We start from the raw sequence: 57,671 nt of genomic DNA, 5'->3' as shown, positions 1-57,671 counted from the left end.
TAGTTCAAATTGAAGGTCCAAACGGCGCCGGTAAGACAACCTTATTAAGGATTATTGCGGGCTTAGGGCAATCAGATAGCGGTGAAGTGCAGTGGTGCAATGAAAGTATTACCACCGCACGTGAAGATTATCACCAATCATTATTATTTTTAGGTCATCAAACTGGCGTAAAGCGTGAGCTTACGGCCTTTGAGAACTTGGCTTTTTTTCAGGCAATGCATACCTGTCAACAAGGCTCCGATCTCAAAGGAACACCAAAAGTAAGTGGTGATGATGCGCTGTGGCAAGCATTAGCACATGTAGGCTTAGCTGGGCGTGAAGATATTAGCGCTGGGCAATTATCGGCAGGCCAACAACGTCGAGTTGCCTTGGCGCGTTTATGGCTAAGCAATCACAAGTTGTGGGTGCTTGATGAACCATTAACGGCGATAGATAAGCAAGGTGTAAAGGTGCTTGAAGCATTATTTTTATCACATGCTGAACGGGGAGGGATGGTGTTATTGACCACTCACCAAGATATGTTTGTTGATAGTGATCGGTTACGAAAAATTAAGTTAGGGCAATAATAACCATGCTTACCACCCTTATTCAAATTATTCGCCGTGAGTTATTGATAGCTTATCGTCGACAAGCGGACATTTTTAATCCGTTATGGTTTTTTATTATTGTTATTACATTGTTTCCATTAGGCGTTGGCCCTGAGCCTAATCTATTGGCACGTATTGCACCTGGTATTATTTGGGTTGCAGCGTTATTAGCTGCGTTGTTATCGATGGAGCGTTTGTTCCGTGATGATTATCTTGACGGCTCGTTAGAACAAATGTTGTTAATGCCAACGCCGTTATCGGTTGCAGCATTTGCCAAAATGATCGCGCATTGGCTACTCACTGGATTACCGTTGATTTTAATTAGTCCGTTACTGGCAATTTTACTGTCACTAAATTGGCATACTTGGATTGCGGTATTATTAACGTTGTTGATTGGTACGCCGACATTAAGCTTTTTAGGCGCCATTGGGATGGCATTAACGGTTGGATTACGAAAAGGTGGCGTTTTATTGAGCTTGCTCATACTCCCTTTATACATTCCTGTGCTTATATTCGCGACCTCAGCCATTGAGGCGGCAAGTTTAGGCATGGCCTATGATGGTCAATTAGCAATTATGGGAGCGATGTTAGTGGGGTCGTTGACCTTAGCGCCATTTGCTGTTGCGGCATCACTAAGGATCAGTGTCAATTAACCAATAAATTTTTCTTTAACGCCTGTACTAAGTAAAACGGTGGCGTGAGTAAGAAAGCGAGAGTGATGATTTACTCTCAGTGACGTATTTACTATCTATTATAAGTTGAGAGCATTATGTGGAAGTGGTTACATCCCTACGCTAAAGCAGAAAACACCTACCGATTATGCGGTAAGTTGTTGCCTTGGTTTTCTATTATCGCTTTGATTTCCATTTTAGTGGGATCTGTATGGGGGCTATTATTTGTGCCTGCAGATTACCAACAAGGCGATAGCTTTAGAATCATCTATATTCACGTACCATCTGCAATTTGGTCGATGAGTATTTATGTGACTATGGCTATTTCTTCTTTCATTGGCCTTGTGTGGCAGATTCGTATGTCAGATATGGCTGCGGCTGCGATGGCACCTATCGGCGCAGTGTTTACCTTTATTGCCTTAATTACAGGGGCTATTTGGGGTAAACCTATGTGGGGTGCTTGGTGGGTTTGGGATGCTCGTTTAACCTCTGAATTGATTCTATTGTTCTTATACCTTGGTGTTATTGCATTGTATAACGCGTTTGATGATCATAAAACAGCAGCAAAAGCCGCTGGTATTTTGTCGATTGTCGGCGTGATTAATATTCCTATTATTCACTACTCAGTTGAATGGTGGAATACTCTCCACCAAGGTGCAACGATTTCTAAATTTGGCAAGCCATCGATGTCTAACGATATGTTATGGCCATTGCTAGTGATGCTACTGGGTTTTGGGTGTTTCTTTGCTGCTGTTACCTTGGTGCGGTTACGCAATGAAATTCTATTACGTGAGAGCCATCGCCCTTGGGTGCAGAAGTTGGTGAAGTGAGATCGCTATGTATTTTGATTCTATAAATGATTTTTTTGCGATGGGTGGTTATGCGGGTTACGTTTGGAGTGCCTACGCTATTTCTTTTCTATCGATGTTATGGGTTTTATTTTCAAGCTTAACAACGAAACGTCGTTTGTTACGCGAAATAAAAAATAAAATGGCGCGTGAAAAACGCATTAAAGAAGCGAAGACATTGGAGAACACACTATGACCCCAAGACGTCAAAAACGTTTAGTGATTGTGCTGGCGTTAGTGCTTGGACTAGGTGCAACGGTTGGCTTGGTGTTATATGCATTAAACCAAAATATGAATCTGTTCTATACGCCATCAGAATTAATTAATGGTAAGCCCGATGGCACTAAACCAGAAGTTGGTCAACGGTTGCGTATTGGCGGTATGGTGGTGAAAGGTTCTGTTGAGCGTGACCCTAAATCATTACGTATTAGTTTCAAAGTAGCAGACATTGGTCCTTCAGTTACCGTAATTTATGATGGTATCCTGCCGGATTTATTCCGTGAAGGGCAAGGTATTGTGGCACAGGGTGTATTAATTAATCCAACCACAGTAAAAGCAAGTGAAGTACTTGCAAAGCATGATGAAAAATACATGCCACCAGAAGTGGCAGATGCAATGAAGATAAACCATAAACGACTTCAGTACACTGAAGAACAACTACAAGGTAAGTGATCAATGATCCCTGAATTAGGCCAATTCGCACTAATAGCCGCACTTGCGCTATCGGTGCTGGCCAGCATTTACCCATTGTATGGTGCCACGGTTGGTAACCAAGCAATGATGCGTATGGCACGTCCACTGTCCTACGGAATATTCGGCATGCTTGCATTGTCGTTTGGTATTTTAAGCTGGTCGTTCTATAGCAATGATTTTACGGTAGCGTATGTTGCCAGTAACTCTACCAGTTTACTGCCATGGTATTACCGTTTAACCGCAGTGTGGGGCGGGCACGAAGGTTCATTGATGCTATGGGTACTTATCCAAGCAGGTTGGGCTGCAGCCGTTTCACGATTTAGCCGTGGTATGCCTCTAGAAGCGGTGGCGCGTGTACTTTCCGTTATGGGTATGATAGCAGTGGGTTTCTTGCTGTTTATTATCGTAACATCCAATCCATTTTTGCGCACATTGCCAGATTTTCCTGTACAAGGTCGTGACTTAAACCCATTGCTACAAGATCCAGGTTTGATTGTTCACCCGCCGATGCTATACATGGGTTATGTTGGTTTCTCGGTTGCATTCTCATTTGCTATCGCGTCATTGATGACAGGTCGTTTAGATACAGCTTGGGCACGTTGGTCGCGTCCTTGGACAATTGCAGCATGGTCATTCCTAACTTTAGGCATCGCACTAGGCTCATGGTGGGCTTACTATGAACTTGGCTGGGGTGGCTGGTGGTTCTGGGATCCAGTTGAAAACGCATCATTAATGCCGTGGCTTGCGGGTACTGCGTTAATGCACTCATTATCAGTGACTGAAAAACGCGGTACATTCAAAGCGTGGACTGTATTACTGGCAATTTCTGCATTCTCATTAAGCTTATTAGGTACATTCTTAGTCCGTTCTGGCGTATTGGTTTCTGTGCACGCGTTTGCATCTGATCCATCGCGCGGTATGTTTATACTTGGCTTCTTAGTGGTCGTTATTGGTGGTTCATTACTACTGTACGCACTACGTGGTGGTCAAATTCGTTCTCGTGGTAACTATGCATTGTTCTCACGTGAAAACTTCTTGCTAGCTAACAACTTATTATTAGTTGCAGCACTTTTAGTGGTGTTAATTGGTACGCTATTACCATTAGTCCATAAGCAATTAGGTTTAGGTTCTGTTTCCATCGGGGAACCGTTCTTTAATACCTTGTTTACATGGTTAATGGTGCCGTTCTCATTCTTAATGGGTATTGGTCCTCTAGTGCGTTGGAAGCGTGATAACTTTGCTTCGATTGCTAAACCAATGTTGTGGTGTGGATTATTTACGGTTCCATTCTCATTCTTGGTTATTTACCTAACAGCAAGCGTTGTTGAGCCGTTAGCTGTTGTTGGTGTAATGATGGCGGTGTGGATTATTGTTCTTCACTTAGTTGAAATTTACCGTCGTGCTACTCACCGTCACTCTTTCCTTGATGGATTGGGTAAACTAGGGCGTAGTCACTGGGCAATGATGTTGGGTCACCTTGGTCTAGCAATCGCTATTATCGGTATGACATTAGTGTCGAACTACGGTATTGAGCGTGATTTACGTTTATCACCTGGACAATCCGTTAACGTTAAAGGTTATGACTTCCATTTTGCAGGTTTACGCGATGCCGATGGTCCTAACTATGATGGCTACGTGGCTGATTTTGAAATTAGTCGTCGTGGTATTGATATCACAACGCTGCATGCTGAGAAGCGTTTCTATACGGTTGCTGGCTCGATGATGACTGAAGCAGCAATTGATAGTGGCTTTACACGTGATCTATATGTTGCGATGGGTGAGCGTTTAGGTACTGATGGTGCTTGGGCTGTACGTATTTACTACAAGCCATTTGTTAATTGGATGTGGATGGGTGCGTTCTTAATGGCGCTTGGTGGTGCTTTTGCTATTAGCGATAAGCGTTACCGATTCCGTAAGCCAGCTAATATTGCCGCGAATGACAAAAAATCGGAGGCTAAGCTAAATAATGAATAAGAAGCTATTATTTATTCCTTTAGTGCTGTTTTTAGGGTTAGTTGTGATGTTTATGGTCCAACTAACTCGTAACGCAGCGGGTGACGATCCGACCAAACTTGAATCAGTGCTGGTGGGTAAACCAGTACCAGCATTTAAGTTAGAAGATTTGTTTGAGCCTGGCAAAGAATATCAGCAAACGATTTTTAAAGGCCAACCACTACTCTTAAACGTGTGGGCTACTTGGTGCCCAACGTGTCAAGCAGAACACCAATACCTCAACACTCTTGCAAACCAAGGGGTGAAGATTATTGGTTTAAACTACAAAGATCAGCGGCCTAAAGCGATTAGATGGCTTAAAGAGCTAGGTAATCCTTATATGATTTCTTTGTTTGATGGCAATGGCATGTTAGGGATGGATCTTGGTGTCTATGGTGCTCCTGAAACTTTCTTAATCGATGCTAATGGTATTATTCGTTACCGCCATGTCGGTGATGTTAATCCAGAAAACTGGAATAAGACCCTTAAGCCTTTGTATGAAAAAATGCTAGCGGAAGCGAAAGCAAACAATACCAAAGCGGAGGTTAAAGCATAATGAAACGTTTTTTTGCTTTAATATTTGCACTTGGACTGACCTTTTCGATGGTGGCACCTGCATTAGCGGCCATTGATGTGTATGATTTTAAAAATCCAGCACAAGAGAAGCAATTTCAAGAGTTAACTGAGACTTTACGTTGCCCTAAATGTCAAAATAACAGCATCGCCGATTCTAATGCGACTTTAGCAGAAGATATGCGCATGAAAACCTTCGAGCTGTTAAAAGAAGGCAAAACCAATCAGCAAGTCATTGATTATATGATTGCACGTTATGGTAATTTCGTAACGTATGATCCAGCAGTGACAGCATCAACAATGATCTTATGGGCAGGTCCCATTGGTTTTATTGTTATCGGTTTTACTATTTTGGTTTATCGCTCACGTAAAAAAAGCGAGTTAACCAAAGATGAGCCACTTGATGATGTTGAGTCGGAACGTTTACAGGGGTTGTTGGCTGAAATGGCGCAGCAAGATACTGAAGCTACCAATAATCAGACAAAGGTAAATAAATGACGCTGTTTTGGATTTTAACCGCTGTCTTGGTTTTAATTTCTATCGCAATCTTTGTGATCCCGATGTATGTCGGTAAAGAGTATGACGATGAAGCAAGCCGAGATGAGCTGAATAAAGCTTTCTTTAAAGATCGTATTCATGAACTTGAAGAAGAATCGCAAGAAGGTTTGGTCGCAAGTCAGAAAGATATGGTGGCTGACTTACAACAAACATTACTGGATGACTTGCCTGTTACTGAAAAGAAACAAGCGACACATGTTAGCCCTGCGATGGTTGTTCCTGGTCTGATCCTTATTGTAGGTATTTGTTACGGTGTTTATGGCGCAGTAGGTAGCAGTGCTAAAGTTGAAGCATGGCATCAAGCTGTCAATCGCTTACCTGAACTGACCCAACGTTTAATGGGTGATAATGCTGCTAATGAACCACTGTCTGATCAAGATATGTCGGATCTAACACTGGCATTACGTACTAAGTTGCATAAAGACGGTGATGACCCAATGGGATGGTTGCTGTTAGGTCGAATTGCTATTGCTAATCGCGATGGTGCTACGGCTGAAATGGCAATGAAGCGTGCTTATGATCTTAACCCTGTTGATACTGCTATTCGTTTAGGCTATGCACAAACGTTAATGTTAAGTGGTAAGCCTGGTCAAAGTGATTTAGCACGTCAGCTTTTACGTCAAGTGATTAAAAGTGATCACACTAACGTTCAAGCATTGTCTTTATTAGCATTTGACGCATTTGAGCAAAAAAATTACCAGCAAGCGGTTGATTATTGGACAATGATGAAAACCCTTATTGGTCCTGATGATTCACGTACGCCAATGCTAACGCGTAGTATCGAACGTGCAAAAATGCGTATCGCAGATGGGGATGGTTCAACAGTTGCACCTGATCCAACCGCAATTGATGAAACTACGCCACAATCTGAAACACAAAATGCCGATACAGCTAAGCAAGTTACTGCTACTATAGCGTTAGGTAAAAACGTTGTATTGCCAAAACAAGGTAATATTATCATCTCTGTTCACGATGCTGATGGTTCACCAATGCCAATAGCAGCGGTAAAATTACCATTGTCGACTAAATTTCCATTAACAATTACGTTAACGGATAAAGACAGCATGATTCCACAACGTCAGCTATCATCATTATCAGAGATGATTATTAAAGCGCGTGTGGATAGTGATGGTAACGTGATGACCAAAAAAGGTGATTGGTATGGTCAAAGCAGCCAAACCCCTTTGGGCGGAGAAACAGCGTTTGTCATTAATAAGCAATATTAATTAATTGCTAAAATGAATAAAGCAGGCTGAATATTGATGTTCAGCCTGTTTTTTATTAGGTGTATGTTTTGAATAAAAAGCTCTTACTGATAATTTTTTTAAGTCTCGGTATTGTTGGTTGTGCACAATCTCCCGATAAAGCCAGTGAGCAAACAGTATCAACCAATGTTACTGATCATATTGATGGTGATAATGCGACTGCAAACACTGTTTATGATCCGTTTGAAGGCTTTAACCGCGCAATGTGGGATTTAAACTTTAATTATTTAGATCCGTACGTTGCTCGCCCTGTATCACTTGCATATGTAAACTATACGCCTTCATTTGCACGTACAGGTATTGCCAATTTCTTATCCAATCTAGATGAGCCTGCGGGAATGGTAAATAGCCTCCTGACACTGCATGGCAAAGATGCGCTAACCCATTTTAACCGCTTTTGGATTAATACTGTTTTTGGTTTAGCGGGTCTGATTGATATTGCATCAGCGGCAGATATTACTAAAGTTCAAGATCGTGATTTTGGCGATACACTTGGTTATTATGGTGTTGGTAATGGTCCTTATCTGATGTTGCCGGTTTATGGACCGATAACTTTCCGTGGTTTTACCGATTCTGTTGATGATTTATATTTACCGCTGAGTTTATTAAATTTCTGGGAAGGACTAGGAAAGTGGATCTTTGAAGGTATGGAAGATCGCGCTGCATTAGTCAATCAAGAAAGCATGTTAAATAACTCACCTGATCCATATTTGTTTACGCGTGATGCTTATATTCAATATAAGAATTTTACTGCGAGTGATGGCAAAGTCAGCGATCAGCCTCAAGCTGAGACATTTGATAATAGTTATCTTGACGAAATCGATAATGATTAATAATAAAGCCCCCTAAAAAGTAGGGGGCTTTATTTTAACGGCGTTTAAAAGCGACCATTGTAAGCAGTGTTAATATAAACATTCCTACATCACCGCCACCCTCTTTATCTTTGGTTATTACCGGCTTATTCTTATCATTATTATCTGGTTTAGTTGTTTCTTCAGTATCAGGCTGATTAATAATAATACTTTCAGTTGGTGATAAATTTAATGTTCCACTATGCCCATTACTGGTTATAACGTAAGTACAAATATCATAAGGTGATATTAAGTTGTTACTACAAGTTGACTGGTTAAAATCAATATTAACATCTCCGGTAGTCGTCGCTTGATCTTGAATTACATCATTATGTAAACTTTGTACGGTAATTATTTGACTACCATTAATATTATTAAGAGAGGTGGGATAATTCCAACCATTAATTGTATCAAGGATAAAGTCTTTAAATGCTGACACTTTAGTGCCTATGGATAAGTCAGATTGATGACCTTTGTGAATGGCAATTAAGTGGTTATTGTTATTTAGATAAGGTGCGCCAGAATCACCACCGACAGTATTGCCTTGATTATAGCGATCTAGAGAAACAGTTTCAGTAGATGGAAAATCTGCTCTAGCAATGATGTGATGTGTCGCTTTATTTAATTGATTGCCTGTTCCACCATAACCAAAAATAGTAACGTTCTGTCCTGGTTCAGCGGGACTTGGGGTGATAATTGTAATTTTATTTATAGCTATATTATGAGGCAGTAACCATAATGCAGCATCAATAGCTGTGCCATTATTGTTCCAATCATTATAGTTAATTTGTTGGCTAACGATTGTTCTTTGATTATTTGAACTGGATATTACAGGTTTTTCTGCATTCGTTTCTGTACTGCAATGTGCCGCAGTTAAAACCCATTTACCGCCAATAATTGTGCCTGAACAATATTGAGAATGTATAAATGATTGATAACTACTGTTTGCAACAGGTTGTCCATTAGTTATTGAAAAGGCATTGGTTGAAAATAATAAAGCAATACTTAATAAGTACTTTTTTTTAGGCATAAAATTTATTCACTGACAGAGAAAGTCCACTTTAAAAAAGAAAAAACTTTAATAAATTAATTAGTTATGGTGTTTTTTTAATTAATGACAGTGAGCGAAGTACATTATATTAGGCATGTTAACAATGCGATTGGATATAATATTTATATTTAACATGCGTTGTATTAATTATTAGTTGTTAAAGTATGATTTTTAATGCAAATAATTGATAATAACAAAAAAGATATTAAATAAGCTGTATGATTAATTAGGTTGGCATAATAATTGATATGTTATAAGTTTTCCAGTGTCTTATTTGTGTGTTATTGCTTTGTGTTGGTAAATAATACTATTTGTTTTTATTTTTATAGAATAAACAAAGGCCTCTATAATGAGGCCTTATAAAAATAAAGTAATTATTAATGACTACTTAGAAACGGTAACTAGCTTGAACACCCGCTAACCAAATATGACCAGATGTTTGGCCTTGGAATTTACCTAAAAATGGGCTGTCTTTTTCTTGCTCAAGCATATTGGCTTTCTTTGCAAAAATATAAGTAAAGCCAGCATCTAGAGTTAGGTTATCTGACCAAGCATAACCAGCACCAACACTTAACCATGTACGGTCAGTTTCAGGAATAGTTTGGGTACGATTGACTTCATCAACCGCAGAGGTGTCATAAGCAATACCTGAGCGAAGTACTAACTTATTGGTTGCTTGGTAAGTGGTACCAATAGCAAAGCGGTAGTTATCTTTCCAGTTTTCATCTTTGATTTTTTTATTGCCGCCAAGCTGTGGAATATTAGCCTCTAGCTTTTCAAAAGCACTCCAATCAGTCCAGTTAACACTCGCATGTACTGCCCATTGATCATTTAATTGGTGGAAGCTTGCAATCTCAGCGGATGCGGGTAATTCCAACGGTAATGTACCTGCGTATACACCATTACCTTTACCATCGAAACCAAGACCAGAAGCATGACCTTCAAGGTTTAATTTAACGGCGGATTGATAACTGATACCAATACGATTACTTGCGTTAATTTGCCATGCTGTACCTGCTTGCCAACCCCAAGCATTATCTTCACCTTCCATGTATTTTAGTTTTGTTTTACCTAATACTGTTGGTAGTGCAGCACCAAAATGACCACTAGCCATCACATAGCGTACACCAGCACCTACGCTTAATTGATCGTTAATTTTGTAGCCAAGGTTAGGATTAATTTCAACGGTATGTACCTCAGCTTGATTACCAAACATAGATGCCTTGAAATCAGTGCCAAGATCAGTGCGCATACCAAAGTGAGTACCAAAAGCGATACCAATTGTGGCTTTATCCGTTAACGGGCGAGAAAAATAAAAATTTGGGATAACAGCACTGTTAGCAAAATCTGAGGTACTAGCTTTACCGAAGATTGAATGTGTACCTTCAATATCAATATTAGGATCAACATAAATAGCACCAGCAGAAACTTGAATGCCTTTTAAATACGTTAGCATCGCAGGGTTACGGAATTGGGCGCTGGCATTATCGGCCATGGCGGCTTCACCAGCAAAAGCGCGTCCTAAACCTGTAGCCGAATATTCTGCTAATTGAAATCCTGCGGCAGACGCTTGGCTGCTGATGCCTACGGTTGCGGTAATGGCTAAGGCTAGAGTGATTTTATTTTTAGTCATGTTAGAAAAACTTATTGTTCATCGAAATAATGGTGTAAATCATACCCGTAGCAATAAAGTGCGTTAAAAGCTATCTTATAAAATAGTGTTATAAGATTTTTTATCCTTTGTTTGTGGTTGTTTGTGGTTTTTTATCGGGTAGTATTTATTCGGTTAGAAGCCGTTATAAATATTTGAGCGTACACTTGTACGAAATATGAGATTAGGATTACGTTTATATTTATGGGTAATTGCTATTTATTGTTCATTTTTAGGCTGTTAGTTTATTGATAATAATGCTTTAGTATTATTGTACTCATAAAAAAAGAAGCCATGATGGCTTCTTTTTTATAATCAGTTATTACTGTACGCTCAAATTAGAATGAACGACTGTATTGAAGACCGTATAGCCATGCATTAGCGCGAGTAGTCGCAGTAACTGAAGGGCTGATGCCAGGAGCTAATTGTTGTTTCTCACTAACATTAACATCTTTACCAATCAGGTAAGTTAAACCAAAGTCGATAGTTGATTTACTATCAAGGTGGTAGGTAAAGCCGCCAGATAACCAATTACGATCTGAATCTGGTACTGAAATTGATGTTAAGTTACCTTGAGCGCTGGTGTCGTGCATGTAACCTGCACGTAATGTCCAATCGTTGTTGAGGTAGTAAGTACCACCTAACGAATAGTGCCAGCTATTTTGCCATTGATAATCTTTAGAGAAGCTACCACCAGTGGTACTTAATTGATCAAATGCGCTCCATTCAATCCATTGGATGCTGTAATGAACGGCAAATTTATCGTTAAGCTTGTTAAAGCCAGAAAATTCAAGCATTGATGGTAGTGGTATTTTTAGCTTTTGATTGCTGAAATCAAGCGGTGCATGAATATCACCTTTAGCTTCTATCGTTGGGCTATAACGGTATGATAAGCCAAAACGGTTATTTTGATTGTATTCATAAATGGTACCAAGGTTGTAGCCTAATGCTACGCCATCAGCATCAATATCAATGAGGTTTTTACCATTAGGTAATGCTCCTCGTTGTAGTTTACCACTGCCATAAATTACATCTAAACCACCACCAACACTAAAATGTTGATTGATGCGGTAAGCAGCACTTAAACCTAAGTTAACACTTTTAACGTCAGTTAATCCGCCAAAAAGATCCGCTTTATAGCCATCTTTAAATTCTGTTTTAGTACCAAAGTTTGAATATAGTGAAGCACCTACAGAAAATTTATCGTTAATAGGTTGAATGTAGTAGATGTTTGGCGCGTAACTAGTACCACCAATTGAAGTGTCATTTATTGGGCGATTATTATATTGGGTATTTTTAACATGCACATCAGTGTTGATGGCAATCATGCCTAATGATAATGCTGGTGCATCAAACAGCGTCATTGAAGCGGCGTTCTTAGCCATAGTTGATGCGTTATCAGCAATAACCCCATCGCCTGAGAATGCGCGACCAAGTCCGGTAGCTGATTGGGCATTAAGCTGGAAACCTGCCGCCATTGTTTGTGATGATGCAACAGCGATAGCGACAGTAATAACTGAACGCGTGAATATCTGCTTCTTATTCATTTATGATTCCTGATCATGTATTTATATTTATTATTCCAGTCTATGTATGACTGATTGGCGATGATTGTAGGGGGGGAGAGAGCAGTATCAAAGCTGACCAGTACTTTAGACAGTTAAAAGTACTAACAAACGAATATTTGAGTTCATTTGGGCTCATTTTACGCTGGTTTCTTGTCGTTTTCGTCACAATTAGCACTATAAGCCACAGCCAAAACTCAATACTTAATTATCAATATCGAGTTTTAGCTGTGTTATAGAAAGGATTTTATGCGGTTAGATTTGCCAATAGAACTCAGATTTAAGTTTTTCTGCGATTGGCATCAGTTTTTCATCTTTATCGCCAACAATAATTAAGCTGGCATCTTGCAGCGGTAATAATAAACTTTTATTAATATTGTCACTATCTGTAGCCATTTTTGAGCTTGTTTGCGGCACAATAAATACCGTCATCTTGCCACTATCTGTACCTACAACCATATGCAACGCACGATCACCATCAAAGCCGCAATAATTGAGGTAATAAATATGACCGGGTAATTGATTCATACTTGTACCAAAAGGCTTCAGTTTGGCATTTACCTGCTGTAGTGTGACGGCTTCATCGGTATGCTCAACAAACTGTGCTTCAGCATTAACGTGTTGTAAAGCAATCGCAGGCATCGACATGGGTGTAAAGACTTGCTGCTGTGGTTGCTGAGGGTAAATGTCTTGTTGCCCGACCAAAAAACCCATAAAAAACATCACTGAAGCGGCCAATCCGTAAGAAAAATAACGTTTATAATGATGGTTAGTTTTTGGTTGTGCCTGGCTTGATTGATGAAACAGAATTCGATCTGCTAGGTTATCGGGAATATCCACATTAAGCGTTTGTTTTAATTGTTGATCTAATTGCTGTAATTCATTAGAAAAATGGCGATTAGAGCTAGACTGATTTTTAGCTTTAATTATCTCAGGGTCATTATCATTCGGATCAGCCAGTAGGCGGCGACGAAATTCTAGATCATCCATTATGATTCCCCCGTTGAGTTGGTTTCTTTTCAAGTTGTTCTTTTAATTGGTTACGCGCACGAAATAGTCGTGTCATTACCGTGTTACGGTTAAGGTTCAAAATCCCTGCTATTTCATCGCCATTAAAACCAGCCATAACTTGTAGAATTAATGGTTCGCGATATTCAGGTGTTAGTTTCATGATTAACCGATGCAGTAAATATTGCTCGGTATCCATTTCAACACTAGGTTTAGTATCCGCGATATGATGATCATCAATATCCACTAAATCAAATTGTTTGCGTTCAAAGCGACGGGCATTTTCGCGGCGTAGAATGGTTATCAGCCATGCTTTAGCAGCGTTATCATCTTGTAAGCTATCGAGTGATTTCCATGCGCGCAAGCAAGTTTCTTGCACTAAGTCTTCGGCAATATGAGGATCATGGCATAGCCAATAAGCGTAGCGATATAAATCTTGATGCCAAGCTCGAACAAGTGCTTCATAACGTTTTTGTTTATTCATATTTAAACAGACCGTGGCAGAAGACTTTTTGTTTCTAAAAATATTTTTTATCATTGTGTGCCTGTTTAGCGTTATTGCATCAATAACCGATGCCACCTGATAATTTTTGGATGATATATTCGGTTTTTTATGTTTTATAGGGCATAAACCGCCATAAAATTGATCTGGTTCAAATTCTGATTTGAACTGTAGGTTATAGTTGCCGCGTCATCTGATGGTTGAGGCTATGGTTAAGTTGAATAACTTAATAATAGTTAACACCGTCTGTTGAGCAAGATGACAACTTCCTTTTGAAGGCTGACTTTACTTTCTCCTATCAGGTTTTTCCTGATTTGCAATTGGCTTTATGTTAATTGATTATTTTATTACGCTGATTGATTGCTTTCTGCGTGAATTCGAACCATACCTGAGGGTGTGGTTTTTTTTTGCCTTAAGATTAGCTCACCATTATCCCTCTCAAGTAACCCATCACAACTATTGATACCTATGTTAAATTGTATCGATGTTTCTTATACTATAACTGATTATAATGTCGACACTTTTTACTTAAAAATCCCATTTAATCGTCACTTTCAAACAAATGTTTTATTTTTATAACTTTATGGTTACAATTGTGTGGTCTGACCTCGAATGGAGGTTAATTATAATTGTGACAAGGAGTTGCGATGACGGGTCTTCAAAATATCACTACACGTAGCGGTGAGCGTATTGCCATTGTTAGCGGTTTACGAACGCCATTCGCACGTCAATCAACAGCGTTTGATCGTTTATCTGCCCTTGATTTAGGTAAGTTAGTCGTTAATGAAATGCTACAAACTGCTGATTTTGATCCGCAGTTAATTGAACAAGTTGTATTTGGCCAGGTGGTACAGATGCCTGAAGCCCCGAATATTGCGCGTGAAATTGTTCTGGGTACCGGGATGAATATTCATACCGATGCTTATAGTGTCACTCGTGCCTGTGCGACAAGTTTTCAGGCCGCGGTTAATGTGACGGAAAGTATCATGGCTGGGACAATAGATATTGGTATTGCTGGCGGTGCTGATTCAACCTCAATGCTTCCGATTGGGGTTAGTAAAAAAATGGCGGCGACATTATTAGCGCTAACTAAAACAAAAACGATGCCTGCAAGGTTGAAATTACTCAGTGCATTAAGCGTTAAAGATTTGCTGCCTGTTCCTCCTGCCGTTGCAGAGTATTCAACTGGATTAAGCATGGGGCAAACGGCAGAGCAAATGGCAAAAAGTCATGCAATTAGCCGTGAGGAACAAGATGCTTTTGCGCACCGTTCTCATACTTTAGCTGCTCAAGCATGGCGTGATGGTTTACTCCGTGATGAAGTTATGACTGCATTTACAGCGCCTTATAAACAATGGTTAGATCACGATAATAACGTTCGTCAAGATTCAACATTAGCAGCATATGCTAAGCTAAATCCTGCTTTTGACCGTTTGCATGGTAGTGTTACTGCTGCCAACTCAACCCCACTAACAGATGGCGCTGCTGCAATATTATTAATGCGAGAAGGGCGAGCTAAGGAATTAGGGTTAACACCACTTGGGTATATCCGTTCTTATGCTTTTGCTGCAATAGATGTTGCTGAAGATATGTTGATGGGACCTGCCTATGCGAGTCCATTAGCGCTTGAGAGGGCAGGATTAACGCTTGGTGATTTAAGCTTAATTGATATGCATGAGGCCTTTGCTGCTCAAACATTAGCCAACGTTAAAATGTTTGGTTCTAAACGGTTTGCAAAACAAAAACTAGGCCGAGATGCTGCGATTGGCGATATTGATATGGATAAATTTAATGTCTTAGGTGGCTCCATTGCTTATGGTCATCCTTTTGCAGCAACTGGTGCAAGAATGATCACTCAAACCTTGCATGAATTAAAACGTCGTGGTGGTGGCTTTGCATTAAATACCGCTTGTGCAGCCGGTGGTCTTGGCGCCGCAATGATTTTGGAGGCAGAATAATGACTCAATCAGCATTTAGTTTATCTTTTGGCGACAATGGCATTGGCTGGCTTAAAATTGATGTTGCCAATGAAAAAATGAATACCTTACAAGCGGCTTTTATCGAGCAAGTCACGACTGTTTTAGCTGAGTTAAGTACACATACTGATCTTAAGGGATTGGTTGTTTATTCAGGTAAAGTCGATAATTTTATTGCTGGGGCTGATATTCGTATGCTTGCTGATTGCAAAACCGCAGCAGAAGCAGAAGCGTTAGCAATTAAAGGCCAACAATTATTTGCAGCATTGGAAGATTTACCGATTCATGTTGTTGCTGCTATTCATGGTCCATGTTTAGGCGGAGGGTTAGAGCTTGTTTTAGCGTGTCATAGTCGTATTTGTAGTGATGATGATATTACCCGTCTTGGCTTACCAGAAGTACAATTAGGTTTACTGCCGGGCTCTGGCGGTACACAACGTTTACCTCGTTTGATCGGGGTAGCCCATAGTCTTGAATTAATGTTAACCGGTAAGCAAGTACGACCGAAGCAGGCTCTTAAAAAAGGGCTCGTTGATCAAGTTGTACCGCAAAGCATTTTATTACAAGCGGCAGAGCAAATAGCATTAACCGCTAAACCTATTCGTACCCATTCGTTTCAAGATTGGGCGATGGCCGGTAATGCGTTTGGTCGTAGTGTGGTATTTGATCAAGCCGCTAAAAAAGCCCAACAAAAAGCGCGCGGTTGTTATCCTGCCATTGATGCGATTTTAGACACCGTAAAATATGGTTTAGAAAAAGGCATAGAGCAAGGATTAGAGCAAGAGGCAAAGGTGTTTGGTGATTTAGTGATGACTGCTGAATCGCGCGCGTTGCGTAATATTTTCTTTGCTACCACTGCGATGAAAAAAGAATTGGGTGCTGAGGCTAAACCGAAGAAAGTTAATCGTATAGCAATACTTGGTGGTGGCCTAATGGGCGGGGGAATAGCCCATGTTTCTGCAATCAAAGCTGGTTATGCGGTACGAATTAAAGATATTACTAACGATGGTATTCAGCATGCATTAGCGTACAACTATGCTATTTTGAATAAGCAATGCCAACGACGTATTATTAGAAAGTCGCAATTACAGCAGCAGATGTTGCGCATTACGGGAAGCACTGATTATCGTGGTGTGGTTGACGCTGATGTGGTTATTGAAGCCGTATTTGAAGATGTTGAGCTTAAACAACAAATGGTACAAGAAATTGAGGCGAACACTTCAGAAAATACCATTTTTGCAACTAACACGTCCTCGATCCCTATTCATAAAATTGCTGCAAATGCACAACGTCCTGAAAATATCATTGGTTTACATTATTTCAGCCCTGTTGAAAAAATGCCACTTGTTGAAGTTATTCCCCATGCAATAACCTCAGCAACGACGATTGCAACTGTGGTGGCGTTAGCGAAAAAGCAGGGTAAAACACCAATAGTAGTTGCTGATAAAGCAGGGTTTTATGTTAACCGTATATTAGCGCCTTATATGAATGAAGCTGCCCACTTACTATTAGCTGGCGAGCCGATTGAGCATATTGATACTGCATTACTCAATTTTGGTTTCCCAGTGGGTCCAATCACATTACTCGATGAAGTTGGGGTTGATATCGGTGCCAAGATTAGTCCAATTTTAGAAGCTGAGTTAGGCGAACGGTTTGCTACACCTGCGATGTTTGAACGGTTACAACAAGATGGTCGTCGAGGCCGTAAAAGTGGTAAAGGTTTTTATTTATACAACACGAAAAATAAAGAAGTAGATAAATCAATTTATACCGTATTAGGGGTTGAACCTTTACAACATTTGACTGAAGTGGATATTGCTGTTCGTTGTAGCCTCATGATGCTAAATGAAGCTGCCCGTTGTTTGGATGAGGGCGTTATTAAGTCAGCTCGTGATGGTGATATTGGCGCTATATTTGGTATTGGTTTTCCACCGTTTCTTGGCGGGCCATTTAGTTATATGGATCATTTAGGCATTGATTTGGTGGTCGATATGATGCGTGAATACAGTGATTTGTATGGTGAGCGTTTTACACCATGTGATTATTTAGTTGAGATGGCACAAACGGAACAACGATTTTATTAACGCTTTCTAACAATGCAAACAAGAAGCCTGCTTTGATGCAGGCTTTTTTATATTTGAAATTTGTATGTTAGTGAGTACAGCGAATTAAACGGAAGTGGGATTCAAATAATTTATTGCGACAAAGCCGATAGCTACCCGCAGCGATTACTAACGCTATAAAGGTATTAATGTGACCGATAGCAATGAGTAATAATGAGATTAATGCAATAAAGCAAAAGGCATAGAAAAAGATATCAATCTGGCTATGAGCTAATGTAGCGGCACAATGAGGGCAAATAAAATTATCTTCATATGCATTTATCTTTGGTGCATCTATTTCAATTTGGCAATGCGGACATCGTTGAGTCACGTGAATCCTCTTTTAATCTATCTGGTACTATCGTATTTATCGCTAGATTAATTAGTAATAGTAATATAATCGATATTAAGAGTATGGTTTAGAGGATCCATATTTGACCACTGAAATATTATGAAAGTCATTTTTATCAACATAAAAACGTCACAATATTACTATGAAAAAATAAAAACCCCATTTATTTTACATAAATAGGGTTTTTTATTTAGTAAGCGTTCTTCTGAAAATCAGCTATAGATTCAATAGCTTTACCTATAGTTAATGGCTCTGAATCTTGATGTGTTTTACCTGTGTAATACATTACTAGGCGATTGGCAGTACGGGGCTTTACGGTTGCCACTATAAATTTAATCATATCGGCACGACTCAGGTTTTTTAATTTCTCGACCACTAATTGACGCTGATTAAAGCTTTCATCTTTATTACCAATACTTACCCAGAATCGCTGTGCACGTGATCGAAGGTTGGTATCAGGTTCAGAGATTTGTGCAATTAAGCCTTTTTTACTGGCTTGCCATTGCGCTTCGCTTAGCTCTAATAACACTAAGGCAAACGCATTAGTAAAGTCATCAATAGCATCTGATAAATAACTTGGTTCAGCCACCGGGGATTGAATATATAAGATCAATCCAGGATGGCGATTCAACGGTAAATTACCGGTACCTACCATATAACCAAGTTGTTGCTTAGTACGTAACTCATGGAAAAATGTAGTCGACATCAAATGATTTGCAAGGGTGTAAATCGCAATTTTTTCAGGTGTCGTTTTACGTGATTGGTAATACATTAAAATAGCTGAGTCTTCATGATTACAATCTAACTCATAGGTTAAGGTACCACTATTTTCCAAATGTACTAATGGGCGTTGTGATTCACCATATAGTTGGTCTGTGACTCTAAAAGCATCTTTTAGCGTTTCAGCGAGTGCTAACGCATCTTTTTTTATCCAGTTACCATACACAAAAGTATCAATGTGTAATTCAGCAAACATAGCATCAACGAACGGTGGTAGTTCATCAATAGTGATAGTTTCGAGCGCCTCAATTAAGTGTGGATAAGGTGGGTTATTGGGTTGTAATAAGCCCGTTAATTGATTAAATAACTGCGAGATCGGTTTATCTTCAGCGGCATTACGCCAATTACGTAGCATTTGGGCTTTGATATTATCAAATCGTTGTTGGGTGAAGTTACGTTTCTTAAAGCGTTCTAAAATCAGTTGCATCAGCTGTGGTTGTTTTTCACTAAAGCCTGAAAGCTGAAGTGTTACACCACCTTGGTGAGCATATAAATTGTAAGACATTCCCGCGATTTCAGCTGGGTAAGCTGATTCATTGATTGCTTCTAATAGTAATTCGACACACAAGCGAGTTTTAACAATATTGGCTGTTGAACTGACGGCATGTGGGCTATCAATTGCGACATAGACAATGCCTTTTGGTACTCGAAAGTCATGTTCTTGTTTATGCCATAATCGAAACCCAGGGAGATCTTGAATTAATTGTGGTGGTAATTCTGAACCAGCCTCAAGCGGTAATGGCTCAAATTCTTCACACAAATAAATGTTAGGTTCAGGCAATAATAGCTCAGCATCAAGGCTAATATTGGTCCAGCTTTCAATTTGCTGCGGCGTAAATGGCGTCACTGAGTAAGGTGTATCATACCAAGCCGCTAAGCGGTCGTAATGACCACCTTGTGCTACTAGCGTTAGTCGCATATTACTTACGGTTAGGTAAGCTAATAATTGCTCAAGTAAATCTTGATCATAACCTTCCATCATATAGTCGCCGTAGATGATATCTTCTGCGTTGTAATGCAGTAGGTTCATAACCAAATAACTGACGGTATCAAGTGGGCGACTTTTTTCTTGATAACGAAATGCCATTTCGAGTACTGATTTCTTTTCTTGATAACGCCAAGCATTTAACCCTTGTTGCTTGATTAGGGCAATGAAGGTAAATACACATTGCACTATTTCATCAGTATGTTGCTGCCCTTTAGGGGTTAAATTTAAGCCAATAGTAAATTCGCGGAAATTGTTACCACTAACCCCACCGCCCGCTGTTAGGGTATTGATTAAGCCGCGCTTTTTTAAAATCGCCATTAAACTGCCTGTACCTTCATTACCGAGTAAATGGGCAATATATGATAAAGGCTTAATTTGATAGTGAGCATCGACAGATGGCATCGCAAACGATAATGTTAACTTACGCAATTCTTTGATAGGTTCAATTTGAATGAACTTCTGGCACTCGTTTTCAGTAACAAATGGCACGTCGATTGCTACTTTCTTAGTGGTAGCGTTAGGGATTTTGCTAAAGAAATCTTGGGTGTACTGCTCTAATTCGTCCAGTGATTGTGGACCTAATAGTACTAATCCCATTACATCGGCAGAGTAATGCTGATGATAGAAAGCTAATAAATCATCCCGCACCGACTGACCATTGCGATCGTCAAGAGTGGTGAGATCGCCAACTGAAAACTTGGCAAAAGGATGCGCTTGATTAATCGTTTCTTTTTGAACTTGATATAAACGACGTACATCGTCTTTTATTTTTAATTTATATTCAGAATCAACGGCTTGGCGTTCTTTATCAACGGCATCTTCATTAAATAATGGTGCAGTGAAAAATTGACCAAAGCGATCTAATCCCTCTGCAAAAGTATGGGGACTGATTTCAAAGAAAAACGTGGTGTTTTCAGTGCCGGTCCACGCATTATTACTGCCGCCATTACGATTGATAAAGGTTTGAAATTCACCAACACGGGGGTATTTCTCAGTGCCAAGAAATAACATATGTTCAAGGAAATGTGCCATGCCTTGACGATCCATCGGATCATCAAAGTGACCTATCTCAACAGACAATGCTGCTGCAGAACGAGGCGCTTCAGCATCATGAACGAGCAGTACTCGAAGTTCATTCGCTAAAGTGAGATAGCGATACTGCTTATGATCGTTAGGACTTGTATGCACAGGAAGGGCCTATTTTAGAGGGAATTAGGGTAAGTATGACGTTCAATATTAAGGCTGGCAAATTGAAGATGCGATTAGATGAATTATAAGTCTCATTTTTGTTAACAAGTTGATGAATTAGTCATTAGTTAATCAATTCAGCCTTTAAATAGTAGGCTTAGCCACAGAATTAAAACTCTATGGTTATACCAATAATAAAAGCGTGTAATAATGATCGACCAGCTCTAAGATATGAGTGGGAATAGTGATTGTTTAACTGAGGTTATCGGAATATCTATGCAAATTTATATTATGCGTCACGGCGAAGCCGAAAATTTTGCTTCTAGTGATGCTGAGCGTCCATTAACCGCGCGCGGCATCGCTCAATCACAGCAAATGGCAACATTATTGGCATCACATTTGAATGGCGAATTAGATCAAGTTTGGGTCAGCCCTTATTTACGTGCCCAACAAACGTGGCAAGCAATGGTTGATTCGTTACCAACAGCAGCACAAGTGGGTAGTGTTGAGGATATTACCCCTTATGGTGATGCTGAAACTGTTGCTGAATATATAAAAGCAACCATTGAAACTGAGCAGCCGCAATCACTATTGCTGATTTCGCATTTGCCGTTAGTTGGGTATTTAACTGCAGAGCTGGTGGCTGGTTTACAACCACCCATGTTTTTAACGTCTGCTATTGCTGCCGTTGAGTATGATCCACAGTCAGGATCTAGTAAATTGTTGTGGCAACATCAACCGCATAAATAATGGATAATAACCATGACTAAGTTTGGAATAGTGGCGATTATAAACCTATTGTTTATTGCCGGATGCAGTGTTGGTGAGCCAGTTCGTATTTCTGCTAATGGTATGGTGAAGTGGTCAGACGGACATACCGAAGGGATGCATGTTTCGCAAACTGGCAGTAGCTTAACGTTTGCTAATTATTCCAATGAGGTCGGCGCTCCTGCATTAGTTATTTTTGCTCGTATTGATAGCGCGCGTAATGATAATTGTGAATATTTTTACGTTGAAACCGCAGTTAAAAAACGTCTAAAAGTCTGCGAGACAGGAGAAGTGACGTTATTTAACCGTGGTAAAGTCGTTAAAGTTGGCCATATGGTAAAACCAAGGTATTAGCGCTCAGGTATATCAATTAACACCAGTAATGCACCCGCGCCACCAAATTCTAATGGTGCTTGGTGAAATGCCATGACATCAGGGTGCTGTGCCAACCACATTGGTGCTTTTTGTTTTAATATATGTTTACCAATACCATGCATCACGCATGCACATGACACATGTTCTTTAATGCAGGCTGCAATCATCGCAGCTAACTCACGTTTTGCTTCTAGTTGAGTCATTCCATGCATATCAAGGTAAATATCTGGCACATATACCCCACGACGTAGTTTTTTCACTTCATATTTAGATACCCCAGTTCGCGCGTATTGAGTTGGGCCGGTATCACTAAGATGCGGCTCAAACTCATCTGAGAAATAAAACTCATGATTTTGGGTCTCTTTACCCATCACTTTTGCTTTATCCGCTTTTGAGTTCTGTTGACGAGGCGTGATTATGGTATCATGCGTGAACTTTTTTACGCCTTTTACCTCTGCCTTGAAGAGATCAAAATCATCTTCAAGCTGTGAATTTTTTTTACTCATAATGAAATTCCAACAATTATATAGTGGTATTGTAGCGTTTATCGGAGGCTATTTTGGATAAGATTTTTGTCGACGAAGCTGTCAGCGAACTTCACACATTGCAGGACATGCTACGTTGGACGGTAAGCCGTTTTAATGCTGCTGGCCTATTTTACGGTCATGGTACAGACAATGCATGGGATGAAGCTGTGCAACTGGTATTACCGACAGTTTACTTACCGTTGGATGTTCCACCGGAAGTGCGTAATTCTCGTTTAACAAGCAGCGAGCGTCATCGTATTGTTGAACGTGTTATTCGTCGAATTCATGATCGTACACCCGTTTCATACTTAACGAATGTTGCCTACTTTTGCGGTATGGAGTTCTTCGTTGATGAGCGTGTACTTGTGCCACGTTCACCGATTGGTGAGCTCATTGAAAACCGTTTTGAACCCTTTTTACAACAAGAACCAACGCGGATCATGGATCTGTGTACTGGAAGTGGTTGCATCGGTATTGCTTGTGCACACATGTTCCCTGAAGCAGAAGTGGATATCGTTGATATTTCGACAGATGCACTCGCAGTTGCTGAGCAGAATATAACGGATCATGGCCTTGAGCAGCAAGTGATTCCGCTTCGTTCTGATCTTTTACGTGATATACCAAAAGATAAATACGATCTTATCGTGACTAATCCACCGTATGTTGACCAAGAAGACATGGACAGCTTACCAGAAGAGTTCCGTCATGAGCCTGAGCTTGGTTTAGCTGCTGGCAGCGATGGTCTAAAGCTAGTCCGTCGTATTCTTGCTAATGCGCCAGATTACCTTAAAGATAACGGTATTTTGATCTGTGAAGTTGGTAACTCAATGATTCACATGGAAGAACAATACCCGCACATTCCATTTATGTGGCTAGAGTTTGCTAATGGTGGTCATGGTGTGTTCATGTTAACCCGTGAGCAGCTAGTTGATTGCGCTGAAGATTTTGCACTTTACCGCGATTAATTAATAAAAAATCAGCCATAATCGTTATGGCTGATTTTTTTATTTTTTACGTCTGAATTATTTTAATAACTCATCATCGTCTTGTTCAAGCCATAAGGCATTAATTATCGCAAATGAACATGCGAGCAAAATACCTAAAATCCAAGCTAAATACCACATTGTTTATTTACTCCTTATTAGTACAGTGACGTCTTATTGTCTTCGATATATTTAGTATCAAGACGACCAAACATTTTGTAGTAGCACCATGAGGTGTACGCCAAGATCACTGGCACCATAACAAACGCCACAATTGTAATAAGATGCAATGTGTATTTAGATGAACTTGAATCCCAAATTGTTAAGCTTGCGTTTGGTTGTAAGCTTGATGGCACGAAGAATGGAAACGTTGCAAAACCAAACGTTAACACCACACCGACAATCGCTAGGCTTGAGAACAGGAATGCAAACCCAGCACGCTCTGCACGAGAACATAGTGCTGTCAGTAATGGCATTACTACTGCAAGTATCGGCGCAATCCATAAGATAGGGTAATTGTGGTAGTTAATAAACAATGCCCCCATCTGACGAGCTACTTCTTTAGTTAATGGATCTGACGCTGCATTTGGTAATACTTGCGATGTGATCACATAACCATTAATTCCTTTAGAAACAAAGCCTGCAATAATAAATATAATCGCCATTAATATTGCAGAGATAGCCGCAACATTACGTGCACGAGCATGAATCGCGTCAGTTGTTTTCATTTGAAGGAATGTGGCACCCTGAGTGAGAATCATAAGTAGACTGACACCACCACAAAGTAACGCAAACGGATTAAGTAACTCAAAGAATGACCCTTTATATGTCGGGATCATAAACTCGTTTAGCTCAAATGGCACACCTTGCATTAGGTTACCGAAAGCGATACCAAAAATAAGCGGCGGCACAAAGCTACCGACAAAAATCGCTTTATCCCATAAGTTACGCCATTTTGTATCAGGTAATTTAGAACGGTAATCAAAACCTAACGGACGTAACCAAAGTGCCGCTAATGCCAAGATCAATGCAACATAAAAACCAGAGAATACCGTTGCATATACTAATGGCCATGCCGCAAATAATGCACCACCGGCAGTAATTAACCAAACTTGGTTACCATCCCAGTGCGGTGCAATTGCGTTAATCATTACTCGACGTTCACTATCTGTCTTACCTATAAATGGTGACAGCATACCGACGCCCATATCAAAACCATCAGTGATAGCAAAACCGATACACAATACACCAATTAAGATCCACCAGATGATCCGCAAGCTTTCATAATCAAACATTATTCTGTTTCTCCCTATGCATCAACTTGATGTGTTAGCGCATCTTTATCGTTATCTTGTTGTTCAAAATGATAACGACCTGTTTTTAAGCTACTTGGACCTAAACGTGCGAATTTAGTCATCAAATAGGCTTCAGCAATAAAGAACAAAGAATAAAGCACGATGATTAACGATAGTGAAAACCATAGCTGTGAAGGTGCTAAGTGAGATGCGGCCATATTTACTGGCAGAATTTCACCAATAGCCCATGGTTGACGGCCATATTCAGCGACAAACCAACCTGCTTCAATCGCAATCCAAGGTAAAGGTATGCCATAAAGCGCAGCTTTAAGAATCCATTTATTAGTAGGGATTTTATGACGACATGATTGAATAAATGCAGCAGCAACAATCATAAACATTAAGAAACCAGCACCAACCATGATACGGAAACTAAAGAATAGCGGCCATACACGTGGTATCGAGTCATTAACGGCTTGCTGAATTTGCTGTGGTGTCGCATCAACAACATTCTTAGTATAAGGCTTCAATAATAGGCCATAACCTAAGTCGCCTTTTACTTCATTAAAGGCTGCGATATCAGCGGCGTTTTTATCACCTGAACGTAATTTTGTTAGTAATCCGTAAGCAACCATACCGTTACGAATACGTACTTCATGTTGTTTTTTCAGATCACGAATACCAGTTACTTGAGTATCAAGTGAGCGCGTCGCGATAATACCCATTAAGTATGGGATCTTAATGGCGTATTCTGTTTCCATCTTATCTTGGTTAGGGAAACCGAAGGCGGTAAATGCAGCTGGAGCTGGCTCGGTATGCCATTCCGCTTCAATTGCGGCTAGCTTGGTTTTTTGAACGTCACCTAATTCATAACCTGATTCGTCACCTAATATCATTACGGCAATAATTGCCATCAATCCAAAAGAGGCTGCAATAGTAAATGAGCGACGAGCAAAGGCAAGATCACGCCCTTTAAGCATATAGAATGCACTTACACCAAGAACGAACATTGAACCACAAACATAACCTGATGCTACGGTATGGACGAATTTAACTTGAGCCACAGGATTAAAGATAACCTCTGAGAAGCTTATCATTTCCATCCGCATGGTTTCGTAGTCAAAATGTGCACCAACTGGATTTTGCATCCAACCATTGGCCACAAGGATCAATAATGCTGATAAGTTCGAACCGAGAGCAACTAACCATGTGACGCCAAGGTGTTGACGTTTTGAGAGGCGATCCCAACCAAAAAAGAACATCCCGATCATGGTAGATTCAAGGAAGAAAGCCATTAAGGCTTCAATTGCTAATGGAACCCCAAAAATATCGCCAACATAATGAGAGTAATAGGCCCAGTTAGTACCAAACTGAAATTCAAAGGTTAAACCTGTTGCTACGCCAAGTGCGAAGTTGATAGCAAAAAGTTTACCCCAAAATTTAGTCATATCCTTATAAATTTGCTTTCCAGTTATGACATATATTGTCTCCATAATAGCTAATAAGAATGTCATCCCTAGCGTTAATGGTACGAATATAAAATGGTACATTGCAGTAAATGCAAACTGAAATCGCGATAAATCAACGACATCGTATAACATAATAATAAAGCCTTATTTATAATATTAATTTGTAAAACTTTAAAAATTAATATTATATTACGAGGTGTTAAATTCTTATTAATTACTTGTATCTAATTAATAGTATAAATAAATATAACAGCCACAATTAAATAAAAAACATATTATAGACAAGAATATTTCACTCTTTAATAGAAGCGAGTAGTGTATTTTGCAATCTAAAAATCGTGTTTTTATTGTGTGTGAAATATACTCCGCTATTAATGACGGAAATTGTTACAAGTTAACGTGTTAAATGTAAAAACAGTTGTAATGTATATTTTGACGGCTGATATTTATAGCTAGATTTTATTTACCCGAGGTTAAATGAAATTGAATATTTATTGAGGTGGGAGATAGAGAATAAATGTAATGAGGGGGATGTTATCAATATGTTGCTTTAAAAGGTGGGTTTATTCTTTATATTCTGATTCTCACTCCAAATAAATTATATGGAGTGAGATAATCAATTAGATAATATTCGATTACGCTTTATGCTGCGCTTGTTTTGTTTTCAGTGCCGTCATCACTGTTGCTTGATGTTGTAGGTAATCTTCTAAGCCTGCACGACGTAAATCGCAAGATGGGCAATCGCCACAACCATCACCGACGACACCATTATAACAAGTTAGTGTCTGCTCACGTACATAATCTAATTTGCCATATTGATCAGCAAGTGCCCATGTTTCAGCTTTATTTAGCCACATTAATGGCGTAGCGATAGTAAATTGACGATCCATACCTAGTACTAATGACTGATTAAGTGAGCGAACAAACTCGTCGCGACAATCAGGATAGCCAGAAAAATCAGTTTCACAAACACCTGTGATTACTGTTTCTGCCCCTATTTGATATGCGTAAATACCGGCTAAAGTTAAAAATAAAATGTTACGACCCGGTACAAATGAATTAGGTAAACCATTTGCCTGTAACTCATGAGAAACAGGAATGCTATCGCGAGTTAATGAGCTAATTGCAAGTTCACCCAGTAAGCTAACATCCATTACTTTATGCGCAGCAACACCAAGATCTTTGGCAATATGCTCGGCAATTTCAATTTCTAGTTTATGACGCTGACCATAATCAAATGTAATACAGTGCACTTCATCGTAGTGCGCTAATGCTTGAATAAGACAAGTGGTTGAGTCTTGACCGCCACTGAAAACAACTACGGCTTTTGTCATGATGAATATCCTTTATGAGTGATTACCGATAAACAGTCGGTACAACAACACCCTAATAATAATGCTTTTAGAATGTAGGGGTATGCTAACTCAGCTGGAGGCGATAGAAAAGTAGCTATCACAAATAGCGCAGATAAAAAAAACCGCACAAAGTGTGCGGTATAAAAATAAGCAATATATATTATCCGTGTAAAGCTAATTGACCGAAGTGCAGAGAGCGATTAGCTTGTACTTATATTTGCTTAAAAGACACAAAATAGGGGGGCTGGCGCTTTGGCTAACCAGCCCAAGGGGTTGTTCTTTTCGTTATGCTTGCCATTTACCTGTTTGTTGTAAATGCTGTAATTGGGCAAGATAAGCACTGGTGTCACCAATATTCGCTGTGATCCATTCATCGTTATAATAAGTTTCTAAATAACGCTCACCACTGTCACACAATAAAGTCACAATAGATCCGGTTTCACCACGTTGTTTCATTTCTGCCGCTAATTGCAATACACCATATAGATTAGTACCTGTTGATGCGCCTGCTTTACGACCAATAATTTTTTCTAGCCAGTGTATAGTAGCGACACTCGCTGCATCAGGAATTTTACGCATTTCACTAATTACATTAGGAATAAAGCTTGGCTCTACTCGTGGTCGGCCAATACCTTCAATACGGCTACCACTGTCTAAGGTAATGTTGGCATCTCGTTCCATAAAGTAGTCATAGAACACTGAGTTTTCAGGATCAACGACACATAATTGAGTTGGATGCATTTGGTAACGAATATAACGACCAATAGTAGCAGATGTACCGCCTGTACCTGGGCTCATTACAATCCATGTTGGGATTGGAAAGCGCTCAAATTTCATTTGGTTGAAAATGCTATTAGCGATGTTGTTATTACCACGCCAGTCAGTCGCACGCTCAGCATAGGTAAATTGATCCATGTAATGACCATTTAATTCTTTAGCTAGACGACGTGATTCATCATAAATAGCAGCAGATGAATCAACAAAGTGAGCTTTACCGCCGTAGAATTCAATTTGCTCAATTTTTTTACGCGCTGTCTTACGTGGTACGACAGCAATAAATGGTAGTCCAAGTAAACGTGCAAAGTAGGCTTCTGAGACCGCAGTACTACCTGATGATGACTCAATAACGGTAGTATCTTGGTTAATCCAGCCATTACACAAGGCATATAAAAATAATGAGCGAGCTAAACGATGTTTAAGACTTCCCGTTGGGTGAGTACTTTCATCTTTTAGATAAAGATCGATACCTTCAAGGCTAGGAATATCTAGTTTAATAAGGTGCGTATCGGCAGAACGTTGATAGTCTGCTTCAATAGCCTTTATTGCTTTATTGATCCAAGCGTTTTGTTCTGGTGCGGTATTTATAGTCATATTCATAGTATTACCTCTTTGCTTTATTCGAATCCATCGAGCGTTTACTTAATCAACTCCATTGAAGCAACTTGGGTATATAGTAAACAATACCGCTGGGAAAATCTTTGCTTTGTTTGCTTGTTATTTTGGTAAAAATGGAAAATATTTCTAGTTTTATATTTTTTATTGAAATCTGTTACTAAATAATATGTATAAAGTAGAAATTGATTTTGGTTGTGTTTGTTGTGTTTTGTAGATGTTACCACTTTATTACCAAAATCAAAGCTTGTTTACTGTTAATTTACTTAAATAAAGTGGCCGTGAGCGTCATTATGAGTGATTTTTTTTGCCTCTTAGCTGAATAAGGGGTATTTTTTAGTAAGTATTTACCCTTTTATCGTAATTGGTGGAATTAATGGCAGTTTTAGATAGTGTTGATAGAACGTTATTACGTTTGTTGCAAGATGATGCGACTATGCCGCTGGCTGAGCTTGCAGAAGCCGTAAATTTAACAACCACCCCATGTTGGAAACGACTAAAGCGGCTTGAAGAAGATGGTATTTTACGGCAACGAGTAGCGTTACTTGATCCGGTGAAGTTAGGAATAGCATTTACTGCTTTCGTGCAAATAAAAACCAGCAATCATTCACAAGATTGGTTTAATCATTTTGTATCGACTGTTACCGAGTTTCCCGAAGTAATGGAGTTTTATCGTATGGCAGGGGAATATGACTATATGATGAAAGTTCAAGTAGCTGATATGCAAGCCTTTGATAATCTTTATAAAAAACTAGTGGCTTCTGTTTCTGACCTAACCAATGTGACCTCCACTTTCGCAATGGAACCACTAAAATACACCACAGCACTACCTGTTTAAGCTATAGATAAAAAATAACCCCGAGTCATTATTGTAGTGGCTCGAGGTTATTTTTAAATAGTTTATAAGGTGTGAATTAGCGTTGGCGAATTAATCCTTCCTGAACGGCTGATGCTACTAAGTGACCTTGCTGATTATAGATTTCACCACGAACAATTCCGCGCGAACCACTGGCTGATGGACTATCAATCACATACAGTAACCACTCATCAACCTTAAACGGACGATGGAACCACATTGAATGATCAATAGTCGCAACCTGCATATTAGGACTAAATAATGTTACTCCGTGTGGATGTAATGAGGTGGTTAAAAATCCCCAATCAGAAGCATAAGCCAACATATATTGGTGAATACTTAATTCATTCGGCATCGCGCCGTTAGTTTTGATCCACAAATATTGCTTGGGATCTTCAATGGTTGGTTTTAGGGGATTAATAACTGTTACTGGGCGTACTTCAATCGGGCGTTTGTGACCAAAGGTTTCAACAATCTTGGGCGGTAAATATTGTGCAACCGATTCAACTAATTCACTTTCAGAAGCTAAGCCTTCAGGACCGGCCACGTTTGGCATCGTCGATTGATGTTCAAACCCTTGTTCATCAGCTTGATAAGAAGCCGTTAAGTAAAAAATAGGGCGACCATTTTGAATTGCTTTTACACGGCGAGTACTAAAGCTTCTGCCATCACGTAGGGTTTCTACATCATAAACAATCGGTTTTTCAGGGTTACCTGGTAAAAGAAAGTAGCTATGGAAAGAGTGTAAATGACGATCTGGATCTACCGTTTGCTGTGCCGCTGATAGCGACTGACCAATCACTTGGCCGCCATATACCTGTGGCAAACCTAAATTTTCACTTTGGCCTCGAAAGAGTTCACGTTCAATTTGCTCTAATTGCAGCAGAGTGAGTAGTTCGTCTAATTGTTTGCTCATGGTATATCCTGAAAAATAAAAACTAGAGGAATGGTAAGCTTATTTAAGGTTTGTGCCAATATGCCTACGAGTGCCCTTGCCAACGATAATCGTGTAGTGATACCCGCCCAGTGTCAGAGACATCGACCTTTTCTGCCCGTAATGCGGTGACTTGCCTTAATAGAGCATCTCCTTTTAATGATATACGTCCTTGACTATTAATTACCCGATGCCAAGGTATTTTTGAACCTTCAGGCAAGGTTGCCATTAAGCGTCCGACATGGCGTGCGTAACCCGGATAACCTGCAAATTTAGCAATATCACCATAGGTAGAAACCTGCCCAAATGGAATTTGGTAGACTTGGCTATAGATTTGATTGGAAAAGTCGTCCATATTTATAAGTAGCCGTTAAATAATATGCTTAGTAAATAATAACGGCTCTATATTTTTAAACAACAGGATAACGCAAGGAGGTGTTGCCATGTTGTATGCTGCTTCATTAGTTACCGTTACCTTAATCTTAACGGTATTAGGTGTAAGTGCTCTCGGTCCTACTGCGGGAGAGCTACCTATATTAGCACTTGCGATTCCTGCACTGTGGTTATTACCACAAAGTGGTGTCGCAGGTTGGCTACTGCTATGTGGTTTAGGCGCTTACGGTGCCATGCTACCCGATCAACCACTCGCGCTATCAATCAGTTTATTCATGATGTTACCGATTCTGATGATTTGTACATCGGCAAAAGGGTGTTGGCAGCTTGGAGCCTTGATGGTTTCGATAGTGTTATCAATGAACGTTGGTCTGATGGCATTACAAGGCGAGGGTAAGCTTGAAGGTAGTATTAGTGCGACCTTGATCCAAATTGTGGCTATTGGCGTGATCTGGTATGCCGCTCGTTGTTGGCGTCCAATTGCTGGTAATACATGGTGGCCATTGTTTGCCGTGTTTCCGTTATGGATTGGTGGCATGGAATCAGCAGCACTGGTTGGTTTATGTGTTACGGGCTTAATTGCTGCCCTACAAAGCCTAGTTAAAATGAAACATCGAGATTGGATCCCTCGTTTAGCTTGTGTGTTACCTGCGATTGGATTTACGACCTTAGTGGTATTGCCACAGTTCAGTGTTGCCAACCCGATTTTAGTCTCATGGTTATTAGTGCTCGGTGGCGGATTATTGGGAGAGTCGTTACTTGATGATCCAGAAGAGGAAGATGAATAACTATAATTTGTGAGCAATAGGTTGACTTTATTACTATTTTGTTTGAATTTGCATAAATAATCAGCAGTCAAACGAAAGGGTAGGATAACGGCTTGCATTGTTGGCGTGGTTAATAGATAATCTTCCTCGTTCTCGAAAGAGACAAAGAATCTATGGAGGCCCCCATTGGTCCTCCCGCAACACTAACCTGTGAACTCGGCCAGGCCCGGAAGGGAGCAACCGCAGCAGGCGTCGTGTGTGCCGGGATGTGGCTGGTGGGGGCTTCCACCCATCTAGCGTTTAGAAAACCTTATTTCCTATCAAATTGCTATCTCTTAATTTACTCTCTACAGTGTAGTTTAATATTACTGTTTTATCGTGTTTACTTTATATTTATCAATAATAGTTTCGTTATTATTAACATCATGATTTTAAAATATATCTTATGCGTATTAAAGTATTACTAGTGTGGTTAGGTAATGTATTTAAATAATCAAACGTTAATAAGCAAGATATAAAGGACTGATATATGGCACAGAATATTGAGTTAATGAATAAAGTGAATACTGTCTTGTTATTACATTCTGAATGCTTCACTCATTGGGAGCGTGATTATTTAAGTAACCTTAATCAAACGCTTATTAATCATGGGCAATTATCAGAAAAGCAATTAGGATTGTTTGAGAAAATATTGGCGCGCAGGAAAGTTGTAAGTTCGTAAGCAGATATTTTATGTCGCAGTGACGATAAATGTTAAGTAAGAAATAATCCAATAATGACTTTATCAAAGCTTCTAATAGACTAAATTTATTAGAAGCTTTGCTAACATAGTCTAACGTTATTCGTTAACTATTTGCTGCGATTTTTTTTGTGATTTTTGCTAATTTCTTAGCCTTTTTCTCTTTTGTCGTTAAAGATGGTTTTTTATTACCTTTCTTAGTATCTAGCGACTTACTCATAACACTAACCTCTTTTTTTTGAGATTGGTCATACTGGCCAACGACAGATTAAATAGCGATATTGATTTAATATTGCTTTTCTCTAATATGCGCTTACCACCTAAAAAATCAATGATATTTATGAAAACAAAAAACTTATTTTTATTGTTTTACAAAAAATTCATGATGGAATTATTCAATAACGGACTGTAATTTTATTGGAAGATAATCAAGTGATTGAAGATAATGTGACATGTTTACTAAATGTTTTATTTATTTTAAATATTTCGCGGTAAGTTTTATAGAAATATGTTACAATGGCGTGAAATCTTTCTATGTCTGAAATGAAGTAGATCTAATCTGTAAGTATTATTTATTACTGTTGGTCTAATTTATGCGGCGGTACAAGATACATTTAGATATAAGTTGTTGAATATTATATATAAGCCTCAATGATTCTCTTTTCAATATGAATCATATCTTACTGTAAACGTACGTTGTCTGATATCTAGTTGTTTTTATTATATTAATATTTAATTTTAACGATTTAGTTATCTATCAGCATAAACCATATTTAAAATCAATAAGGTAAACCATGACAAAACTTACAGCTAAAGAATCTAACACTAAGCCTAAGAAAAAAAAGCCATTAACAGTGAATCAACGTACTGTCAGTATTCGTGAACGTATTGAGAATATTAAAGCACAGCAAGCATGGGATAAGGAATGGGAGTATGATGAATAAAATTAACATTATCCTATTGTTACATGCTCTATAGTCAGGAATAAGTGCCGAAGAGTGAATTCACTAGCAGCGTGCACTTGAGCCAACTAAGTTGCTTTAGGGGCTCTCTAGTTTTTTTGTGCGTCATTTAATTATAATGAAATGTTAAGTATAAACTGTTGCTTACATTGCCAGATTGGTCTTACGCTTTAATTTCGTAAGTTAGTTTGTACTCTTTTCATTTGCATTACACCGTGAAATAAGTTGAGACCTCAATTAAATTACCGTCGGGATCACGAAAATAGAGCGACGTAATTTTTCCTATTGCGCCAGTGCGTCCAACTGGACCTTCAATAATCTTTACCCCTTGTTGTTCAAGATGCTGTCTGACCTCATCCAAACTGGTATCAGTGATAAAACATAAATCAGCACTTCCAACTTGCACCGTCTTTGCTTTAGGCTCAAATTCTTCGCCATGTTGGTGGAGATTAATTTTTTGATTGCCAAAGGTTAATGCTATTCGGTTGTCACCAAAGGTAACTAATTGCATTCCAAGCACGGATTGATAAAATTGAGCACTAATATCGATGTTAGTAACCGTTAATACTAAATGATCAAGATGACTAATATTCATTGAGTTACTCCAGCTATTAATATTGCAATAAGAAAGCCAACCTAAAATAAGTTGGCAGTCTATTTAGATTTATATTATTAGAATAAGTTCACCATAAAAGCGAATGTTTTAAACGCGATTATTAGTGGCTAGCTAACAGTTTTTGATTTAGGTTTGGATCGTCATGGACAGCGAATTTATTAATTATGTTGGCAGTTGCTTCATTCATACCAATAAGTTCAGTGGTTGCGCCTTGTGATCTTAATTTAATAATAACTTTATCTAACGCTGTTATTGCGGTGAGATCCCAAAAATTTGCCAGTGTTAAATCAATTTTGACACGCTCAGCAACGTTATTAAGATCAAATAATGAAGAAAATTGATCAGCAGATGCAAAAAATAGTTGGCCACGAACAGTGTAAATTTGCTCATTTATAAGGGTTGATTTTACGACAACGCATTGGCTAACTTGATGCGCAAAGAATAATGCTGATAGTAATACGCCAATGAAAACACCAAGAGCCAAATTATGTGTTATTACAACCACAGCAACCGTTGCTAACATAACGATGTTACTTGAGAGTGGGTGATGTTTGATGTTTTTAATGGAGTCCCATGAAAAGGTACTAATTGATACCATTATCATCACTGCAACTAAAGCGGCCATAGGGATGAGTTTTAGAATATCACTTAAAAATAAAATCATTATTAATAAGGCAATACCCGAAAATAAGGTCGATAAACGGCTTCTTCCTCCTGATTTAATATTAATCATTGATTGTCCGATCATCGCACAGCCAGCCATACCCCCTAATAAACCAGTACCAATATTGGCGATCCCCTGTCCTTTACATTCTTGATTCTTATTACTTGTTGTTGAAGTTAAGTCATCAATAATAGTGGCAGTCATCATCGATTCAAGTAAACCTACAGCAGCGAGTGCTAAAGAATAAGGCAATATTATTTGTAAGGTCTGAAACGTAAGAGGAACATTGGGTAATAAAAAGATCGGTAGCGTATCGGGTAATTGACCCATGTCACCAACGGTTCGCACATCTAATCCAAGTAATGCCGCTACGATAGTTAAACTGATAATACACACTAAAGGTGAAGGGATCAGTTTGCCAATAATCGGTATAAGTGGGAAGAGGTACACAATGGCTAAGCCACTGGCTGTTAATAGATAAACAGACCAAGTTGCATCAGTTAATTCTGGAAGTTGAGCCATAAAGATCAGTATTGCTAAAGCGTTAACAAATCCAGTAATAACAGGCTTGGAGACAAAACGCATTAAATTACCGAGTTTTAAATACCCAGCGATAATTTGTATTACACCAGTAAGGATAGTGACAGCCATTAAATATTGTAGGCCATGTTCTTTTACTAAGGTGACCATAAGTAAGGCCATTGCCCCTGTTGCTGCTGAAACCATGCCAGATCTCGCTCCAACAATAGCAATGATAACGGTCATAGAAAAAGAAGCATATAAACCAACTTTAGGATCGACTCCTGCGATAATAGAAAAGGCGATAGCTTCTGGTATGAGCGCTAATGCTACTACTATTCCTGCCAGAAGGTCTTTTTTTATATTATATAACCAGTTGTTTTTTATGTAATTTAGCATTTATTCTCTATATTTTAGACGTGTAAAAGTCACGGAAAAAGTCCGTAAACATTTAGATATGGGAAGTTTTAGCTATGATAGGCATAGCAGAGTGACAGCAAGAGAGCTGCATGTTTGGAATAATGAGCAGGCGCTCATTAGAGAGAGGTTAAGGCGGCGTAATCTTCAAGTTTTAACTACTTTTATTTGGGAGTATGAGTATAAAATCATACTGTGAGTTTTAGAAGTTGATGATGCTAACATATAAATAAATAGATAACAAAATAGTTAGTAGTCTAAACGAAATGATTGTATTTATTTTTTAGCTTGCTTATTTGGTATGTTGTCATTATTTTTGTTGTTGTATAAGAATCATTTTTAGTCATTAGCTAAGCGAGTATTTGTTGCTTTTAGCTATTGGCTTACATCTACTTTGATGGATCTCTATAAATGAATACAACTATTCAAACTATGCTTGGTCATCGCTCGATCCGTAAATTTACTGACGATACTATTTCTGACGAGCAATTAAATACGATTATTGCGGCAGGTATTGCGGCATCTAGTTCTAGTATGATCCAAGCCACATCGATTATTCGTATTACTGATCCTGAAAAACGAGCAGCATTAGCACATCTTGCAGGCGATCAACCCTATGTCGCTCAAGCTGCAGAGTTTTTGGTATTTTGCATTGATTATCAACGTCATTATTCTATCAGTTCTGAGATTAAACCTGAATATACTGAGTTAGCTTTAATTGGTGCGATTGATAGTGGCATTATGGCGCAGAACTGTTTATTAGCCGCTGAATCAATGGGGTTAGGTGGGGTTTATATTGGTGGGTTGCGTAATAATCCGCATGAGGTTGACGCATTACTCAAGCTACCGCCGTATAGCGCGATATTATTTGGAATGTGTTTGGGTGTACCAGCGCAAGATCCACAATCAAAACCACGTTTACCGATGGCGATGATTTTACATGAGAATGAATATCAGCCTTTAAGTCAGCCATTGTTAGCTGAATATGATCAACAAACAGTTGAATATTATCAGCAGCGTTCAAGCCATAATAAACAGCAAGATTGGTCGAGTGCGGTGACGAAAACGTTGTCTAAAGAGTCTCGACCATTTATCGCGGAGTATTTTCATAGTAAAGGGCTAATGGAAAAATAAGCCTCGTTTATCATGCATGAAGTTGGTGACGATCAATAGAATAGGGTGGCTGATTTTTTATAATCGCCACCCTGTGTCGATGATGATTACATATAAATAAACTGACGATATAGCTTATCAAGCTGGGCTCTTATTTGTTGTATTTTAGCGTCATCGTTATTATCACAAGCGGTTAATAATCCTTTTTCAGTGGTGGTGATCTGCTGGCACAAATCAGCAATATTTTCACAAAATTCAGCAGAGTGTATACCGTCATCCGTGGTTGTTATAGCACTACGCTGCGATGATGTTGGCGTAATATGATGAGCTTGATTATAGATCTGTTGGCGTTCACGACGTTGCTGTGATTCATCGATCGCGTTTTTCATCGCTGGAGTTATTTTATCGGCATATAAAATTGCCTTACCATTGGCATTACGGGCTGCACGACCAATGATTTGAATTAAGGCTTGGGTAGAACGTAAGAATCCAGCATGATCGGCATCAAGGATAGCAACCAATGATGCTTCGGGAATATCCAACCCTTCGCGTAATAAGTTAATGCCGATTAACACATCAAATTCACCTTGGCGTAAGGCGTCGATGATCTCTACCCGTTGTTGGGTTTTCACTTCTGCATGAATATAGCTGACCTTAATGCCTTGTTGCTGCATTAATTCGTATAAAGACTCTGCACTTTTCTTGGTTAGTGTGGTGACTAATACTCGCTCATTTTTTATTACCCGTTGTGCTATTTGCTCGAGTAAGTCATCAATTTGAGTGGCGAGTGGCCGCACTTCAACGATTGGATCAAGTAAACCTGTTGGGCGAATAATTTGTTCAACAACATGGTTTTTAGATTGGTTTAGCTCATATTCCCCTGGTGTTGCTGAGACAAAAATAGTTTGTGGTTTTAACTGCTCAAACTCCTTAAATGTCAGTGGACGATTATTTTTAGCCGAAGGTAATCGAAAACCATAATCAATTAAGGTTTCTTTGCGACTTTGATCACTTCGCTGCATTGCCGATATTTGTGGCACCATCACGTGAGATTCATCAATAAACAATAAGCCGTCTTTGGGTAAATAATCTAATAAGGTGATAGGTGGTAATGCGGCATCACGCTCATTGATATAACTGGCGTAATTTTCCAGCCCTGAACAGTAACCCAGTTGTTGCATCATTTCGATATCATGCATGGTGCGTTCATATAATCGTGCCGCTTCAATAATACGATTATCCTGATTAAGTTCAGCAACGCGTAGCGCTAAGTCTTGCTGAATCTTAACGCACGCCTTGGTGAGTTTTTCTTTTGAGGCAGCATATAAGGTTTTTGGGGAAACAAAGTAGTGTTCAATATCACCCAAAACTTTACCTGTTAATGGATCTAACCATTGTAGGGTTTCAACTTCATCATCAAATAATACCGCTCGCACAGCTTTTGATTCAGAATCCGCAGGGTAAATATCAAACACATCACCATGAACACGAAAAGTTGCGCGCTCAATAGTGCGCTCACAACGATTATATTGGAGCGCTGTTAATCGTTGGATAAAATCTTCACGGGTTATTTTTGCGCCGATAAAAAGCGGAATCTGAACGGCACGATATTGGTCGGGATCGCCTAAGCCATAAATAGCAGAAACAGAAGCGACCACAATTACATCTTTGCGTTCTATTAATGATTTGGTGGTGGATAACCGTAATCGCTCAAGTTGCTCATTAATTGCTGAGTCTTTACGAATAAAGCGATCACTACCAGGAATATAAACTTCAGGTTGGTAGTAATCATAATAAGAAACAAAGTATTCGACTGCATTTTCAGGAAAGAAGCGTTTCATTTCGCTATAAAGCTGTGCGGCGAGGGTTTTGTTATGTGCCAGAATTAAAGTTGGACGTTGTAAGCGGTGGATCATATTCGCCATAGTAAAGGTTTTTCCTGAACCTGTTACTCCTTTTAGCGTCTGATGAGTTACCCCTTGTTCAACACCATCGATTAGTTTAGCTAACGCTTCTGGTTGATCGCCAGATGGCGGGTAATTGGAATGTAGAATAAACACATTGTGGGGCATAGTAAGTCGCCTATTTTAAATATTTGTTGTAAGTATATACTTCCAACATACGCTTATTTGAACTTGATCTCGAACTCAAAAATAGACCACATTGATTAAAAGACGTTAGATTCATCCATGTTAGTATTCGTTGTGAGTAACTTTTTTTGTTGGTCGATAATTGGAGTAGGTAATAAGTAAACCTGCGATCACAATAAATAACCCGCCGCCAAGGGTGTGATAGGTGGGTAGTTCATCAAACAACCAATATCCAAAGATGCAAGAAAATACAATTTGAAAGTAAAAGAATGGCGCGACATGGGATGCTTCCGCGATATTCATGGCTTTAATTAAACACAGTTGCGACACAATTGTGACGATAGGGATAGTGATAAAGTAGGGTAATGCTTCTAGGGTTAGGGTTTTCCACATCTGGGGTTGAACTAAGAGTAATAAGCTTGAAATTGAGCCAAGAATAAAGAACGAGTTAATTAACACAGACAGTAGCGAGATTTTTGAATCAATGGTTTTAGTAATAAGGTTATAACCGGAATTAGCTATCGCAATCAGTAATGGCAATAAATATATCCATTGTAAGCCACTAATATTAGTTGGATTAATTACAATTACCACACCAGCAAATCCTAATAATGTTGCAATGATTTTTATTGGTGTCAGCGTTTCTTTAAAAAAGAATGTACCACCTAACATATAGGCGATACTGCCCATTTGAACAATGATGATATACATTTCAAGTGGTATATATTTTAAAGCGATCACTGAGGTAATAGCACAAACTAAAAACAAACCGGCCCGTAAGATTAATTTACCGTTGGTGGCAAAAATGGCGGTTTTAGTTTGCTTAGGCATGAAAATAAGCATGCATAAAAAAGGGATCGCAAACCTAAAAAATACCATTTGAATTGGATGATAACCGTGTTGTATCAGATATTTATCAGCACTGTCTTTAAGGGTTAATGACAAGGTTGCGATGATAATTAACATCGCACCGAGCATATTATGGTTTTTTGTCTGCATGGTACCTTATTGATTTAGTCAGCTTGAGAGTGGATAACAAGGCTGGTGGCGATTATCGACACCAGCCATTGATGATTTATACTAAACCAACAGTAAAGTGCATGCCATAAAACACACCGCGTCCAAAAATCTCAGCCGCAAAAAGTGCAATAAATGCAATCAGAGCGACAAAGCGATTGTGTGTTATTGGCCGATGTGCAGCGCGTACCCACAATATAGCGGCAATGATCATTAATATGCATTGTGTCATGATCATTGGCGTATATTGATGCAAGTTTGCTGTCGCGTGGTGAATAGAGGTGTTGATTGTTGCAAAAGACAGTATGCGCGCAATCATGATCACCAAGTGGGCAGCAATGAGTAGTAATCCGACAGCGGTGACAACTTTATTGGCTTTTACTGAGCTGCCATTAAATGCATTTAATAATAAGAAACCAAATAACATTCCAGCTGTAATAACAGTAAATATGAAATCAATCGGTGTGAAGATATTATTCCATAGTGGTACGGTTTCGATTAGGTATACCTTAATCATTGCGACCATAAAAATAACACCCGCTATTGCGGCTAAATAGCGTAATAGACTACGTATGTTTGGTTTTGAGATGCACAACACTTCAGTTAACCAATAGATACCAGCAAGAGCAAAGAAAATTGACCCCGTTAGAATTTCGTTTGATAAACCAGAATTACCTACTCGGTTTAAAGAGTTAAAGGCACGTAATGGGCTGCCAAGGTGCATAGTTGATGATGCAAAGCCAATAGCCATAAATGCTAAGACAAAGAAAATAGTTTTAGAGGCTAATAACCGTTGTTGGTTATGATCTTGGATACAGGCTAAACGCGCTGTAATGACTAAATAGCCACCAACTGCACACTGCGCCAATACCGTAAAAAATACTAATGGTAGTTCAAGAAAATGCATTAGATGATCTCCTTTGGATTTTGCAGGAAGCCAGAGGTATCCCCTTGTGGGCGTGCATTTGGGTTTAGCTTTATAATTAAATTAGGGCTAGTGAAGCGAGAATCTGGCAATGGAGCACAATCGGCGTTGTTGCCATATTTTGCCCTTAGCTCCTTAATATCGCCAAATTCAATTGCTCGTAATGGACATGAATCGACACAAACAGGCATCAGTCCTTGATCGATACGTTCATAACAACCATCACATTTCGTCATGTGGCCTTTTTCTTCACTGTACTGCGGGGCTCCGTAGGGACATGCCATATGACAGTATTTACAACCAATACAGACTTCTTCATTAACAACAACTAGACCATCTTGTTCTCGTTTATGCATTGCGCCTGACGGACAAACTTTAGTGCATTCTGGATGGGTACAGTGATTACATGAAATGGAGAGGTAATAGGCAAAAACATTTTGACGGTATATGCCGTCATTTTCTGACCAGTTTCCGCCAACATATTCATACACTCGACGGAAGTTTCGAGTGACATCAAGATCTTTTTTATCTTTGCATGACAGTTGGCACGTCTTGCAGCCAGTGCATTTACTTGAATCAATAAAGAAACCGTATTGTTTCTTTACTGCGGTTGAAGGTTGGTTGCTCATGCTTTAACTCCCATGCTTTTTACGAGGGTGATCTCAACGAGATTGGTATGCGATGGATTTGCTTTAGCCAAGGGGGTTGGACGATTATTCGTCAGGGTATTTAAGGCGCCATTCATATCGACTCCTTGTTTGTTAGGTGCATACCAAGCACCATCACCCATTGCGGTAACACCAGGCATCATACGAGGAGTGACTTTGGCACCGATTTGAGTTTCACCAAAGCGACTTGTCACTCGCACTAAATCACCATTTTTAATGCCTCGTTGTTGTGCATCAATTGGGTTGATCCAAATTTCTTGTGGAATTGCAGCTTTTAATAATTCAACGTTGCCATAAGTTGAGTGCACGCGACCTTTAAAATGAAACCCTGTCATTTGAAGAGGGAATTGCTTGCGGTGTGGCGAATCCCAACCATCAAAGCTAGGACGATACTCTGCTATTGGTGTGATGTGCTCATCATCTTTTAGTTCCCATTTAGCTGCGATTTCGGCTAATTGTTCGGAATACAGTTCAATTTTACCTGATGGTGTATTAAGTGGGTTTGCTTGTGGGTCGTTACGGAAATCTTCAAGAGGGACAAATGGACGATCGTATTGTTTTTTATAAATTCCTTGTTGTTTCATGGTGTCATAATCAGGCAAATCAGGATCGTTATTCTGTTGTTGAGTTTGAGCATACATCCACTTTAGCCACTCTTCTTGACTACGGCCTTCGGTAAACTCTTTTTCTACTCCAAGACGTTTAGCTAGATCCGACATAATGTCGTAAATTGGCCGACATTCAAAACGAGGTTTAATAACTTGGCTAGCAAAAATAAAGTAAGGCATCATTCCAGCAGAACCGTCCATACAGAAATCTGCTTGTTCTGAAGCCGTACAGTCAGGAAGAATGATATCGGCATATTTTGCTGAGGCCGTCATGTGGTTTTCTATCACGACGATCATTTCACATGCTTTATCATTCTCAAGGATCTTTTTGGTACGATTAATATTAGCGTGCTGATTAATTAAGGTGTTGCTGGCATAAGCCCAAATAAACTTAATGGGGTTTTTCAGCTGGTCAGTGCCACGTAAGCCATCACGATTCGGGGTTAATTCTTGGTAGCGATCGATGGCTTCTGTCCATAGAAAGAATGGAATTGTGGTTTTAACTGGGTTTGTTAGGGTTGGAAATCGTACAAAAGGATAAGTATGATCGCCTTCACGCATACCAGTACTACCACCTTGTAGACCTACTTGACCGCATAATATTGGAATCATCGCGACAGCTTTACAGGCTTGCTCACCATTAGATGAACGTTGAATTCCCCAGCCTTGAGATAGATATAATCTTTTAGCATCGCCAATTTCACGGGCTAATTTAGTGATATCTTCTGCTGGAATTCCTGTTATATGTGCCGCCCATAATGGTGTTTTAGGCGTTTTATCATTGCCGTTACCAAGAATATAATCTTTATAGCTACCATTTTTAGGCGCAGACGCTGGTAATGTTTTTTGATCGTAACCAACACAATAGGTATCTAAGAACGATTGGTTTACTTTATTTTCAGTAATTAATATATAAGCAATGGCTGAGCAGAGTGCTGCATCGGTACCTTGACGGATGGGAATCCATTGATCTTCACGACCACAAGCGGTATCAGTATAACGAGGGTCGATAACAATAATACGTGTATTACTTCTTTTCTCTGTTTCCATGTAATTATGGACATTACCACCGCCAGACATACGTGTTTCAGCTGGGTTGTTACCAAAAAATACGCATAGATCTGCATTGGCAATATCATCAATACCATTAGTACTCATATAATCGCCGTAGAGATAGCCACTGATAGTGGCATATGAGCCCGTTGAATAATCGCCATAGTGGTTAAGGTAGCCGCCTTTTAGATTCATCAAGCGGGCAATCAATGTTTGGCTTGGCGCCCAACTTTTAGTGACAGTACCACCGAGTGTCCCTGTGCCGTAGTTGATATAAACGGCGTCGTTACCGTAATTTTTGATAGTATCGTTTAGACTTGCGGCAATGGTATCAAGAGCTTCATCCCAACTAATACGTTTAAATTTGCCTTCGCCTCGCTTTCCGATCCGTTTAAGTGGGTATTTGATACGATCCGGATTATAAACTCGGCGACGCATAGAACGACCACGTAAACAGGCGCGTACCTGATGATCATGATTGAATGTATCGTTACCGGTATTATCAGTTTCGACCCATTTAATATCACCATCAGTAACATGCATACGAAGTGGGCAACGACTGCCACAGTCAATGGTACATGCTGACCATATAATTTCTTCATTGGCTTTTGGTGGCGTTTCTTTTGCCATCACTTTTTTACTGTAGGGAAGTGTAAGACCACTTGTTGCAAGTGCTAATGTACCAATAACGGTACCACTTTTAACAAAATCTCGGCGTGAAAGCGCAAAAGCACTGTCATTAGTTGTCTGTTTTTTATTAACTGACACGACATTTCCTTTATTATTTTTTGAAACTTAAGCGCCGAGTTTAAGTTAGTAATATTGATGTTACTTTGTTTAATATCAATTATTATCAATCATGCTAGAGTTATATTTTAAATAAATTAAATATTAAAAGATATGAATAATATGGAAGTATACAATGATGTTCTTATTAAATATGGCTTAATAAGTAAAATTATAGGATCGTTATTTTACTATCGACCATGTGATTATAGTAATAAAGGGATATTCGCGATTGTTAATATAAAGTCCAATGATGAAAATAATGATGAATTAACAGGTGAATTATTGTTACTATTAAATGAGTTCAGTATTAGTAATATTGAATCACTTATTTCAACTCATGATGAATATTTTATGGGTATTGGTAGTATGCCACTTCCTCCGTGGGGATCTGTTTATTTAGATCGAGAGTCCGTTATATTTGGTCTGTCGATGCAAGAGTTTAAAACCTTTATTTCTCGTGTTGGAATTGAGTTTGAAACAAACAATAATGATCCATTAGACCATATTGGATTGATGTTTATGGCGCTAGGAGAATTATTGGATATTCAGCAGCAGCAACCAGCAATGGAAGAAATAAATGAATTACTTAGTTGCCATTTATTGCCATGGAGTCAGTACTATATTGATCAGCTTTGTGCATTGTTGAAGACGGAGCAGAGTACGACCTCTGCTTATTTTTTATTGGCCGAGTTTACCCGTAAGTTTCAACAACAACTTATTGAAGAATTTAATATTAATATTGATAAAAAACAAATATTTAAATATTAAATGTCGTTTGGTTAGGGAATGGTTTTGTGGTTAATTTAAGTCGTCGCTCTCTTTTTTTGGGTAATGTTCACCGAAAAAAAGAGCTTAAGAAAGTAACGAAAAATACCGTTTTACGTACGGTTGCTCGTCCTCCTACTGCCGTTGATGAAGATATTTTTAAGCGTATTTGTAACCAGTGTCGGCAATGTGAAATTGAGTGCCCTGAACAAGTGATTGTCTTTAAAGATGGTTATCCAGAAGTTGATGTTGAATATTCTGCATGTACTTTATGCGGTAAGTGTAAAACAGTTTGTTTGACGATGGCGCTTTCTGGCGGTATTAATGATATTGGATTACGTGTAAATATTAGTAATGTTTGTATTAATGAATATGGTTATTGTGATGCATGTCGGGATACTTGCTCTGCATTAGCACTAACATGGCGAGATGGGAAAATACCTATTATTGATACTAACCAATGTAATGGTTGCGGGTTATGTAAAGAAAGTTGTTATATAGAAGCCATCAGTTTATCCATAAAATAAAAAGTAAGTGACATTAATGGTTAGCGTTATTTTGTCATTAATCGTTACTGGTGGGTTTATTGTTAATATTATAAAATTATCCAGAAATAAAATTAAACTATACATATTAAATGCATTGGTTAATATTTTTTATAGTTAAGTTAATAGCTGTAAAATAATAATGCTATGAAACAAGTATTACTGATTTGATAATATATTTTATAAAGTTTCCAATTGTTGTTTTAAATATCGATTCAACGAGCTGGGATGATTTTTAATAATGATTGCTATTATGATTGTGGTAAAAAGCCAACGTATACACATTGGCTCGTATTGCTCTTTGAATTATTACTTATATTAGATTGAATATAATCGCTGAAATGGCAATTAAACCAACCACAGTCACAAAAATATTACTTATTTTACCGCGGTACTTTTTTAGTGATTCAATATTTCTAATTGCATACATTGGCATGATAAACAAAATCATAGCAATTACCGGACCTGAAAAGGTTTCCATAATGCTGAGTACACTAGGGTTAATGACTGCGGCATACCATACTGATATAAATAATATCGCGATGGTAAGTTTGTTGGCGAGTTTAGGAGTGATATTGGTGTGTTTAGTGATAATGCCGTTTAGACTTTCACGACCACCGAGAAAGTGACCCAAAAAAGAGGAGGTGATGGCAATACACGCAATAAATGGGCCTAGTGATTCAATCACGCTGCTATTCATCTCATTGGCAAGGTACGACAAAATTGAAATGTTTTGCACTTTTGCTTCAGCTAATTGAGCAGGAGAAAGACTCAGTACACACGAAAATACAAATAACAATACGAAGGTGATAAGCATCATCGAAGTGTGTTTTAAAATGTAATCAACCTTAGTGCCTGCCTGAGCGCCATAATGACGTTTTTGGGCGACAGAAAAACTGGAAATAGCAGCAGTGTGACTAAATGCAAAAATAGTGGTTGGAATCGCAAGCCAAAGGGTTTTACCAAAATCGGAGGCGGTAGGTACTGTTGAAAAATCAGGCATTTGCCAGTGTGGGATCAGATAAATTGACAGTCCAAATAAAATAAACACTAACGGATAAACAATAATCTCAAACGCGCGTAAAACCACTTTTTCATTAGTTAGCATAACGCCAATCATTAAGGTGACTAACACCCCTGAAAGTAATATTCGTGGTGGGGGGGACATCTGCAGCTGGTGGACGATAAAGCTTTCAACAGTATTGGTTAAGCCGACGCCATAAATCATCAAAATGGGGAAAATAGACAGAAAATATAATACTGAGATCATCAATCCAAATTTGTGGCCGAAGTGCTCTTCAACAACATCGGTAAATTCAGCTTGAGGTTGTTGAGAAGATAAAATAAACCGCGCTAATCCTCGATGAGCAAGAAATGTCATCGGGCCAGCTAATAACGCCATGATGATTAATGGCCATAAACCGCTGACGCCAATATTAATCGGTAAAAATAAGATCCCCGCCCCGACGGCGGTGCCGAACAGGCTAATGATCCATGTTTTATCGTGTTTAGTTAGGTTTTGCTTATTATGATTAGAAAGTGTTTTTGCATTAGGGTAAGGCATATAACTGACCTTTATATTAGTATTTTATTATAGGTATGTTGGTATCGGTACTGATGTTCACATGAGCGTAGTTATCGGTGTGATGTTGAGATTAGATAAATAAAAAAGCTTCTATTTTGCAATAGAAGCCTTATCGAGGAGTTATAAATTAGGCGAGAACGCTTTCTGCCGAGACATAAGGTAAATCAAGGGCTTGAGCTACGCTTTGACAGGTAATGTGGCCGCGATAAACATTTAGGCCATTGAGTAGATGATGATTGTGTTGTAGCGCTTTTTGATAGCCATTATTAGCAAGTTCAACAATGTAAGGCAAAGTTGCGTTATTAAGTGCAACTGTTGAAGTACGCGCAACCGCACCTGGCATATTAGCAACGCAATAATGCACGACATCATCAACAATATAAGTAGGATCATCATGAGTAGTGGCATGTGATGTCGCAACACAACCGCCTTGGTCTATCGCAACATCAACAATGGCTGCACCGGGTTTCATTTTTTTGATCATTTCCGCAGTAACCAGTTTAGGTGCAGCAGCGCCGACGACAAGTACTCCACCAATGACTAAATCAGCCTCTAAGACATGACGTTCAATGGCATCATTAGTTGAATAAACGGTTTTTAGTTTGCCATTAAACTGCACATCAAGTTGACGTAAGACATCAATATTACGATCTAAAATTACTACATCGGCTTGCAACCCTAGTGCCATTTGAGCAGCGTTGTTACCAACAACCCCACCGCCAATGATGACTACTTTTGCGGGCTCGACCCCAGGAACGCCACCTAATAACATGCCGCGTCCACCACGTGATTTTTCAAGTGCAAATGCGCCCGCTTGAATCGACATTCGTCCTGCAACTTCAGACATTGGGGCTAATAATGGTAAACGACCGTTATTATCCGTTACTGTTTCATAAGCAATACAAATAGCTTTACTGCGAATAAGATCTTCTGTTTGTGCAGGATCTGGTGCGAGGTGCAGATAAGTAAATAGGATTTGTCCTTCACGTAGCATAGCGCGTTCAATAGCTTGTGGCTCTTTGACTTTGACGATCATTTCAGCTTCAGCAAATACATCTGCTGCAGTTAATAATATTTGCGCACCAGCATCAATGTAGTCTTGATCACTAAAGCCTATTCCTGATCCCGCTTGGGTTTCGATATACACACGATGGCCATGAGAAACAACTTCTTTTACTGCTGCAGGTATCATGCCAACACGGTATTCATGGGTTTTAATTTCTTTAGGTACACCTAGGATCATAATATTAAACCTTAACTTTTGTGTTATTGGGATGTGCTTATTTGTTATTGGAATGTTTATAGGTTAGATTATAATTGGTGGGATGTGTGACTGTTTTGTGTGTTAAATTTAATCTTAATAGCTGCTTTGTTTTAAAAAGGTAGTGTTTAAATCTAAATATGATCGCTATCACAGTTTAAATTATTGTTTTTTATTCGGGTTTTATTGATGGTAATAACGTCATTGATTAGGACTAAACAGTTGTAGAGTCAGACATGTATTATCCTTGATTAGAGGGAGTATAGTTTGAGACTTAAACGATAGTTGTGGCATTTTGAAAATAGACCAATGCTTACAGATTACGCTAAAAATTCTATTTGAAAGACGGTAATTAATTTGGGAAGTACACGAAATTTCAGCTGTATTTAAGAGTGATTAAACGATGAATAACAATAATAAAACGGTGATTGCACAACAAGTTATTGAAGATATTTGTGAGTGGGCAATTATGCATGGTGTCGCTTTTCGCCAAGCGGATAATACTGCGAGACATTGCCCATTTAGCATTGCACCAATGACGATTGAACGTGAGGTTTATGACCATTTACGTCGAGTTGTTCCTGTACTGACTAAATTGATAACGAATGTCTCTGAAGATTATGATTTTTTACAAGCTTCATTAGCGGATATGGCAAAGGCCGATCCTTTTTTTGGACGTTTGATGTCATTGCATTATCAGATTCATGGTGATGTGAATCATCGCTATAACCCTGCTCGTCAACCGTTATTATTGATGCGAACTGATTTTATGGATGATCGTCAATATGGTGCAAAAGTTATTGAGTTTAATGGTATTGCCGCTGGTATGGCACCGTTTGGTCAGCGTGCAACTGAATTACATCAATTTATACAACATCAATGGCCTGAGATTTATCAGGCATGGTTAGAAGATACATTGGCAACCCCTGCTGATAATCAAGGTTTAGCTCAACTAGCACATGCTATTACAACGGCTGCTCACAGTATAAAAGCAGATTTTAATGATCAAGGCGCCGCTGTTTTTTTGATGGTGGTACAGAAAAATGAAGATAATGTTTATGATCAGCATCTTTTAGAAGCGGCATTACAACGGCAAGGGTTACGTACAGTAAGGCGTACTTTTGAACAATTAAGTGCTCAATTGTCAACGGGGGCTGGTCAGCGTTTAATGCTTGAAGGTGTCGGGGCGGTCGATGTTGTATACCTACGTGCTGGTTATCAATATTGTGATTATTGTGCGCCGGAGCTGAATGAAGCTGTTTGCTGTTACACCCTAAGTCAGATGCGAGTTTTTATTGAGCAGCATCATGTCGCTTTAAATGCCACTATCGGTCAACAACTCGCAACCAGTAAAACGATGCAAATGTTATTAACTATGATGCCAGCTCAAGATTATATCCGTTGGGGATTAACGCTTGCAGAAGCGGAGCTAGTAAAAAGTGTGTTAGCTGAAATGAAACCTATTACTGCGGCAACGATTGATTGGTTTAATACTCAGACAACTAAAACGGAGTGGGTACTCAAAAATCAGGGTGAAGGTGGTGGTCATTGTGTGTTTGGCAATGATATTAGCGATACGTTAGCAAAATTGACCGTGGCTGAGTATGACGCATGGGCATTAATGCAACGTTTATATCCCCATGAACGTGAAGTGCCAACCATTGCCATTCGTGATGCGAAAATGACAGTCGTTGAGGATTTAGTCAGTGAAATAGGTTTGTTTAGTGCGTATTTTAATGGCAAGCCTGTGACGGAGTTAGGTGGCTATGCAGGATATTTAATACGTAGTAAGCCAGCAAGTGAAAATGAAGGTGGGATTCACAGTGGTAAAGGAATTTTGGACTCGTTAGTACTGATTGATTAACACTTTCGCTTTAAATATGTATAAATACAGGGATTAAAAATAAAATTGACGTAAAAACTATTGAGTTATTATCGCTAATGGGCATATTAGGTGGCTATTAGCGACATTTAGCCCTTGGAGTGCACCACAGTGCTTAACCGAACCACCGTTATTTCTACATTTTTGCTTTCATTATCTTTAATTGCTCCCACCGTATTTGCTGGTACGACTCAGCATAATAGTTATCAAGCATTACCTGATCAAAATGAAATAGTGACTAAAACTGATTTTGGTAATCAGACGTATGTTTTCCATTTCACCGATAATGGTCAAAATTTATCAAGTATTGATTTTCTAGATCATATGGAAACTCAAGCAACAGCATGTCGAAATTGGTTATATGTACCAGCATTTAGTAATCTTAATGTTGCTGACGAAATCGTTTTACGTGTGAGTACCAATTATGATCCTACTACCCATAATTGTACGGCACATGCTTATGCAGGTAATAACGCAGGTAATATGGACAAGGTATTAACGTTCTTTCAAAAGAAAGAATATGTCGATATTGCAGGATTTAATTTATCAGCCCATGGTTTTACTGCAGCAGTCGAGGAACTATAACGCTTATTATGATGGGTTAATCAAGTTAGCTACTGATAATCTAATATCATGAGGTTTAGATTCATGCGCTGAAGGCTTTATCCATAGTTTTTTAAAATTACACCAGCCGATAGAATTAATATCAACACCTTGAATACTATCAGGAACAGTAAGACGTAATTCCTCATGACTGATAATGGCCATCAGGTGTTGATCATTTAACCATGTGAGTAATATATTTAATTGGTGTTGTTGCTGATTGTGCTCCGCTGTTGTGAGTTGGTTTAGATACGATTGAAATTGCTGAAATTGCTTCAAACTTAGATGCTGTTCCCAAAATGGATATAATTTCAAAAAACTAATAAACCCTGTTACACGATTAGGCTCATTACGAATGCCACAAATTGCGATATCCTGGCGATCAATATAATGACCAAATTTCACTTCTTGTGATTGATTATTACAGACCTGCTCTAATAGTGCGGCATAGTGGCGACTATCATTATTGTTCTCATGGCTAATATTTATTTTGGGAGGAAGATTGATAGTAATGGGGTGTTGATTAAATAATGTCATTAATTGCTGTTTAACTGTGGCAGTTTGAAGTTGAGGCTTATTTAGTAGCAATACAAAGCAGCCAACACTGTCGTTAGTTACTTGGTAGCTACTAGATTGACGGTTAAGAAAGAAAAAGTTTTCAGCACAACGTTTGTTTTTAGCCCATTGATGGTGGATCCAAAACTCAATATTTTCTACTAATGCATTGTCTTGATTATAGTTAGCAAAGCGTTTGAGTCGAACTAATTTATTGGAATTGACACCTAGTATAAAAGGGCCCGAGCCAATGGCTTTAAAGTCAGTCTTGCTACTAAAAATTAACCGCTTCGGCATTATGGCTGTTTCTGGACGACACAGTAACCATGCAAAATTTATATCAGGTTCTTTTAATTCAATGGTTACCATACCATTATTACAAGACTCAACACGTGCAATATTGCTATATAAGCGTTGCCAATAAGAGCTGTGTTGTAATCCATGAAAACTGGCCACTACATCAGCAGCAGTTAAGCGCGATAGGTCATGAAATACTGTTTCAGCACGTAAATAAAAAGTCCATATACGCTTATCATCACTGACTTCCCAGTTATGGGCAAGATTACCATTTAGTCGACCATGATTATTGGCTAGCAGAGTTTGATAAATTTCACTTATAAGGTGTCGCTCAGTTCTTTCTGTTGCCTTATGTGGGTGTAGCCATTCAATACCTCGGTGAAAAGGAACTAAAATGGTATCTTCTGTGGTGGTTACCGTTTGTGATAAATATTGCCATAATCCTGATGCAGTATCGCGACCATTAAAGCCGATGAGTTTATAAACAAGATCAAGGTTATTGGTTGTCGTTGCTTTATCTACTTCTTGATAGCAAGCATCAATAGGCTCAATAAGGCAATTAATCTCACCACGATTTCCTCTTCCTGAGATTGGGTGCCATGTTAGCCAGCCCTTAGTTGTCATTTGTTTTAGTAGCGTACGGGTGTGACGTTCACTGCAATTAAAATAGCTCGCAATATCAGTAATCGTTTTTTTTGACGTTCCTGGGCCTAGATTTTTAAATAAATTTTCATAGAGCTCTAGCTTGCGTTTATTAATCATTATTATTGATATTGAATCCGTTGTTATTTTGTGAATAAACTGTTTTAAGGATATCAGAGGAGGTGGGCTTGCTAAACTTATCTGTATCAAATACCTCATTGAGTCTTTGTAAGCGTTGTTCTGGCGTTATATAGAGTACACGAGCTAACAGAGTGGTGGGCTCATTTCCTGTTGCAGATGATATTAATTTTTTGATGTCATTATAAAAAGTCATAAGTTGTACCTTCTGAGTTGATAGATACAGAATATGACTTATATCAAAATCAAAAACGGAACAAAGATAGTGACTGTTCCGCTTTTATTATTATGAGCGTCTTATAGCCATATTTTTTTATAATATAACTAAGTGTTAGTTCCATTTTATAATAATGAAACCAAATGCGTAATTTTGTAATTGTGCTGAGGTTTGATGTTATGATGCGACACAGCCATTCCACTAAATCATAACATCAGGGGTTACCTTTGCTTGGTATTCTTATTACTCAATTCGTTGTTCTTTGGGCTGTTATTGATCCTATCGGTTCAGTGCCTGTTTATTTATCGCAGACACAGCATTTAACGGCGAAACAACAACGTAAAGTGGCATTAAAAGCGGTAGCGATAGCGACAGGAGTACTACTCTTTTTTCTTGTTGCTGGGCAATTATTGCTTGAAGCTATGCAGATCCCTTTACCTGCCTTTCAAGCTGCGGGTGGTTTAGTGTTATTGCTGTTTGCATTAACGATGATTTTTGGTGAAAGTAAGCCAGAACAAGAACAAAAGTTATCAGAAGAAGTGAGCCATTCTGATTTAGCTGAACTGGCGGTTTACCCACTGGCGATTCCGTCAATTGCTTCTCCTGGTGCGATGATGGCAATTGTCATGTTAACTGATAATCATCGTTATTCAGTGGTCGATCAGGTCATAACTGCTGGAGTGATGGTCATTGTATTAGCCGTAACGTTATTGTTACTGCTTAGTGCCAATACTATTCAAAAATGGATTGGTAATATTGGTGCCGCTATTATTAGTCGTGTGATGGGATTAATTTTAGCTGCTGTAGCAGTGAATAATTTATTACAGGGAATTAAGGACTTTTATATTTAACCGAAGGCTATTGTTTATTAAGTGATTATTTTGACGATCATTTTGTGACATGCCAGTATCATAATAGGTACTGGCATTTATGTATTATTATAATGCTCGTGAGTGTTGTTGAGCAAGGATAGCGTAAATGATGAAGCTAATAATAGATAGGCTAGCCATTATTAAATAGCCACTGCTTACACCGAATAGTTTAACGCTGATACCTGCCATCAAATAAGTAATTAACCACCAAAAATGGGTTAATGAAAAGTGGGCAGCAAAATAAGGCCCAGTATCTTCATTATTGGTATCACAAGCCTTAGTAATAATCAGCCCTGCTGAAGTTTGAATAAATGACATCCCAACCCCCATAGCAAAACAGATACAGCCAAAACCTATCCAACCAGGGGTTAATGCTCCCATAAAAAAAGATCCACAAATAATGGTTAATCCCAACCAATGAAAATGTTGTGGTGTATATTTATCAAGTAATTTAGGTAAACGTAAAGCAACAAGCATCGAACCTAAGCCAACCACCATTAGTGCTAATGCTGTTTGGGTTTGGTTGCCTTGTAAAATGTTATGTACATAAACGACGGTATTTACGAGCACCATTGCAGAAGCACTGGCAGCGGCCAAATAAGCAAACCATAATGCTTTAAGCGTTGGTTTACCTAAATAGTTGGTGATGCCTTGGGTTAAGCTGCTTAAGTTAATCTTTGTTGCTGGTGTTGGTGCTCGTTTAGGTAAACTACAGCATAAAATGAGTCCAGCAGAAATAATAAAGGTTGCTGCATCTAGAGTGAATAAGAGTTTAAATTGAATAATTGTGAGTAGCAGTGCTACCAATATTGGGCTGATAATTTGTTCTAAATCATAAGCCATTCGACTTAGTGATAATGCGGTTGCGTATTGGTGTTTATTGGGTAGTACTGTGGGTAACGTTGATTGAAAAAGTGGTGAAAATCCAGCAGAACAAGCATTGATCGCGAACATTAAGCCATAAACTTGCCAAACCTGAGTCACAAACGGTAAGCATAAAAACATCAGTGCGCGAGCGATATCTAATATAATGAGTGTTTTTTGTTTTGGTAAACGGTGGGCTATTGCTCCAAATACAGGAGCAAGACCAATATAAGCCACCATTTTAATTGCAAAGGCGATACTCAGTACCATACCTGCACTGTCACCCGCTAAATTATAGGCAAGTAAGGCAAGGCAGACTGAACTAACGCCGGTACCAATAAGAGAAATAATTTGTGCAGCGAGGAGGCGTAAATAATTTCGATTATGCCACATTGAGTCATTGTTCGTTATAGCCGTCATTTACCAAGTCCAATCAATTAAACCAAATCATATCCCGTTACTGAGCAGTGTCTGCTTATGATGTTAATTGCCACTGAGAATGGCATAAAGAGTATTGGGAATAGAAGTCAGTATATTTGTTTTACAGTTATCATTTAAATCGAACGTTTTTATAATTACTATTAGTGAGTTCGATAATCATTGCGTGACTGGAGTGAAGGTGAAAGAGATAAATTGGCGTGGGGTAGATTTGAATCTATTATTGACGTTTGATGCGTTATACCGTTTTGAAAGTGTGTCAGCGGCTTCTAAACATCTTCATCTTGGGCAACCTGCAACGAGTTATAATTTGAAACGGTTGCGTGAGTTATTACAGGATCCACTGTTTGAGCGTGTTGGCAATAAAATGCTACCAACAACGAGAGCTCAAGAAGTTGCACCGAAAGTGGCAATGATTCTTGCTATTTTTAGTCAAGATATTCTGCCGTCAGTCGTGTTTGAGCCACAATACTATGCTGGAAAATTTATTATTGGGGTTAGTGATTACGCTGAGCAAATATTTGGCCCTGATTTATTTGATACGTTGCAGCAACTTGCGCCACACTGCAAAGTTATTTTTAAACCTGTCGATAGTGAAAATTGCGTTGATTTATTAACTGCACACAATACTGATGTGTGTATTGGGGTATTTAATGAGTTACCCGATCATGTGTTAACAACGTTTTTGTACCGCGAAAAACATTTGTGTACCTTTGATAATCGTGTAATGCAGACTCAAGTCCCGATTGGTTTAGCAACGTATTTAAACACTCCTCAAATGATTGTGACGGCTAATGAATGCCTAACAACTCAAGTTGATAAAACCTTGGCGAATCTAGGTGTAAAACGCAATGTAGTATTAGGAACAACCCGTTTTTTAACGGTCAGACGAATGTTATTAGGACGTAAAATGGTGGCTGTAATGGCGGAAATGGTTGGGCGTTCAGATCTGATTGATGACAACTTAACGTTATGTGTACCTCCGATTGATATTCCTGATTTTGATATTGAAATGGTGACTTTAAAACGTGATAGTCACCATCCCCGTATTATTTGGTTATCCGAATTAATAAAGCAGTTAATTCAAGCTAAAGTGAATACTTTACGAGATATTAATTAAATAATAATGTTTAATTGCTCAGTATATAAATTTAATCTTTAACTAACTGTTGTGATTATTACTATTTACAGTTGCTAGTAAAACCATTTTTAATACGGTTTTGCTGCAGTTTGTGGCCTGATTTAATAAGTTCACTTTTGATATAGGCAAGCGTTTTTTTCGGGGTCTGGACTTGTAATTGTTTTGCGATAGCATTAACTTTTGATGTGTTACCTGATGCTGCATAATTTTCACCAAGCGCAAGCAGTGCCACTGAACCGCGCATGTTATGTTCATTTTTTGCTATATTTTCTAATGTATTAAGACCAGACATATCACAAACATCTAGTTTCTCAGATGCTTGGATTAAGTCTTCTCCTAAAACCATATTACCAGCGGCTTCTTTTATTGAGTTACACCCTGTAAGTACTGCACTTGATAATAGTAGTGTAATTAGAATCGACTTTTTCATCATAAATCCTTTAATTGTAGGTAATAATAAAATCTATAACGACACAATTAATATGACGTAATATATATTTAAATTAGTTATTCACTGAATATCTGAATAGGAGGTAGATGCTAAAGATTATTTATATTACACGCAAATATATACACGGTTATATTTTTATTGGCTGTAAATTATTATTTACACAAATGAGAATTATTATTGTTTGTGTTCGAATGTGAAATTATATTATATTGACGCAATATTCATGTTTACTTTTATGTTACATTTTAATTGTCGTTAAATATTATTTGGTTAAATCTTATCTACTTCATTTTTATCTTCAAAAAAGTATTATTTAGCCTTTAAATGTAAAATATTTTATTGTAACGATGAAAGTTTTTAATTAATGTGTGGTTTGGTTGAAAAATGGCCGTCTGGTTGTTGGTTTTTTGTGCTTAAAATAAGATGGATATAAATTAACGCCCTTATAGATAGGGCATTATGTTGATGCCATGGCCGTTAATTCGCGTCGGTTAAGTTGAGTAAACTTTCTAACTCACACCAACATCCACCACACCCAGTCCCTGCTGTTGTTATACGACTTAAGGTAGACACATCTTGTACTTTTTTATTAGTAATAGTGTCAATAAGTTGTTGTTTGGTTATTTGTTTGCAAGCACAAACTATGTCTGTGTCGGTAAGATTATCTTCGCCATTGAGAAACTGATGTAATTTTAGTTCGTTACACTCATAGCCAATAATATTAGACGACGAGGTGAGATAGTGGCTATTGCTATAAGGACGAATGAGCAGTGAACTAATACAACGATTATTTTCGATCACGATTGCTCGACGGCTATTGTGGGTGATAGCACGTAAGTGGTGTTGGGCTGGATGCATAAAATAAGTCATTAATATTTGCTCTAGGGCACTTGGCGTAAGGTTTGAGCTGAGACAATATT

Annotated in this window: 55 protein-coding genes and 1 other RNA gene (2 of these 56 running past the window's edge); 27 read left to right on the top strand and 29 right to left on the bottom strand. The window is 38.7% G+C overall.

Features of this window, described 5'->3' with window-relative positions; translation table 11 throughout:
- From ccmA to PPBDW_RS11530, 10 genes are all read left to right on the top strand, one after another.
- On the top strand, positions 1-566 hold the 3' portion of the coding sequence (gene ccmA / locus PPBDW_RS11575) for a cytochrome c biogenesis heme-transporting ATPase CcmA (protein ID WP_036795630.1). It extends 85 nt beyond the left edge of the window; only the last 566 of its 651 coding nucleotides appear in the window; its start codon lies off the left edge, out of view; its stop codon occupies positions 564-566.
- Between the two features lie 5 nt (positions 567-571).
- Positions 572-1,240 carry a heme exporter protein CcmB gene (gene ccmB / locus PPBDW_RS11570; RefSeq protein WP_036795629.1) on the top strand — a complete coding sequence of 223 codons (669 nt, stop codon included), beginning with the start codon at positions 572-574 and terminating at the stop codon, positions 1,238-1,240.
- A 116-nt stretch (positions 1,241-1,356) separates the two neighbouring features.
- A complete protein-coding gene (locus tag PPBDW_RS11565) occupies positions 1,357-2,088 on the top strand; it encodes a heme ABC transporter permease (protein ID WP_036795627.1) in 732 nt (243 codons plus the stop codon).
- A 7-nt stretch (positions 2,089-2,095) separates the two neighbouring features.
- The gene (ccmD, locus tag PPBDW_RS11560; protein ID WP_036795625.1) at positions 2,096-2,302 is read left to right on the top strand and encodes a heme exporter protein CcmD; all 207 of its coding nucleotides are present in this window, start codon (positions 2,096-2,098) and stop codon (positions 2,300-2,302) included.
- A complete protein-coding gene (ccmE, locus tag PPBDW_RS11555) occupies positions 2,299-2,778 on the top strand; it encodes a cytochrome c maturation protein CcmE (RefSeq protein WP_036795623.1) in 480 nt (159 codons plus the stop codon). Before ccmD ends, ccmE begins: the two co-directional genes overlap by 4 nt.
- 3 nt (positions 2,779-2,781) lie before the next feature.
- Positions 2,782-4,773: a heme lyase CcmF/NrfE family subunit gene (locus tag PPBDW_RS11550; protein WP_036795622.1), complete on the top strand. Its 1,992-nt coding sequence runs from the start codon at positions 2,782-2,784 to the stop codon at positions 4,771-4,773.
- Positions 4,766-5,347, top strand: a complete 582-nt coding sequence (locus tag PPBDW_RS11545; protein WP_036795620.1) for a DsbE family thiol:disulfide interchange protein — start codon at positions 4,766-4,768, stop codon at positions 5,345-5,347. Before PPBDW_RS11550 ends, PPBDW_RS11545 begins: the two co-directional genes overlap by 8 nt.
- On the top strand, positions 5,347-5,862 hold the full coding sequence (locus tag PPBDW_RS11540) for a cytochrome c-type biogenesis protein (RefSeq protein WP_036795619.1): 516 nt from the start codon (positions 5,347-5,349) through the stop codon (positions 5,860-5,862). Before PPBDW_RS11545 ends, PPBDW_RS11540 begins: the two co-directional genes overlap by 1 nt.
- Positions 5,859-7,148, top strand: a complete 1,290-nt coding sequence (ccmI, locus tag PPBDW_RS11535) for a c-type cytochrome biogenesis protein CcmI (RefSeq protein ID WP_036795618.1) — start codon at positions 5,859-5,861, stop codon at positions 7,146-7,148. Before PPBDW_RS11540 ends, ccmI begins: the two co-directional genes overlap by 4 nt.
- Positions 7,149-7,216: 68 nt before the next feature.
- Positions 7,217-8,020, top strand: a complete 804-nt coding sequence (locus PPBDW_RS11530) for an MlaA family lipoprotein (RefSeq protein ID WP_036795617.1) — start codon at positions 7,217-7,219, stop codon at positions 8,018-8,020.
- 34 nt (positions 8,021-8,054) lie between these two features.
- Here PPBDW_RS11530 and PPBDW_RS11525 read toward each other — a convergent pair whose 3' ends face one another.
- From PPBDW_RS11525 to PPBDW_RS11505, 5 genes are all read right to left on the bottom strand, one after another.
- Positions 8,055-9,068, bottom strand: a complete 1,014-nt coding sequence (locus PPBDW_RS11525) for a S1 family peptidase (RefSeq protein WP_036795616.1) — start codon at positions 9,066-9,068, stop codon at positions 8,055-8,057.
- A 409-nt stretch (positions 9,069-9,477) separates the two neighbouring features.
- A complete protein-coding gene (locus tag PPBDW_RS11520) occupies positions 9,478-10,722 on the bottom strand; it encodes an outer membrane protein transport protein (RefSeq protein ID WP_036795614.1) in 1,245 nt (414 codons plus the stop codon).
- A gap of 356 nt (positions 10,723-11,078) precedes the next feature.
- Positions 11,079-12,287 (bottom strand): outer membrane protein transport protein, encoded by a 1,209-nt coding sequence (locus PPBDW_RS11515; protein ID WP_036795612.1) that lies wholly within the window; start codon positions 12,285-12,287, stop codon positions 11,079-11,081.
- 273 nt (positions 12,288-12,560) lie between these two features.
- Positions 12,561-13,295, bottom strand: a complete 735-nt coding sequence (locus PPBDW_RS11510) for a DUF3379 family protein (protein ID WP_036795611.1) — start codon at positions 13,293-13,295, stop codon at positions 12,561-12,563.
- On the bottom strand, positions 13,288-13,851 hold the full coding sequence (locus PPBDW_RS11505; protein WP_036795609.1) for a sigma-70 family RNA polymerase sigma factor: 564 nt from the start codon (positions 13,849-13,851) through the stop codon (positions 13,288-13,290). Before PPBDW_RS11505 ends, PPBDW_RS11510 begins: the two co-directional genes overlap by 8 nt.
- A gap of 611 nt (positions 13,852-14,462) precedes the next feature.
- Here PPBDW_RS11505 and fadI point away from each other — a divergent pair.
- Together fadI and fadJ are read left to right on the top strand one after the other, a co-directional pair.
- The gene (gene fadI / locus PPBDW_RS11500; protein WP_036795608.1) at positions 14,463-15,773 is read left to right on the top strand and encodes an acetyl-CoA C-acyltransferase FadI; all 1,311 of its coding nucleotides are present in this window, start codon (positions 14,463-14,465) and stop codon (positions 15,771-15,773) included.
- Positions 15,773-17,875: a fatty acid oxidation complex subunit alpha FadJ gene (gene fadJ / locus PPBDW_RS11495; protein WP_036795607.1), complete on the top strand. Its 2,103-nt coding sequence runs from the start codon at positions 15,773-15,775 to the stop codon at positions 17,873-17,875. Before fadI ends, fadJ begins: the two co-directional genes overlap by 1 nt.
- A 67-nt stretch (positions 17,876-17,942) precedes the next feature.
- Here fadJ and PPBDW_RS11490 read toward each other — a convergent pair whose 3' ends face one another.
- The gene (locus tag PPBDW_RS11490) at positions 17,943-18,224 is read right to left on the bottom strand and encodes a hypothetical protein (protein ID WP_036795606.1); all 282 of its coding nucleotides are present in this window, start codon (positions 18,222-18,224) and stop codon (positions 17,943-17,945) included.
- Between the two features lie 211 nt (positions 18,225-18,435).
- Positions 18,436-21,201 carry an insulinase family protein gene (locus PPBDW_RS11485; RefSeq protein WP_036795604.1) on the bottom strand — a complete coding sequence of 922 codons (2,766 nt, stop codon included), beginning with the start codon at positions 21,199-21,201 and terminating at the stop codon, positions 18,436-18,438.
- A gap of 276 nt (positions 21,202-21,477) precedes the next feature.
- On the opposite strand from PPBDW_RS11485, the gene sixA reads away from it, so the two are divergent.
- Both sixA and PPBDW_RS11475 read left to right on the top strand, forming a co-directional pair.
- Complete coding sequence (gene sixA / locus PPBDW_RS11480; protein ID WP_036795603.1) at positions 21,478-21,951, top strand: phosphohistidine phosphatase SixA; 474 nt, start codon at positions 21,478-21,480, stop codon at positions 21,949-21,951.
- A 12-nt stretch (positions 21,952-21,963) separates the two neighbouring features.
- Positions 21,964-22,323 (top strand): hypothetical protein, encoded by a 360-nt coding sequence (locus PPBDW_RS11475; protein WP_054262065.1) that lies wholly within the window; start codon positions 21,964-21,966, stop codon positions 22,321-22,323.
- Here PPBDW_RS11475 and smrB read toward each other — a convergent pair.
- Positions 22,320-22,850, bottom strand: a complete 531-nt coding sequence (gene smrB, locus PPBDW_RS11470) for an endonuclease SmrB (RefSeq protein ID WP_036795602.1) — start codon at positions 22,848-22,850, stop codon at positions 22,320-22,322. The genes PPBDW_RS11475 and smrB overlap by 4 nt on opposite strands.
- Positions 22,851-22,903: 53 nt before the next feature.
- On the opposite strand from smrB, the gene prmB reads away from it, so the two are divergent.
- Positions 22,904-23,836, top strand: a complete 933-nt coding sequence (prmB, locus tag PPBDW_RS11465; protein WP_036795601.1) for a 50S ribosomal protein L3 N(5)-glutamine methyltransferase — start codon at positions 22,904-22,906, stop codon at positions 23,834-23,836.
- 57 nt (positions 23,837-23,893) lie between these two features.
- Here prmB and cydX read toward each other — a convergent pair whose 3' ends face one another.
- From cydX to PPBDW_RS11440, 5 genes are all read right to left on the bottom strand, one after another.
- Positions 23,894-23,995, bottom strand: a complete 102-nt coding sequence (gene cydX / locus PPBDW_RS11460) for a cytochrome bd-I oxidase subunit CydX (protein WP_036795599.1) — start codon at positions 23,993-23,995, stop codon at positions 23,894-23,896.
- A 17-nt stretch (positions 23,996-24,012) separates the two neighbouring features.
- On the bottom strand, positions 24,013-25,149 hold the full coding sequence (gene cydB / locus PPBDW_RS11455) for a cytochrome d ubiquinol oxidase subunit II (protein ID WP_036795597.1): 1,137 nt from the start codon (positions 25,147-25,149) through the stop codon (positions 24,013-24,015).
- A gap of 14 nt (positions 25,150-25,163) precedes the next feature.
- On the bottom strand, positions 25,164-26,750 hold the full coding sequence (locus PPBDW_RS11450; protein ID WP_036795595.1) for a cytochrome ubiquinol oxidase subunit I: 1,587 nt from the start codon (positions 26,748-26,750) through the stop codon (positions 25,164-25,166).
- Between the two features lie 503 nt (positions 26,751-27,253).
- On the bottom strand, positions 27,254-27,952 hold the full coding sequence (gene queC / locus PPBDW_RS11445; RefSeq protein WP_036795592.1) for a 7-cyano-7-deazaguanine synthase QueC: 699 nt from the start codon (positions 27,950-27,952) through the stop codon (positions 27,254-27,256).
- A gap of 306 nt (positions 27,953-28,258) precedes the next feature.
- On the bottom strand, positions 28,259-29,350 hold the full coding sequence (locus tag PPBDW_RS11440) for a PLP-dependent cysteine synthase family protein (RefSeq protein WP_054262064.1): 1,092 nt from the start codon (positions 29,348-29,350) through the stop codon (positions 28,259-28,261).
- Positions 29,351-29,741: 391 nt separating this feature from the next.
- Between PPBDW_RS11440 and PPBDW_RS11435 the strand changes: the two genes are divergently transcribed.
- Positions 29,742-30,203 (top strand): Lrp/AsnC family transcriptional regulator, encoded by a 462-nt coding sequence (locus PPBDW_RS11435; RefSeq protein WP_036795591.1) that lies wholly within the window; start codon positions 29,742-29,744, stop codon positions 30,201-30,203.
- Between the two features lie 76 nt (positions 30,204-30,279).
- Here the strand turns inward: PPBDW_RS11435 and tesB are convergent, their stop codons facing one another.
- Both tesB and PPBDW_RS11425 read right to left on the bottom strand, forming a co-directional pair.
- The gene (tesB, locus tag PPBDW_RS11430) at positions 30,280-31,137 is read right to left on the bottom strand and encodes an acyl-CoA thioesterase II (protein ID WP_036795590.1); all 858 of its coding nucleotides are present in this window, start codon (positions 31,135-31,137) and stop codon (positions 30,280-30,282) included.
- Between the two features lie 64 nt (positions 31,138-31,201).
- Entirely contained in the window at positions 31,202-31,510 is a 309-nt protein-coding gene (locus PPBDW_RS11425; RefSeq protein WP_036795589.1) for an MGMT family protein, read from the bottom strand.
- Between the two features lie 88 nt (positions 31,511-31,598).
- Here PPBDW_RS11425 and PPBDW_RS11420 point away from each other — a divergent pair, with 88 nt between their 5' ends.
- From PPBDW_RS11420 to PPBDW_RS11405, 4 genes are all read left to right on the top strand, one after another.
- Positions 31,599-32,336 (top strand): VP0952 family biofilm-associated protein, encoded by a 738-nt coding sequence (locus PPBDW_RS11420; protein ID WP_036795586.1) that lies wholly within the window; start codon positions 31,599-31,601, stop codon positions 32,334-32,336.
- A 163-nt stretch (positions 32,337-32,499) separates the two neighbouring features.
- An RNA gene (gene ffs / locus PPBDW_RS11415) (signal recognition particle sRNA small type) lies at positions 32,500-32,596 on the top strand.
- 248 nt (positions 32,597-32,844) lie between these two features.
- Positions 32,845-33,036, top strand: coding sequence for a hypothetical protein (locus tag PPBDW_RS11410; protein ID WP_036795585.1), 192 nt, complete (start codon positions 32,845-32,847; stop codon positions 33,034-33,036).
- An 812-nt stretch (positions 33,037-33,848) separates the two neighbouring features.
- Entirely contained in the window at positions 33,849-33,998 is a 150-nt protein-coding gene (locus tag PPBDW_RS11405) for a hypothetical protein (RefSeq protein ID WP_166418985.1), read from the top strand.
- A gap of 226 nt (positions 33,999-34,224) precedes the next feature.
- Here the strand turns inward: PPBDW_RS11405 and PPBDW_RS11400 are convergent, their stop codons facing one another.
- Positions 34,225-34,611, bottom strand: a complete 387-nt coding sequence (locus PPBDW_RS11400) for a VOC family protein (RefSeq protein WP_036795584.1) — start codon at positions 34,609-34,611, stop codon at positions 34,225-34,227.
- A gap of 121 nt (positions 34,612-34,732) precedes the next feature.
- Positions 34,733-36,214, bottom strand: a complete 1,482-nt coding sequence (locus PPBDW_RS11395) for a SulP family inorganic anion transporter (RefSeq protein WP_036795583.1) — start codon at positions 36,212-36,214, stop codon at positions 34,733-34,735.
- 429 nt (positions 36,215-36,643) lie between these two features.
- Here PPBDW_RS11395 and nfsA point away from each other — a divergent pair, with 429 nt between their 5' ends.
- On the top strand, positions 36,644-37,366 hold the full coding sequence (nfsA, locus tag PPBDW_RS11390; protein ID WP_036795582.1) for an oxygen-insensitive NADPH nitroreductase: 723 nt from the start codon (positions 36,644-36,646) through the stop codon (positions 37,364-37,366).
- Between the two features lie 86 nt (positions 37,367-37,452).
- On the opposite strand, the gene uvrB is transcribed toward nfsA, so the two are convergent.
- The 5 genes from uvrB to PPBDW_RS11365 form a co-directional block, all read right to left on the bottom strand.
- Positions 37,453-39,417: an excinuclease ABC subunit UvrB gene (uvrB, locus tag PPBDW_RS11385; RefSeq protein WP_036795580.1), complete on the bottom strand. Its 1,965-nt coding sequence runs from the start codon at positions 39,415-39,417 to the stop codon at positions 37,453-37,455.
- A 120-nt stretch (positions 39,418-39,537) separates the two neighbouring features.
- Positions 39,538-40,434, bottom strand: a complete 897-nt coding sequence (locus PPBDW_RS11380; RefSeq protein WP_036795578.1) for a DMT family transporter — start codon at positions 40,432-40,434, stop codon at positions 39,538-39,540.
- 76 nt (positions 40,435-40,510) lie between these two features.
- A complete protein-coding gene (locus tag PPBDW_RS11375) occupies positions 40,511-41,359 on the bottom strand; it encodes a dimethyl sulfoxide reductase anchor subunit family protein (RefSeq protein ID WP_036795576.1) in 849 nt (282 codons plus the stop codon).
- A complete protein-coding gene (locus PPBDW_RS11370) occupies positions 41,359-42,006 on the bottom strand; it encodes a DMSO/selenate family reductase complex B subunit (RefSeq protein ID WP_036795575.1) in 648 nt (215 codons plus the stop codon). The genes PPBDW_RS11375 and PPBDW_RS11370 overlap by 1 nt, the downstream gene beginning before the upstream one ends.
- A complete protein-coding gene (locus PPBDW_RS11365) occupies positions 42,003-44,474 on the bottom strand; it encodes a DMSO/selenate family reductase complex A subunit (RefSeq protein WP_036795574.1) in 2,472 nt (823 codons plus the stop codon). Before PPBDW_RS11365 ends, PPBDW_RS11370 begins: the two co-directional genes overlap by 4 nt.
- Positions 44,475-44,615: 141 nt before the next feature.
- Between PPBDW_RS11365 and PPBDW_RS11360 the strand changes: the two genes are divergently transcribed.
- A complete protein-coding gene (locus PPBDW_RS11360; RefSeq protein WP_054262063.1) occupies positions 44,616-45,263 on the top strand; it encodes a molecular chaperone TorD family protein in 648 nt (215 codons plus the stop codon).
- A gap of 26 nt (positions 45,264-45,289) precedes the next feature.
- Complete coding sequence (locus PPBDW_RS11355) at positions 45,290-45,787, top strand: 4Fe-4S dicluster domain-containing protein (protein WP_036795573.1); 498 nt, start codon at positions 45,290-45,292, stop codon at positions 45,785-45,787.
- A gap of 331 nt (positions 45,788-46,118) precedes the next feature.
- Here the strand turns inward: PPBDW_RS11355 and PPBDW_RS11350 are convergent, their stop codons facing one another.
- Both PPBDW_RS11350 and ald read right to left on the bottom strand, forming a co-directional pair.
- Positions 46,119-47,369, bottom strand: coding sequence for an SLC5/6 family protein (locus PPBDW_RS11350; protein ID WP_036795572.1), 1,251 nt, complete (start codon positions 47,367-47,369; stop codon positions 46,119-46,121).
- A 148-nt stretch (positions 47,370-47,517) separates the two neighbouring features.
- Positions 47,518-48,633, bottom strand: coding sequence for an alanine dehydrogenase (ald, locus tag PPBDW_RS11345; protein ID WP_036795571.1), 1,116 nt, complete (start codon positions 48,631-48,633; stop codon positions 47,518-47,520).
- A gap of 421 nt (positions 48,634-49,054) precedes the next feature.
- Here ald and PPBDW_RS11340 point away from each other — a divergent pair, with 421 nt between their 5' ends.
- Positions 49,055-50,515 carry a glutathione synthase gene (locus tag PPBDW_RS11340; protein ID WP_036795570.1) on the top strand — a complete coding sequence of 487 codons (1,461 nt, stop codon included), beginning with the start codon at positions 49,055-49,057 and terminating at the stop codon, positions 50,513-50,515.
- Between the two features lie 129 nt (positions 50,516-50,644).
- The gene (locus PPBDW_RS11335) at positions 50,645-51,118 is read left to right on the top strand and encodes a hypothetical protein (RefSeq protein WP_036795568.1); all 474 of its coding nucleotides are present in this window, start codon (positions 50,645-50,647) and stop codon (positions 51,116-51,118) included.
- 6 nt (positions 51,119-51,124) lie between these two features.
- Here PPBDW_RS11335 and PPBDW_RS11330 read toward each other — a convergent pair whose 3' ends face one another.
- Positions 51,125-52,750, bottom strand: coding sequence for an SgrR family transcriptional regulator (locus PPBDW_RS11330; RefSeq protein ID WP_230850422.1), 1,626 nt, complete (start codon positions 52,748-52,750; stop codon positions 51,125-51,127).
- A complete protein-coding gene (locus PPBDW_RS11325) occupies positions 52,743-52,964 on the bottom strand; it encodes a hypothetical protein (RefSeq protein WP_036795566.1) in 222 nt (73 codons plus the stop codon). Before PPBDW_RS11325 ends, PPBDW_RS11330 begins: the two co-directional genes overlap by 8 nt.
- Positions 52,965-53,212: 248 nt before the next feature.
- On the opposite strand from PPBDW_RS11325, the gene PPBDW_RS11320 reads away from it, so the two are divergent.
- A complete protein-coding gene (locus PPBDW_RS11320; protein ID WP_036795565.1) occupies positions 53,213-53,836 on the top strand; it encodes a MarC family protein in 624 nt (207 codons plus the stop codon).
- Between the two features lie 87 nt (positions 53,837-53,923).
- Here the strand turns inward: PPBDW_RS11320 and PPBDW_RS11315 are convergent, their stop codons facing one another.
- A complete protein-coding gene (locus PPBDW_RS11315; protein ID WP_036795563.1) occupies positions 53,924-55,141 on the bottom strand; it encodes an MFS transporter in 1,218 nt (405 codons plus the stop codon).
- 199 nt (positions 55,142-55,340) lie between these two features.
- Here PPBDW_RS11315 and PPBDW_RS11310 point away from each other — a divergent pair, with 199 nt between their 5' ends.
- Positions 55,341-56,279, top strand: coding sequence for a LysR substrate-binding domain-containing protein (locus PPBDW_RS11310; RefSeq protein ID WP_054262062.1), 939 nt, complete (start codon positions 55,341-55,343; stop codon positions 56,277-56,279).
- Between the two features lie 61 nt (positions 56,280-56,340).
- On the opposite strand, the gene PPBDW_RS11305 is transcribed toward PPBDW_RS11310, so the two are convergent.
- Together PPBDW_RS11305 and PPBDW_RS11300 are read right to left on the bottom strand one after the other, a co-directional pair.
- On the bottom strand, positions 56,341-56,730 hold the full coding sequence (locus PPBDW_RS11305) for a hypothetical protein (protein WP_036795560.1): 390 nt from the start codon (positions 56,728-56,730) through the stop codon (positions 56,341-56,343).
- A 498-nt stretch (positions 56,731-57,228) separates the two neighbouring features.
- A protein-coding gene (locus PPBDW_RS11300; protein ID WP_036795559.1) for a nitrate reductase crosses the window boundary here: on the bottom strand, positions 57,229-57,671 show its final stretch. Its footprint extends 2,221 nt past the window's final position; the window shows 443 of its 2,664 coding nt (coding positions 2,222-2,664); the start codon falls outside the window, past its right edge — the gene reads right to left on this strand; its stop codon occupies positions 57,229-57,231.

Source organism: Photobacterium kishitanii (assembly GCF_000613045.3).
In the GTDB taxonomy this organism is placed as follows: Bacteria; Pseudomonadota; Gammaproteobacteria; order Enterobacterales; family Vibrionaceae; genus Photobacterium; species Photobacterium kishitanii.
This window is presented reverse-complemented; position numbering and strand designations above follow the sequence as displayed.

Bases quoted from the DNA above. Each gene is read 5' to 3' on its own strand.
- PPBDW_RS11550 (WP_036795622.1), top strand. From the start codon at position 2,782: ATGATCCCTGAATTAGGCCAATTCGCACTAATAGCCGCACTTGCGCTA.
- PPBDW_RS11325 (WP_036795566.1), bottom strand. From the start codon at position 52,964: ATGACTTTTTATAATGACATCAAAAAATTAATATCATCTGCAACAGGA.
- PPBDW_RS11340 (WP_036795570.1), top strand. From the start codon at position 49,055: ATGAATAACAATAATAAAACGGTGATTGCACAACAAGTTATTGAAGAT.
- PPBDW_RS11515 (WP_036795612.1), bottom strand. From the start codon at position 12,287: ATGAATAAGAAGCAGATATTCACGCGTTCAGTTATTACTGTCGCTATC.
- ccmI (WP_036795618.1), top strand. From the start codon at position 5,859: ATGACGCTGTTTTGGATTTTAACCGCTGTCTTGGTTTTAATTTCTATC.
- fadJ (WP_036795607.1), top strand. From the start codon at position 15,773: ATGACTCAATCAGCATTTAGTTTATCTTTTGGCGACAATGGCATTGGC.
- PPBDW_RS11425 (WP_036795589.1), bottom strand. From the start codon at position 31,510: ATGGACGACTTTTCCAATCAAATCTATAGCCAAGTCTACCAAATTCCA.
- PPBDW_RS11370 (WP_036795575.1), bottom strand. From the start codon at position 42,006: ATGAGCAACCAACCTTCAACCGCAGTAAAGAAACAATACGGTTTCTTT.
- PPBDW_RS11520 (WP_036795614.1), bottom strand. From the start codon at position 10,722: ATGACTAAAAATAAAATCACTCTAGCCTTAGCCATTACCGCAACCGTA.
- PPBDW_RS11525 (WP_036795616.1), bottom strand. From the start codon at position 9,068: ATGCCTAAAAAAAAGTACTTATTAAGTATTGCTTTATTATTTTCAACC.
- PPBDW_RS11545 (WP_036795620.1), top strand. From the start codon at position 4,766: ATGAATAAGAAGCTATTATTTATTCCTTTAGTGCTGTTTTTAGGGTTA.
- PPBDW_RS11400 (WP_036795584.1), bottom strand. From the start codon at position 34,611: ATGAATATTAGTCATCTTGATCATTTAGTATTAACGGTTACTAACATC.
- PPBDW_RS11450 (WP_036795595.1), bottom strand. From the start codon at position 26,750: ATGTTATACGATGTCGTTGATTTATCGCGATTTCAGTTTGCATTTACT.
- smrB (WP_036795602.1), bottom strand. From the start codon at position 22,850: ATGAGTAAAAAAAATTCACAGCTTGAAGATGATTTTGATCTCTTCAAG.
- cydB (WP_036795597.1), bottom strand. From the start codon at position 25,149: ATGTTTGATTATGAAAGCTTGCGGATCATCTGGTGGATCTTAATTGGT.
- ccmB (WP_036795629.1), top strand. From the start codon at position 572: ATGCTTACCACCCTTATTCAAATTATTCGCCGTGAGTTATTGATAGCT.
- PPBDW_RS11475 (WP_054262065.1), top strand. From the start codon at position 21,964: ATGACTAAGTTTGGAATAGTGGCGATTATAAACCTATTGTTTATTGCC.
- tesB (WP_036795590.1), bottom strand. From the start codon at position 31,137: ATGAGCAAACAATTAGACGAACTACTCACTCTGCTGCAATTAGAGCAA.
- PPBDW_RS11405 (WP_166418985.1), top strand. From the start codon at position 33,849: ATGACAAAACTTACAGCTAAAGAATCTAACACTAAGCCTAAGAAAAAA.
- PPBDW_RS11505 (WP_036795609.1), bottom strand. From the start codon at position 13,851: ATGATAAAAAATATTTTTAGAAACAAAAAGTCTTCTGCCACGGTCTGT.
- PPBDW_RS11315 (WP_036795563.1), bottom strand. From the start codon at position 55,141: ATGACGGCTATAACGAACAATGACTCAATGTGGCATAATCGAAATTAT.
- uvrB (WP_036795580.1), bottom strand. From the start codon at position 39,417: ATGCCCCACAATGTGTTTATTCTACATTCCAATTACCCGCCATCTGGC.
- PPBDW_RS11510 (WP_036795611.1), bottom strand. From the start codon at position 13,295: ATGGATGATCTAGAATTTCGTCGCCGCCTACTGGCTGATCCGAATGAT.
- PPBDW_RS11420 (WP_036795586.1), top strand. From the start codon at position 31,599: ATGTTGTATGCTGCTTCATTAGTTACCGTTACCTTAATCTTAACGGTA.
- PPBDW_RS11435 (WP_036795591.1), top strand. From the start codon at position 29,742: ATGGCAGTTTTAGATAGTGTTGATAGAACGTTATTACGTTTGTTGCAA.
- cydX (WP_036795599.1), bottom strand. From the start codon at position 23,995: ATGTGGTATTTAGCTTGGATTTTAGGTATTTTGCTCGCATGTTCATTT.
- ald (WP_036795571.1), bottom strand. From the start codon at position 48,633: ATGATCCTAGGTGTACCTAAAGAAATTAAAACCCATGAATACCGTGTT.
- ccmE (WP_036795623.1), top strand. From the start codon at position 2,299: ATGACCCCAAGACGTCAAAAACGTTTAGTGATTGTGCTGGCGTTAGTG.
- PPBDW_RS11380 (WP_036795578.1), bottom strand. From the start codon at position 40,434: ATGCAGACAAAAAACCATAATATGCTCGGTGCGATGTTAATTATCATC.
- sixA (WP_036795603.1), top strand. From the start codon at position 21,478: ATGCAAATTTATATTATGCGTCACGGCGAAGCCGAAAATTTTGCTTCT.
- PPBDW_RS11305 (WP_036795560.1), bottom strand. From the start codon at position 56,730: ATGAAAAAGTCGATTCTAATTACACTACTATTATCAAGTGCAGTACTT.
- PPBDW_RS11375 (WP_036795576.1), bottom strand. From the start codon at position 41,359: ATGCATTTTCTTGAACTACCATTAGTATTTTTTACGGTATTGGCGCAG.
- fadI (WP_036795608.1), top strand. From the start codon at position 14,463: ATGACGGGTCTTCAAAATATCACTACACGTAGCGGTGAGCGTATTGCC.
- PPBDW_RS11440 (WP_054262064.1), bottom strand. From the start codon at position 29,350: ATGAATATGACTATAAATACCGCACCAGAACAAAACGCTTGGATCAAT.
- PPBDW_RS11350 (WP_036795572.1), bottom strand. From the start codon at position 47,369: ATGCCTTACCCTAATGCAAAAACACTTTCTAATCATAATAAGCAAAAC.
- queC (WP_036795592.1), bottom strand. From the start codon at position 27,952: ATGACAAAAGCCGTAGTTGTTTTCAGTGGCGGTCAAGACTCAACCACT.
- PPBDW_RS11410 (WP_036795585.1), top strand. From the start codon at position 32,845: ATGGCACAGAATATTGAGTTAATGAATAAAGTGAATACTGTCTTGTTA.
- PPBDW_RS11330 (WP_230850422.1), bottom strand. From the start codon at position 52,750: ATGATTAATAAACGCAAGCTAGAGCTCTATGAAAATTTATTTAAAAAT.
- nfsA (WP_036795582.1), top strand. From the start codon at position 36,644: ATGAATACAACTATTCAAACTATGCTTGGTCATCGCTCGATCCGTAAA.
- ccmD (WP_036795625.1), top strand. From the start codon at position 2,096: ATGTATTTTGATTCTATAAATGATTTTTTTGCGATGGGTGGTTATGCG.
- PPBDW_RS11395 (WP_036795583.1), bottom strand. From the start codon at position 36,214: ATGCTAAATTACATAAAAAACAACTGGTTATATAATATAAAAAAAGAC.
- PPBDW_RS11540 (WP_036795619.1), top strand. From the start codon at position 5,347: ATGAAACGTTTTTTTGCTTTAATATTTGCACTTGGACTGACCTTTTCG.
- PPBDW_RS11360 (WP_054262063.1), top strand. From the start codon at position 44,616: ATGGAAGTATACAATGATGTTCTTATTAAATATGGCTTAATAAGTAAA.
- PPBDW_RS11565 (WP_036795627.1), top strand. From the start codon at position 1,357: ATGTGGAAGTGGTTACATCCCTACGCTAAAGCAGAAAACACCTACCGA.